Source organism: Arthrobacter sp. P1_H7 (assembly GCF_056405215.1).
The window spans coordinates 1-57068 of sequence record NZ_JBFUCO010000024.1 but is presented as its reverse complement, the minus strand read 5'-3'; the positions used below and the strand labels follow the sequence as shown (position 1 = coordinate 57068).

The 57068-nt window shown below is 67.3% G+C and carries 54 protein-coding genes and 1 tRNA gene (1 of these 55 running past the window's edge); 39 read left to right on the top strand and 16 right to left on the bottom strand.

Going from position 1 to position 57068, the window contains the following annotated elements; translation table 11 throughout:
* Together hrpA and AC1DXI_RS19345 are read right to left on the bottom strand one after the other, a co-directional pair.
* On the bottom strand, nt 1-2441 hold the 5' portion of the coding sequence (gene hrpA, locus AC1DXI_RS19350) for an ATP-dependent RNA helicase HrpA (RefSeq protein WP_476939940.1). The gene continues 1654 nt to the left of window position 1, outside the view; the window shows 2441 of its 4095 coding nt (coding positions 1-2441); the start codon lies at nt 2439-2441; its stop codon lies beyond the left edge, outside the window.
* Between the two features lie 158 nt (nt 2442-2599).
* Nucleotides 2600-2767, bottom strand: coding sequence for a hypothetical protein (locus AC1DXI_RS19345; RefSeq protein WP_018775683.1), 168 nt, complete (start codon nt 2765-2767; stop codon nt 2600-2602).
* An 81-nt stretch (nt 2768-2848) separates the two neighbouring features.
* Between AC1DXI_RS19345 and AC1DXI_RS19340 the strand changes: the two genes are divergently transcribed.
* Nucleotides 2849-3814 (top strand): GlxA family transcriptional regulator, encoded by a 966-nt coding sequence (locus AC1DXI_RS19340; protein ID WP_459385209.1) that lies wholly within the window; start codon nt 2849-2851, stop codon nt 3812-3814.
* A 10-nt stretch (nt 3815-3824) separates the two neighbouring features.
* Here AC1DXI_RS19340 and AC1DXI_RS19335 read toward each other — a convergent pair whose 3' ends face one another.
* The 6 genes from AC1DXI_RS19335 to AC1DXI_RS19310 all read right to left on the bottom strand — a co-directional run bounded on the left by AC1DXI_RS19335 (nt 3825) and on the right by AC1DXI_RS19310 (nt 8650).
* Nucleotides 3825-4121, bottom strand: coding sequence for a protealysin inhibitor emfourin (locus tag AC1DXI_RS19335; protein ID WP_476939939.1), 297 nt, complete (start codon nt 4119-4121; stop codon nt 3825-3827).
* Between the two features lie 43 nt (nt 4122-4164).
* Nucleotides 4165-5223 (bottom strand): M4 family metallopeptidase, encoded by a 1059-nt coding sequence (locus tag AC1DXI_RS19330; protein WP_476939945.1) that lies wholly within the window; start codon nt 5221-5223, stop codon nt 4165-4167.
* A 206-nt stretch (nt 5224-5429) separates the two neighbouring features.
* A tRNA-Arg gene (locus AC1DXI_RS19325) sits at nt 5430-5502 on the bottom strand.
* Between the two features lie 209 nt (nt 5503-5711).
* Nucleotides 5712-7313, bottom strand: a complete 1602-nt coding sequence (locus AC1DXI_RS19320; RefSeq protein ID WP_476939938.1) for an FAD-dependent oxidoreductase — start codon at nt 7311-7313, stop codon at nt 5712-5714.
* The gene (locus AC1DXI_RS19315) at nt 7310-8182 is read right to left on the bottom strand and encodes an FAD:protein FMN transferase (protein ID WP_476939937.1); all 873 of its coding nucleotides are present in this window, start codon (nt 8180-8182) and stop codon (nt 7310-7312) included. Before AC1DXI_RS19315 ends, AC1DXI_RS19320 begins: the two co-directional genes overlap by 4 nt.
* 30 nt (nt 8183-8212) lie before the next feature.
* On the bottom strand, nt 8213-8650 hold the full coding sequence (locus tag AC1DXI_RS19310; protein WP_018775690.1) for an FMN-binding protein: 438 nt from the start codon (nt 8648-8650) through the stop codon (nt 8213-8215).
* Nucleotides 8651-8857: 207 nt separating this feature from the next.
* On the opposite strand from AC1DXI_RS19310, the gene argS reads away from it, so the two are divergent.
* From argS to AC1DXI_RS19260, 10 genes are all read left to right on the top strand, one after another.
* Nucleotides 8858-10522 (top strand): arginine--tRNA ligase, encoded by a 1665-nt coding sequence (gene argS / locus AC1DXI_RS19305; RefSeq protein WP_476939936.1) that lies wholly within the window; start codon nt 8858-8860, stop codon nt 10520-10522.
* A 5-nt stretch (nt 10523-10527) separates the two neighbouring features.
* Nucleotides 10528-12048 carry a diaminopimelate decarboxylase gene (gene lysA / locus AC1DXI_RS19300; protein ID WP_476939935.1) on the top strand — a complete coding sequence of 507 codons (1521 nt, stop codon included), beginning with the start codon at nt 10528-10530 and terminating at the stop codon, nt 12046-12048.
* Complete coding sequence (locus AC1DXI_RS19295; RefSeq protein ID WP_026539630.1) at nt 12049-13365, top strand: homoserine dehydrogenase; 1317 nt, start codon at nt 12049-12051, stop codon at nt 13363-13365. It abuts the gene before it with no gap.
* Complete coding sequence (gene thrC, locus AC1DXI_RS19290) at nt 13366-14472, top strand: threonine synthase (protein ID WP_476939934.1); 1107 nt, start codon at nt 13366-13368, stop codon at nt 14470-14472.
* 2 nt (nt 14473-14474) lie between these two features.
* Nucleotides 14475-15461 (top strand): homoserine kinase, encoded by a 987-nt coding sequence (gene thrB / locus AC1DXI_RS19285; RefSeq protein WP_476939933.1) that lies wholly within the window; start codon nt 14475-14477, stop codon nt 15459-15461.
* A 319-nt stretch (nt 15462-15780) separates the two neighbouring features.
* On the top strand, nt 15781-17970 hold the full coding sequence (gene rho, locus AC1DXI_RS19280; protein WP_476939932.1) for a transcription termination factor Rho: 2190 nt from the start codon (nt 15781-15783) through the stop codon (nt 17968-17970).
* Between the two features lie 122 nt (nt 17971-18092).
* Nucleotides 18093-19166, top strand: coding sequence for a peptide chain release factor 1 (gene prfA, locus AC1DXI_RS19275; RefSeq protein WP_026539626.1), 1074 nt, complete (start codon nt 18093-18095; stop codon nt 19164-19166).
* Nucleotides 19167-19182: 16 nt separating this feature from the next.
* Complete coding sequence (gene prmC, locus AC1DXI_RS19270) at nt 19183-20103, top strand: peptide chain release factor N(5)-glutamine methyltransferase (RefSeq protein WP_476939931.1); 921 nt, start codon at nt 19183-19185, stop codon at nt 20101-20103.
* Nucleotides 20100-20837: an L-threonylcarbamoyladenylate synthase gene (locus tag AC1DXI_RS19265; protein WP_476939930.1), complete on the top strand. Its 738-nt coding sequence runs from the start codon at nt 20100-20102 to the stop codon at nt 20835-20837. The genes prmC and AC1DXI_RS19265 overlap by 4 nt, the downstream gene beginning before the upstream one ends.
* Complete coding sequence (locus AC1DXI_RS19260) at nt 20834-21601, top strand: WecB/TagA/CpsF family glycosyltransferase (protein WP_476939929.1); 768 nt, start codon at nt 20834-20836, stop codon at nt 21599-21601. The genes AC1DXI_RS19265 and AC1DXI_RS19260 overlap by 4 nt, the downstream gene beginning before the upstream one ends.
* Nucleotides 21602-21622: 21 nt before the next feature.
* Here the strand turns inward: AC1DXI_RS19260 and AC1DXI_RS19255 are convergent, their stop codons facing one another.
* Nucleotides 21623-22519, bottom strand: a complete 897-nt coding sequence (locus tag AC1DXI_RS19255) for a glycosyltransferase (RefSeq protein ID WP_476939928.1) — start codon at nt 22517-22519, stop codon at nt 21623-21625.
* A gap of 305 nt (nt 22520-22824) precedes the next feature.
* Between AC1DXI_RS19255 and AC1DXI_RS19250 the strand changes: the two genes are divergently transcribed.
* The 14 genes from AC1DXI_RS19250 (at nt 22825) to AC1DXI_RS19185 (ending at nt 36531) form a co-directional block, all read left to right on the top strand.
* Nucleotides 22825-23949 (top strand): MraY family glycosyltransferase, encoded by a 1125-nt coding sequence (locus AC1DXI_RS19250; protein WP_476939944.1) that lies wholly within the window; start codon nt 22825-22827, stop codon nt 23947-23949.
* Nucleotides 23950-24078: 129 nt separating this feature from the next.
* Nucleotides 24079-24564, top strand: a complete 486-nt coding sequence (locus AC1DXI_RS19245) for a hypothetical protein (RefSeq protein WP_476939927.1) — start codon at nt 24079-24081, stop codon at nt 24562-24564.
* Nucleotides 24557-24919 carry a hypothetical protein gene (locus AC1DXI_RS19240; RefSeq protein WP_081627372.1) on the top strand — a complete coding sequence of 121 codons (363 nt, stop codon included), beginning with the start codon at nt 24557-24559 and terminating at the stop codon, nt 24917-24919. The genes AC1DXI_RS19245 and AC1DXI_RS19240 overlap by 8 nt, the downstream gene beginning before the upstream one ends.
* Nucleotides 24920-25010: 91 nt before the next feature.
* Entirely contained in the window at nt 25011-25811 is an 801-nt protein-coding gene (gene atpB / locus AC1DXI_RS19235; RefSeq protein WP_018775705.1) for a F0F1 ATP synthase subunit A, read from the top strand.
* Between the two features lie 125 nt (nt 25812-25936).
* Nucleotides 25937-26155, top strand: coding sequence for an ATP synthase F0 subunit C (gene atpE, locus AC1DXI_RS19230; RefSeq protein ID WP_003804776.1), 219 nt, complete (start codon nt 25937-25939; stop codon nt 26153-26155).
* A gap of 48 nt (nt 26156-26203) precedes the next feature.
* The gene (locus AC1DXI_RS19225) at nt 26204-26755 is read left to right on the top strand and encodes a F0F1 ATP synthase subunit B (protein ID WP_223916021.1); all 552 of its coding nucleotides are present in this window, start codon (nt 26204-26206) and stop codon (nt 26753-26755) included.
* Nucleotides 26755-27582, top strand: coding sequence for a F0F1 ATP synthase subunit delta (locus tag AC1DXI_RS19220; protein WP_476939926.1), 828 nt, complete (start codon nt 26755-26757; stop codon nt 27580-27582). The genes AC1DXI_RS19225 and AC1DXI_RS19220 overlap by 1 nt, the downstream gene beginning before the upstream one ends.
* Before the next feature lie 83 nt (nt 27583-27665).
* Nucleotides 27666-29303 carry a F0F1 ATP synthase subunit alpha gene (gene atpA / locus AC1DXI_RS19215; RefSeq protein WP_026266817.1) on the top strand — a complete coding sequence of 546 codons (1638 nt, stop codon included), beginning with the start codon at nt 27666-27668 and terminating at the stop codon, nt 29301-29303.
* A 76-nt stretch (nt 29304-29379) separates the two neighbouring features.
* Nucleotides 29380-30273, top strand: a complete 894-nt coding sequence (locus tag AC1DXI_RS19210) for a F0F1 ATP synthase subunit gamma (RefSeq protein WP_476939925.1) — start codon at nt 29380-29382, stop codon at nt 30271-30273.
* 81 nt (nt 30274-30354) lie between these two features.
* The gene (gene atpD / locus AC1DXI_RS19205) at nt 30355-31809 is read left to right on the top strand and encodes a F0F1 ATP synthase subunit beta (RefSeq protein ID WP_476939924.1); all 1455 of its coding nucleotides are present in this window, start codon (nt 30355-30357) and stop codon (nt 31807-31809) included.
* Nucleotide 31810: 1 nt separating this feature from the next.
* Nucleotides 31811-32095, top strand: coding sequence for a F0F1 ATP synthase subunit epsilon (locus AC1DXI_RS19200; protein ID WP_018775711.1), 285 nt, complete (start codon nt 31811-31813; stop codon nt 32093-32095).
* Nucleotides 32096-32105: 10 nt separating this feature from the next.
* Nucleotides 32106-32537 carry a DUF2550 domain-containing protein gene (locus AC1DXI_RS19195; protein ID WP_026266818.1) on the top strand — a complete coding sequence of 144 codons (432 nt, stop codon included), beginning with the start codon at nt 32106-32108 and terminating at the stop codon, nt 32535-32537.
* A 5-nt stretch (nt 32538-32542) separates the two neighbouring features.
* Entirely contained in the window at nt 32543-33925 is a 1383-nt protein-coding gene (locus AC1DXI_RS19190; protein WP_476939923.1) for an alpha/beta hydrolase, read from the top strand.
* The gene (locus tag AC1DXI_RS19185) at nt 33922-36531 is read left to right on the top strand and encodes a bifunctional lysylphosphatidylglycerol flippase/synthetase MprF (RefSeq protein ID WP_476939922.1); all 2610 of its coding nucleotides are present in this window, start codon (nt 33922-33924) and stop codon (nt 36529-36531) included. Before AC1DXI_RS19190 ends, AC1DXI_RS19185 begins: the two co-directional genes overlap by 4 nt.
* 179 nt (nt 36532-36710) lie before the next feature.
* Here the strand turns inward: AC1DXI_RS19185 and AC1DXI_RS19180 are convergent, their stop codons facing one another.
* Together AC1DXI_RS19180 and nucS are read right to left on the bottom strand one after the other, a co-directional pair.
* The gene (locus tag AC1DXI_RS19180; protein ID WP_011692441.1) at nt 36711-36914 is read right to left on the bottom strand and encodes a cold-shock protein; all 204 of its coding nucleotides are present in this window, start codon (nt 36912-36914) and stop codon (nt 36711-36713) included.
* 288 nt (nt 36915-37202) lie between these two features.
* A complete protein-coding gene (gene nucS / locus AC1DXI_RS19175) occupies nt 37203-37898 on the bottom strand; it encodes an endonuclease NucS (protein ID WP_026266819.1) in 696 nt (231 codons plus the stop codon).
* An 81-nt stretch (nt 37899-37979) separates the two neighbouring features.
* On the opposite strand from nucS, the gene AC1DXI_RS19170 reads away from it, so the two are divergent.
* On the top strand, nt 37980-38351 hold the full coding sequence (locus AC1DXI_RS19170) for a hypothetical protein (RefSeq protein ID WP_018775716.1): 372 nt from the start codon (nt 37980-37982) through the stop codon (nt 38349-38351).
* A gap of 10 nt (nt 38352-38361) precedes the next feature.
* Entirely contained in the window at nt 38362-39171 is an 810-nt protein-coding gene (locus AC1DXI_RS19165) for an alpha/beta hydrolase (protein WP_476939921.1), read from the top strand.
* Between the two features lie 109 nt (nt 39172-39280).
* Here AC1DXI_RS19165 and AC1DXI_RS19160 read toward each other — a convergent pair whose 3' ends face one another.
* Nucleotides 39281-40585 (bottom strand): AI-2E family transporter, encoded by a 1305-nt coding sequence (locus AC1DXI_RS19160; protein WP_476939920.1) that lies wholly within the window; start codon nt 40583-40585, stop codon nt 39281-39283.
* A gap of 193 nt (nt 40586-40778) precedes the next feature.
* On the opposite strand from AC1DXI_RS19160, the gene AC1DXI_RS19155 reads away from it, so the two are divergent.
* From AC1DXI_RS19155 to AC1DXI_RS19120, 8 genes are all read left to right on the top strand, one after another.
* Nucleotides 40779-42638, top strand: coding sequence for a hypothetical protein (locus tag AC1DXI_RS19155; RefSeq protein WP_476939919.1), 1860 nt, complete (start codon nt 40779-40781; stop codon nt 42636-42638).
* Nucleotides 42639-42755: 117 nt separating this feature from the next.
* Nucleotides 42756-43769 carry a co-chaperone YbbN gene (locus AC1DXI_RS19150; protein ID WP_476939918.1) on the top strand — a complete coding sequence of 338 codons (1014 nt, stop codon included), beginning with the start codon at nt 42756-42758 and terminating at the stop codon, nt 43767-43769.
* Nucleotides 43769-44869 carry an NADH:flavin oxidoreductase/NADH oxidase gene (locus AC1DXI_RS19145; protein ID WP_476939917.1) on the top strand — a complete coding sequence of 367 codons (1101 nt, stop codon included), beginning with the start codon at nt 43769-43771 and terminating at the stop codon, nt 44867-44869. Before AC1DXI_RS19150 ends, AC1DXI_RS19145 begins: the two co-directional genes overlap by 1 nt.
* Before the next feature lie 118 nt (nt 44870-44987).
* Nucleotides 44988-45803, top strand: a complete 816-nt coding sequence (locus AC1DXI_RS19140; RefSeq protein WP_476939916.1) for an ABC transporter ATP-binding protein — start codon at nt 44988-44990, stop codon at nt 45801-45803.
* Nucleotides 45785-47356 (top strand): transporter, encoded by a 1572-nt coding sequence (locus tag AC1DXI_RS19135; RefSeq protein ID WP_476939915.1) that lies wholly within the window; start codon nt 45785-45787, stop codon nt 47354-47356. The genes AC1DXI_RS19140 and AC1DXI_RS19135 overlap by 19 nt, the downstream gene beginning before the upstream one ends.
* Before the next feature lie 59 nt (nt 47357-47415).
* Complete coding sequence (nagB, locus tag AC1DXI_RS19130; RefSeq protein ID WP_476939914.1) at nt 47416-48198, top strand: glucosamine-6-phosphate deaminase; 783 nt, start codon at nt 47416-47418, stop codon at nt 48196-48198.
* Between the two features lie 60 nt (nt 48199-48258).
* The gene (locus AC1DXI_RS19125) at nt 48259-48576 is read left to right on the top strand and encodes a DUF3039 domain-containing protein (RefSeq protein WP_370122952.1); all 318 of its coding nucleotides are present in this window, start codon (nt 48259-48261) and stop codon (nt 48574-48576) included.
* Between the two features lie 227 nt (nt 48577-48803).
* On the top strand, nt 48804-50597 hold the full coding sequence (locus tag AC1DXI_RS19120; protein WP_476939913.1) for a DEAD/DEAH box helicase: 1794 nt from the start codon (nt 48804-48806) through the stop codon (nt 50595-50597).
* A gap of 126 nt (nt 50598-50723) precedes the next feature.
* Here the strand turns inward: AC1DXI_RS19120 and AC1DXI_RS19115 are convergent, their stop codons facing one another.
* From AC1DXI_RS19115 to AC1DXI_RS19105, 3 genes are all read right to left on the bottom strand, one after another.
* Complete coding sequence (locus AC1DXI_RS19115; protein ID WP_026539606.1) at nt 50724-51071, bottom strand: hypothetical protein; 348 nt, start codon at nt 51069-51071, stop codon at nt 50724-50726.
* Nucleotides 51072-51146: 75 nt separating this feature from the next.
* Nucleotides 51147-51830 carry an isochorismatase family protein gene (locus AC1DXI_RS19110; protein WP_476939912.1) on the bottom strand — a complete coding sequence of 228 codons (684 nt, stop codon included), beginning with the start codon at nt 51828-51830 and terminating at the stop codon, nt 51147-51149.
* Nucleotides 51831-53159, bottom strand: a complete 1329-nt coding sequence (locus tag AC1DXI_RS19105) for a nicotinate phosphoribosyltransferase (protein WP_018775729.1) — start codon at nt 53157-53159, stop codon at nt 51831-51833. It lies immediately after the preceding gene.
* Nucleotides 53160-53196: 37 nt separating this feature from the next.
* On the opposite strand from AC1DXI_RS19105, the gene clpS reads away from it, so the two are divergent.
* Together clpS and AC1DXI_RS19095 are read left to right on the top strand one after the other, a co-directional pair.
* Nucleotides 53197-53562: an ATP-dependent Clp protease adapter ClpS gene (gene clpS, locus AC1DXI_RS19100; protein WP_476939911.1), complete on the top strand. Its 366-nt coding sequence runs from the start codon at nt 53197-53199 to the stop codon at nt 53560-53562.
* Entirely contained in the window at nt 53555-54121 is a 567-nt protein-coding gene (locus AC1DXI_RS19095) for a DUF2017 domain-containing protein (RefSeq protein ID WP_476939910.1), read from the top strand. Before clpS ends, AC1DXI_RS19095 begins: the two co-directional genes overlap by 8 nt.
* Here the strand turns inward: AC1DXI_RS19095 and AC1DXI_RS19090 are convergent.
* Nucleotides 54118-54957 carry an EAL domain-containing protein gene (locus tag AC1DXI_RS19090; RefSeq protein WP_476939909.1) on the bottom strand — a complete coding sequence of 280 codons (840 nt, stop codon included), beginning with the start codon at nt 54955-54957 and terminating at the stop codon, nt 54118-54120. The two genes, AC1DXI_RS19095 and AC1DXI_RS19090, sit on opposite strands and share 4 nt — an antisense overlap.
* A 156-nt stretch (nt 54958-55113) precedes the next feature.
* Between AC1DXI_RS19090 and murI the strand changes: the two genes are divergently transcribed.
* Both murI and AC1DXI_RS19080 read left to right on the top strand, forming a co-directional pair.
* Nucleotides 55114-56130 (top strand): glutamate racemase, encoded by a 1017-nt coding sequence (gene murI, locus AC1DXI_RS19085; RefSeq protein WP_028276045.1) that lies wholly within the window; start codon nt 55114-55116, stop codon nt 56128-56130.
* Nucleotides 56127-56924, top strand: coding sequence for an MBL fold metallo-hydrolase (locus AC1DXI_RS19080; RefSeq protein WP_476939908.1), 798 nt, complete (start codon nt 56127-56129; stop codon nt 56922-56924). Before murI ends, AC1DXI_RS19080 begins: the two co-directional genes overlap by 4 nt.
* The last annotated feature ends 144 nt before the right edge of the window (nt 56925-57068 follow it).

Here is a 57068-nt window from a genome sequence, read left to right as displayed (position 1 = left end):
CACTTGTCGAAGTGCCGCTCCGAGACGACCTCCGCGCCGATCCGGGCGTCGTAGAACTCGAACAGTGTCTCGTCGTCCACCAGGATGTCGCGGCGCCGCATCCGGGCTTCGAGCTCCTCGACTTCGTGCAGCAGTGCGCGGTTGCGGTGGAAGAACTTGTGGTGGGTCTGCCAGTCGCCTTCAACCAGGGCATGGCGAATGAAGAGCTCGCGGCAGAGCTCCGGATCCACCTTGCCGTAGTTGATCCGCCGGCTCGGGATGATGGGCACGCCGTACAGCGTGACCTTTTCGTGGGCCATCACCGCGCCCATCTTCTTGGACCAGTGCGGCTCGCTGTAGCTGCGCTTGACCAGGTCAGGGGCCACCTGTTCGGCCCAGAGCGGATCGAACTTCGCCGCGACGCGGGCCCAAAGCCGGCTCGTCTCCACGAGTTCGGCGGCCATCACGAACGTGGGTGACTTCTTGAACAGCGCCGATCCCGGGAAGACCGCGAAGCGGCTGCCGCGGGCACCGGCGTACTCGCGCTTGCGCTCGTCGAGGATGCCGATGTGGCTCAGCAGCCCCGAGAGCAGGCTGATGTGGATGCCGTCGTGGTTGCCCACCGGATCGGCCAGGCGCTTGTTGTCCAGGCTGATGCCCAGCGGCCGGGCCAGCTGGCGGAGCTGGGCGAACAGGTCCTGCCACTCCCTGACCCGCAGGTAGTTGATGAACTCGTTGCGGCAGAGCCGGCGGAACGCCGTGGAGGACAGTTCCTGCTGTTTCTCCTGCAGGTAGTTCCACAGGTTCAGGTAGCCGGTGAAGTCCGAGTTCTCGTCCCTGAACCGGGCGTGCTTCTCCGCGGCGAGCTGCTGCTTATCCGTCGGGCGCTCGCGCGGGTCCTGGATGGTCAGCGCCGCCGCCAGGATCATGACCTCCCGGACGCACCCGCGCTTGCCAGACTCCACGATCATCCGGCCGAGCCTCGGGTCCACCGGCAGCTGCGCCAGCTGCTGCCCGACGGCGGTGAGCCCGCCGCCGTTCCTGCCGCCGCCGCCGTTCCGGCCGGCAGCAGCACCGGCAGCTTCCGCGGGACGGCGGCCCGGGCGGCCGTCGCCGTCGTCCGCTGGTTCCTGGGCCCGGGCGGCGCTGAGGGCTCCGAGTTCGCGCAGGAGGCTGACACCGTCGTTGATGGCGCGCGAATCCGGCGGCTCGACGAACGGGAAGTTCTCCACATCCTTCGGTCCGCGGGCCACGCCCATGGCGGTCATCTGCAGGATGACGGCCGCGAGGTTGGTGCGCAGGATCTCCGGATCCGTGAACAGCGGCCGCGACTCGAAGTCCTCCTCGGAGTACAGCCGGATCGCGATACCGTCGGAAACGCGGCCGCAGCGGCCCGAGCGCTGGTTGGCCGAAGCCTGGGAGACGCGCTCAATCGGCAGGCGCTGGACCTTGGTCCGGTGCGAGTAGCGCGAGATCCGGGCCGTGCCGGTGTCGATCACGTACTTGATGCCGGGGACCGTCAGCGAGGTTTCGGCGACGTTGGTGGCAAGGACGATCCGGCGCTTGCTGCCGGGGTGGAAGACCTTGTGCTGCTCCTGCAGGCTCAACCGGGCGAAGAGGGGAAGGACCTCGGTGCCGGCCAGGCGCCGGTTGGACTGGATGCGGGCGTTGAGGGCCTCCGCCGCGTCGCGGATTTCGCGCTCGCCGGAGAAGAAAATCAGGATGTCGCCCGGCGCCTCCTGTGCGAGTTCGTCGACGGCGTCGCACACCGCATCCAGCGGGTCGCGGTCCTCCTCGAGTTCGTCGTCCGCGGCCGCGCCTTCTCCATCTTCGGCGCTGGCGCCGCCGGCGGGCTGGGAAAGCGGCCGGTAGCGGATTTCCACCGGGAAGGTCCGGCCTGACACCTCGATGATGGGGGAGGGTTCTTCCTCGCTGCCGAAGTGCTTGGCGAAGCGCTCCGGATCGATGGTGGCCGAGGTGATGATGATCTTCAGGTCCGGGCGCTGCGGCAGGATCCGCTTGATGTAGCCGAGGATGAAGTCGATGTTGAGGCTGCGCTCGTGGGCCTCGTCAATGATGATGGCGTTGTACTTGCGCAGCAGCCTGTCGCGCTGGATCTCCGCCAGCAGGATGCCGTCGGTCATGAGCTTGACCTTGGTGGACCGGCTCACCTCGCCGGTGAAGCGGACCTGGAAACCGACTTCCTGGCCGATCTCGACGCCGAGTTCCTCCGCAATGCGCTCGGCCACCGTGCGGGCCGCGAGCCGCCGGGGCTGGGTGTGGCCGATCAGCCCGTTCTCGCCCAGGCCGAGCTCCAGGCACATCTTGGGAATCTGGGTGGTCTTACCCGAGCCGGTCTCTCCGGCGATGATGGTCACCTGGTTGGCCGCGATGGCGGCCATCAGATCTTCGCGGCGCTCGGAGACCGGCAGCTCGGCGGGGTAGGAAATATGCAATGTCATGGCTGGAGACAGTCTACTGGGGTGGACTGTCCACTGGGATGGCGACGGCGGATGTCCGGTCCGGCCGCTTAAGCAGAACCTGTGCAGGCCCGGCGCATGTTGAGGGCCCGGCTTGATGAGCCGGGCCCGATGGGCGGGTGGACGAAACGTGCGCGGACTTAGAAGATCCGCAGGGTGTAGTTGACGCTCGGCAGGTCCCGGGCCATCCAGTACTCTTCCGAGCGGACGGGCGGGGTGTGACCGAGGCCGTCCTTCCGCAGGGCGGAAATGGTGGCTGCGAGGCCGGCGATGATCAGGACGATGACGGCGATTCCGAGGAGTTCCATACCTCTATGGTTCTCCTGGCCGGACACTAAAAAAAGTGGCAGAAATGACCAAAAAGCTATAATTTCTGCCACACTGGAAGCATGATCAAATCAGTGGCAATGATCGTGGTTCCCAACTTCTCGATCTTCGAGTTCGCGACCGCGTTCGAGGTCTTTGGCATCGACCGCTCAGACCGCGGAAACGGCGTGCCCGCCTTCGATTTCCGCGTCTGCGCACCCGAACCGGGCGACGTCCCGCTCAAGTCCGGCCTGTCCATGCACGTCGGTCTCGGGCTGGAAGCGGCCGCGGACGCAGACCTGGTGGTGATGGCGCCGTACGGCCGGGACGAGGACGTTCCCGAATCCGTCCTGGAAGCGCTGCGGGCGGCCCATGCCCGGGGCGCCTGGGTGATGTCCATCTGTTCCGGTGCCTTCGCCCTGGCCCGGGCGGGCCTGCTCGATGGCCGGCGATGCACCACGCACTGGCATTACTCCCAGGAGCTGGCCAGCCGCTACCCGGCCGTGCTGGTGGATGAAAATGTCCTCTACGTCGAAGACGGCCGGATCATCACGAGTGCCGGCACGGCCGCAGGGATCGATGCCTGCCTGCACCTGGTCCGCGTTGAGTTCGGCGCCAAGGTGGCCGCCGCCATCGCCCGGGACATGGTGGTCCCGCCGCACCGGGACGGCGGCCAGGCCCAGTACATCGACCGGCCCATTCCGCAGTGCGGCTCGGAGCCCATGGAGCAGCTGCTGCAGTGGATGGTCCGGCACCTGGACGAGGAACACGCGGTCAACGAACTGGCGGCCCGGGTCCATATGTCACCGCGGACGTTTGCGCGGCGCTTCCGCGCGGAAACGGGGGCCACCCCGGCGGCCTGGCTCAATTCCCAGCGGGTGCTCCGCGCCCAGGAGCTGCTGGAGACCACGGAGCTCAATATCGATGAAATCGCGAGGGAATCCGGGTTCGGGCATTCGGTCCTGTTGCGGCACCACTTTACGAAGGCGCTGGACACCAGCCCGCAGTCCTACCGGCGCACGTTCCGGGGGCACCTGGCCACGGCATGAGCGGCGACGGCTAGCCAAAGCCCGGCGGCGCCGACTCCTCGGCCGCGGCCCGCGCGCATTCGACGAGGTCGCGCCACGGGCCCGTCAGTTCACGCTCGGGCAGGACCGCCCGGCGTTGATCGGCCCGGATGCTGTACATGAACCGGTCCGGCTGGCCGGATGCACCGCTGATGCCGGCAACGTCGTCCCAGGGGCAGGCCTCGATCAGCGGCTGCCACCGGTCGGTGTCCTCGGGCGGCTCGGGCCGGACGGTCCACGTCCTTTTCATTCCGGCCACGCCGCCACTGCGCTGGACAGTAATCTTCATCGGACTCGGACCTTCATCGGACTCGGATCTGCAGGGGCTGGGCTTATCGCCGGGCTCCCGGGAACTTGACCTTCACAGTTTCCCACGCGGAGCGCACGGCGTCATGTTCCTTGGAATCCTCGCCGAAAAGCTCCTTGGCAGAGGCGGCAGTGGCCTTGGCGAAGGCACCGAACGTGGCGGTGGGGGACAGCGTGCCGCCCGTCAGCGTCTCGTACCAGATCTGTGCCGGTGCGTCCCAGGCATTGCCGCCGAGGGCAGTGGCCACCAGGCAGAACGCGCGGTTGGGGATACCGGAGTTGATGTGCACGCCGCCGTTGTCCGCGCTTGTGCGCACGTAGCCGTCCATCGAGTCCGGCTGCGGGTCCTTGCCGAGCACGTCGTCGTCGTATGCCGTTCCGGGAGCCTTCATGGAACGCAAGGCGGCCCCCTGCACCTGGTCGGTGAAGAGGCCTTCGCCGATCAGCCAGCTGGCCTCCGCCGTCGACTGCTTCCGCACATACTGCTCAACGAGGGCCCCGAAGACGTCGGACATCGATTCGTTCAGGGCTCCGGCCTGGTTGCGGTAGACCAGCCCGGCAGAGTACTGGGTCACGCCGTGGGTGAGCTCGTGGCCGATGACGCTCAAGGATTTCGTGAACCGCTCGAAGACCTGCCCGTCACCGTCGCCGAAGACCATTTGCTGGCCGTCCCAGAACGCGTTGTCGTACAGGCGGCCGTAGTGGACCGTGGCATCGAGGTGCAGGCCTTTGCCGTCGATCGAATTGCGTCCGAAGGCCTCGGCGTAGAGGCGGTGCGTGTGCCCCAGCCCGTCATAGGCCTCATCGGCGGCGGGATCGCCGGTGGGCGGTTCGCCTTCTTTGCGGACCACGCTGCCGGGCAGCTTCTCGGCGGACTTGGCGTCGTAGACCGTCCGTTCCGGCGGGGACGGCTTGATTTCCCGCAGGCCCGGATGACTGCCGGGCCCGGCCACCGCGCGGGAGGCCTGGAAGCTCGGGACGTGTTGCAGGGCTTCCTTTGCCCCGCGGGCGGCCCTGGAGAGCTCCGGCTCGCGCTGCGCGGCCAACCGGCGGAGCAAGTAGGGAGGAACGATGGAACAGTACATAGTTGAGAAGAACACTTGAGACCCCCTTCACGCTTCGGAGCCGGCAGGGTAGCCCGCCACCGATGAAAACAGCCTACGAGGGGGCACCGACAATCGGCAGGGGAAAAGCCGCTGGATTTCCGCGGTCTTTCGGCGGGATCCAGGGCACAAAAAACCCCGCCGTTTCAATGAAACAGCGGGGATGTGCCGGCGATGCCGGTATTTTGTGCCCTCGATAGGATTCGAACCTACGACCTTCTGCTCCGGAGGCAGACGCTCTATCCCCTGAGCTACGAGGGCAGTCAGGGTTCCTGCCGTTACCGGCGGGACGTCCTAGAGCTTAGCAGGAAGGTGGCCTCCAACGGAAAACCATGGAAAACGGTCACTCATTTGTGGAGTCAAGCAGCGTCGGGTGCGTCTTAAGCCGGCATGAGATGCGTGACGAATCCGGGAACTGGCCGGCCGCCCCGTAACCGCTCCCTGGCCGGCTCAGCAGCCGCACCGTCACCTCAGTAGCCGGTGAAGGAGTCCACGTGCACCCGGCGGGCGCCCGCGCCACGGGCCGCGGCCCGCAGCGAACGCACGCTGGCGGGCGAGCCGGAGACGAAGACTTCCCGGCCGCCGATGTCCGGCACCAGATCCTTGAGGGCCGCCGCGTCAATCCTTCTGGCGCCTGCGTCCTCCATGGTGGCCGGCGGCGCGGAGCCGTCGGCCAGCCGGGCCAGGATGCGCGCCCCCGAGCGCTGCAGCTCCTCGGCGTAGCCCAGTTCGGCGGCACTCTTGGCCAGGTACAGCAGGACAATGTCGCGGCCCCCGGCCGGTGCCCCGGCCAGTTGGGCCATGTAGGGGGTGATCCCGATTCCGGCGGCGATGAGCAGCACGGGGGTGGCCGGATCCCGGGGCAGGACGAAATCGCCGCTGACCATGGTGGCGGTCAGTCCGTCGCCCGGTTCGAGAGCCAGCAGCGAGCGCTTGGCTGAGGACACCGGTTCGGCCGTCCCCACCCCGATCGTCAGCAGGGATGCTCCGGGTGCGCTGGTCAGGCTGAACACGCGCCGGATTCCCTTGCCATCACCCTTGCCGGGGGCCTTCCCATCGCCCTTGGCGGCGCGAGTGCCTCCGGCCGTGTCCGGGGGCAGGTGCAGCTCCAGGGCCTGTCCGGGAGCGAAACGCACCGGACGCTCCGGGCGGAAGCTGAATTCCGTCGTCGTGGGCGTCAGCGGACGGCTCGCGACGAACCTCAGCCGGACCCCGCCCCGCTGTCCAACGGCGAAGGCAAGCACGTTGCCCGCGAGCAGCGCCAGCTCGGGGGAGTTGGCCACAAACCCCAGGTTGTACGGGAGGGCAAACAACACCCCGACGACGGCGGCCAGCGCCAGTTGCTGCCAGCGCCGCGGGGGCAGCGTGAGCGGCTCGGTGAGCATGAACCCGACGAAGAACAGCACCGGACGCTGCGCGAGCGTCTGCCACAGGGCCTCGGGAAGCTCCATCCCGGCCCGGAGCAGATCCGCGGCCACAATGGACACGGCAGCCACGGTGAAGACGGCGGCCATGGCGAACTTCCGGGTCCGGTAGAGCACCAGCAGTACGCCCGGCAGCACAAGCCAGAGCATGGCCGGCGTCGCGGCCCACCAAGTTGCAATGTTGAGCCCGGTCAGCCCTGCGAGCAACGCGCCGGCCGCGGCCGGATTGAAGATGTGCCGGCCGCGCCAGGCCAGCGCGTACTTCGAGGCCGATGCCAGGACGCAGGCAAGGGCGACGCCGGCGACTTCCGCCAGCTGGAGGCCCTGGGTCAGCTCGCTCGGCCAGAAAAGCTCGCTCGGCCAAAAAAGGAAGTACAGCAGCAGGCCGGTGATGAGCGAGGATTCCGTGTGCGGCCGCACATGGAACAGCGCACCCAGCCCCTGGCTGGAGGCATACGTCAGACCAAGGCACAGGGCCAGGTGGGCCAGCATTTCCGGCAGCCCGAACGTTAGCCAGCCCAGCACATTGAGCAGCAGGCTGTAGCCGGCCAGGACGGCCAGGACCCACAGCACCAGCCGGTACATCGTGAGCCGGCCCAAGGCGGTGTCCAGCCTCGAGCCGAGTGCGGCGGTGGTGATGGCAGTCATGAGAACAGGGCCCCTTCAAAGTCGGCTGAATATTCCGCGTGCCCGTCCGCATAAACCGTGAGCCAGGCGAACTCGAACTCCTGCTCCAGCCGCGGACCGTCGACAAAAAACAACGCAGTGGCCAGCGCATCGGCCACCATCGCGGTCCCGGCCATGGCCCAGCTGGCGACGACGGTACGCACCGGCGCTCCCGTGGTGCCGTCCAGGACATGATGGAACCCGTCGCCCCAGGCCCGCCGGTTGGCGGCGGAACCGCACAGGGCGCCGGCCCCCAGCTGGACGGTGCCGATGGCCCGGGTGGGATCGTAGGGGTGCTCAAGGGCAACCGCCACGGGATCCGGCCCCGGATTCAGCAGGTCCCCGCTGGCATCGATGAAATGCTCGGCGCAGCCGCCGTCCCTGAGCCGGGCGGAGAGCAGGTCGGCCAGCTGCCCCTTTCCGGCCGCGCCGACGTCGATCACCACCGGGGCCGTGGTTGTCAGCGCGGTGCCCTGCCAGTCCAGCACATCCTCCCACTGCGGGGCGGGAAGCGGCGCACCGCCCGGGCTCAGGGTGTAGGCGGCGTCGTAGCCCAGGCGCTCCAGGCTCCCGCCGATGAGCGGGGTCATCGCACCCTTGGTGAGCCGGTACAGGGTGCCGTACAGCTCGCCCAGGGCGGCCGCTTCGGCGGGCAGCTCAATGCGGCCGGGTGTCCGGGCTGCGTCGGCAATGAGCGAATCGGGACGGAACCGGGACCACGCGGCGTCGTACTCATCCACCGCGGCGAGCAGGCCACGGCGGTGCCAGTCGGAGAGGCGGGATGGCGTGGAGATCTCCCAGCGGGTCCCGATCCCGTCAAAGCTGAAGTGCGCCCAGCCCGGATGCGCCACGGTTCCTCTGTTCTCTGTTCCCGTGTTGCGCTATTGGGCCTGTGACTTGATCTTCGCCACGGCCTGGTTGAAGCCGCCGCTGGTCAGCGAGGATCCGGCCACTTTGGAAACCTTGATTTCGTCCAGCTTCTTGCCAACAACCTGGGACTGGATGCCGCCGGCGAACTCGCCCTGGAACTTTCGGGTGTTCGGATTCGAGGGGTGCTGCGTGATCTTCACGTCGGACACGGCACCGCCGGCAAGCGTCAGCTCCACGCCCACGGTCTCGGTGCCGTTGGGGGAGGTGTAGTTCCCGTCAGCGCTGTACGTGCCGTCCTTGTAGGAGCCGGTACCGGCAGCGGACTCGGATGCCGGGGGCGCGCCCTGGGCGGCCGGGGCCTGCGCAGAAGGGGCGCAGCCGGCCGCAGTTCCGGCCACGGAGAGGCCGGCAATGCCGACGAGGACGCTCTTGCGGAAGGCGGTATTCATGCGGGACTCGATTCTGTGCGGGGATCGGACAGCGAACAAACAGCGGACAATGTGGAGGCATGACAGGGGTGCAGACGTTGAATTCAGGGTAACGGTTCACCCTGCGTGCGGGGCATTGACGACCTTGGGTCTTCCCTGAACCGGCCCCCGCCGTCATGCCGGGCGCCAGATTCCGCCACACTCCGGGCCCACCGGTAGGCTAGAAGTGTGACCCCAGAAGAACTCTCCCTCGCCATATCCGCCTGCCTGAAGGACGCCGTCGCCGCCGGTGACATAGCCCTCTCCGCGGCTGACATCCCGGATGAGGTGCGCGTGGAGCGCCCCAAGAACAGGGACCACGGGGACTGGGCCACCAACGTCGCCCTCCAGCTGGCTAGAACAGCGGGCACTAACCCGCGGGAGTTCGCGTCCGTCCTGAGCGCCCGGCTCAAGACGATCGACGGCGTCTCCGCGGTGGACATCGCCGGCCCCGGCTTCCTGAACATCACCGTGGACGCCGCTGCCGCCGGTGCGCTCGCCAAGGCGATCGTCGAGGCCGGTGCGGCCTACGGCACCAACACCGCGCTCGCCGGGCACGTGGTCAACATGGAGTTCGTCTCGGCCAACCCGACCGGCCCGCTGCACATCGGCCACACCCGCTGGGCGGCCCTCGGCGACGCGATCGCCCGCGTCCTCCGGGCCTCCGGTGCCGACGTCACTGCCGAGTACTACATCAACGACGCCGGGTCCCAGATGAACGTGTTCGCGAACTCCGTGTTCGCCAGGCTCCACGGCCAGGACGTGCCCCAGGGCGGCTACCCGGGCCAGTACATCGCGGACCTCGGCCACGAGGTGCTCACCGAGCATCCGGACATCCGCGAACTCACCGAAGTGGCGGCCCTGCCGGTGATCCGGGGCGCCGCCTACAAGGCGCAGATGCATGACATCAAGCAGACGCTGGCCGAGTTTGGCGTCGACTTCGATGTCTACTTCTCCGAGCAGGAGCTCCACGACGCCGGCGCGATCGAAGACGCCGTCGCCCGCCTGCGCGAACAGGGCCACGTGTTCGACGACGGCGGCGCAGTCTGGCTGCGCACCACCGACTTCGGCGATGACAAGGACCGCGTGATGGTCCGCGCCAACGGCGAGCCCACCTACTTCGCTGCCGACGCCGCCTACTATCTGTCCAAGAAGGACCGCGGCTACACCGAGAAGATCTACCTCCTCGGCGCCGACCACCACGGCTACATCAACCGGCTCAAGGCCATCGCGGCAGCCGCAGGCGATGACCCCGAGGTCAATATCGAGGTCCTGATCGGCCAGCTGGTCTCCGTCAACGGCGCCAAGCTGTCCAAGCGCGCCGGCAACATCATCGAGCTCAAGGACCTCATCTCCTGGCTCGGCAAGGACGCCGTCCGGTACTCGCTGGCCCGGTTCCCCGCCGATTCGCCGCTGACGCTGGACCCGGAGCTGCTGAAAAAGCACAGCAACGAAAACCCGGTGTTCTACGTCCAGTACGCCCACGCCCGCTCCCGCGGCGCCGCCCGCAATGCCGTGGCCGCCGGCGTGGAGCGCCGAGTGGACGGCAAGGACAGCTTCAACGCCGCCCTGCTGGACCACGCCACCGAAAACGAGCTGCTCTCGCACCTGGGCAGTTATCCCTCGATCGTGGCCAAGGCCGCCGAGCTGCGCGAGCCGCACCGCGTGGCCCGCCACCTCGAAGTCATCGCCGGCGCCTACCACCGCTGGTACGACGCCTGCCGCGTGGCGCCCCAGGGCGAGGAACCCATCACGGACACCAACCGCACCAGGCTGTGGCTCAATGACGCCACCAGCCAGGTGCTGGCCAACGGACTGGAACTGCTGGGCGTCTCGGCGCCGGAACGGATGTAACCGCCATGACCGCAAATTCAAGACAGCCGGCCGAGGCACGCAACACCGGTAACGCAGGCTCCCCGCTCGCACCGGACTGGCTTGAGGTTCCCGCCGACCTCAATGCCCTCCACGAGCCGCTGTGGGCCGGCGGCGTGGCGCGCAACGACGACGGCGAGCTCACCATCGAAGGGCTGACGGTCAGCGAGCTGCAGCGCCAGTACGGCACGCCGCTGTTCGTGCTGAGCGAGACCGACTTCCGGGCCCGGGCCCGGGCGTTCAGCGACGCCTTCAACGACGCCTTCGCGGATATTTGCGGGGGAGTGGACGTCTACTACGCCGGCAAGTCCTTCCTGTGCACCTCCGTGGTCCGGTGGGTCGAGGAAGAGGGGCTGCGCCTGGACACGGCGTCCGGCGGCGAGCTCGCCGTGGCCTTCCGCGCCGGCATCCCCGGCGCCGACGTCGCCCTGCACGGGAACAACAAGTCCGACGGCGAAATCCACCGGGCCCTGGACATGCAGCTGGGCCGGATCGTGGTGGACAGCCTCGACGAGCTCGAACGCGTCGCGGCGATCGCCGCCAACCGGGGCGACACCGCCAGGGTGATGCTGCGGCTGACCCCCGGAGTGCACGCCCACACCCACGAGTTCATCGCCACCGCCCACGAGGACCAGAAATTCGGCCTGTCCATGGCCGGGGACTCCACGGACCAGGCCGGACTGTCCGCCGCAGAGGAAGCCGTGGCCGCGGCCACCGGGCACGCCAGCATCGACCTGCTGGGCCTGCACTGCCACATCGGCTCGCAGATCTTCGAACCCGACGGCTTCGCCCTCGCAGCTGAGAGGCTGCTGGACTTCCTGGCGGCGATGCAGTCTAAGTACTCCATCGTGCTGCCCGAACTTGACCTCGGCGGCGGCTACGGCATTGCCTACACCCCCGTGGACACCCCGCGCCCGGCCGCCGAGATCGCGCAGGCGATGGCCGCCGTCGTCCGTTCCAAATGCGCTGCCCTCGGCATAACCGCCCCCCGGATTTCGATCGAACCGGGCCGCGCGATCGTCGGAAGCACCACCTTCACGCTGTATGAGGTCGGCACGCTCAAGACCGTCCGGGTGGATTCGCCGTCCTCCGGAGCCATTGCTGGTGCCGCGGCCGGCAACGACGGAGCCGGGGACGTTACGCACCCCCGCCGCTATGTGTCGGTGGACGGCGGGATGAGCGACAACCCCCGGCCGGTGCTGTACGACGCGGATTATTCGGCGATTCTCGCCTCGCGGAGCTCCGACGCGGCGCCGCAGCTGTCCCGAGTGGTGGGCAAACATTGCGAGAGCGGCGACATAGTTGTTAGAGATGTATATCTGCCCGAGGACGTGGCAGCCGGTGATCTGCTTGCTGTGCCGGGGACCGGCGCCTACTGCTGGGCCCTGTCAAGCAACTACAACTATCTGGCCCGGCCGGGCGTTATCGCTGTCAGCGACGGATCTGCCCGGCTCATTGTCCGCGGGGAAACCGAAGAAGATTTGCTCAACCGCGACATGGGAGTCTGAATGTCTGAATTGCGAACCCTGAAAGTGGCCCTGCTGGGCTGTGGCAACGTTGGGGCCCAGGTTGCGCGGATTCTCATTGACGACGCCGACGCCCTCGCCGCGCGCACGGGCGCCCGCCTGGAACTGCAGGGCATCGCGGTGCGCAACCTCGATGCCGAGCGCGACGTCGAGCTGCCGAAGGAGCTGTTCACCACTGACGCCGAAGTCCTCGTCAAGGACGCCGACGTCGTCATTGAACTCATGGGCGGCATCGAGCCGGCCCGGACCCTGATCCTGACCGCCATGCGGCACGGTGCCTGTGTTGTCAGCGGCAACAAGGCGCTCCTGGCCCAGGACGGCCCCACACTGTACGAGGAAGCGGACAAGGCCGGGGTGCAGCTGTCCTACGAGGCAGCCGTGGCCGGCGCCATCCCCATCCTGCGGCCCATCCGTGACAGCCTGTCCGGCGACCGGATCACCCGGGTGCTCGGGATTGTCAACGGCACCACCAACTTCATCCTCGACCAGATGGACTCCACCGGCGCGCAGTTCGCCGATGCGCTGGCCGAGGCCCAGCGCCTGGGCTATGCGGAAGCCGACCCCACGGCCGACATCGAAGGCTACGACGCCGCCGCCAAGGCCGCGATCCTCGCCTCACTGTCCTTCCACACACGGTTCGCCCTCGAAGACGTCTCGTGCGAGGGCATCACGTCGGTCACCGCGGCGGACATCGCCGCCGCCAAGGAGGCCGGCTTTGTCATCAAGCTGCTGGCCATTGCCGAGAAACTGGTGGACGAGGACGGCAAAACCGGCGTCTCGGTCCGCGTCCACCCCACGCTGCTGCCCCGCGAGCACCCCCTCGCCGCCGTCCGCGGTGCGTTCAACGCCGTCTTCATCGAAGCCGAGAACGCCGGCGAGCTCATGTTCTACGGCCAGGGCGCCGGCGGCACCCCGACGGCGTCCGCCGTGCTGGGCGACCTCGTCTCCGCGGCCCGCCGCATTGTCCTGGGCGGACCCGGCCGCACCGAAACCACCACCGGGCACGTGCCGTCGCTGCCCATCGACGCGGCCGTCACCAGCTACTACATCGGACTCGACGTCGCGGACCAGCCCGGCGTCCTGGCCCGGATCGCGCAGCTCTTCGCGGAGCACGGCGTGTCCATCGAAATCATGCGGCAGACCATCCACCGCGACGCCGACTCCAACGTGGAGTCGGCCGAGCTGCGGATCGTGACACACCGTGCACGCGAAGCCGCACTTGCAGCAACCGTCGAGGCCGTCAGGCGCCTGGACGTCATCAATTCCGTCACATCCGTACTCCGGGTAGAAGGAGTCTAAGTGGCTCACCAATGGCGCGGTGTCATCCGCGAATACGCCGACCGTCTTCCTGTCACGGAAGCGACCAAGATCATCAGCCTGGGCGAGGGCGGCACCCCGCTCGTGCACGCCCGCCACCTCTCCGAGCTGACCGGCAGCACCGTCTACCTCAAGGTCGAAGGCATGAACCCCACCGGTTCCTTCAAGGACCGCGGCATGACCATGGCCATGACGGCAGCGGTGGCCGCCGGCGCCAAGGCCGTGGTCTGCGCCTCCACCGGCAACACCTCTGCCTCCGCCGCGGCCTACGCCACGGCGGCCGGGCTGCAGTGCGCGGTGCTGGTCCCGGAGGGCAAGATCTCCATGGGCAAGCTCAGCCAGGCAGTCGCGCACGGAGCCACGCTGCTGCAGGTGGACGGCAACTTCGACGACTGCCTCGACATCGCCCGCAAGCTCGGCGAGTCCTACCCCGTGTTCCTGGTCAACTCCGTCAACCCGGCCCGGATCGAAGGCCAGAAGACCGGTGCCTTCGAAGTCGTGGATTCGCTGGGCGACGCCCCCGACTTCCACGTGCTCCCGGTAGGCAACGCCGGCAACATCAGCGCGTACTGGAAGGGCTACAAGGAATACGCCGCGGCGTATGAGTCGCCCACCGCCGGGCCGCTGCCCGCCGTGTCCACCAAGACACCCGTCATGTGGGGTTTCCAGGCCGCAGGGGCGGCACCCTTCGTGGCAGGCCACCCCATCACCGAGCCCGACACCATTGCCACCGCCATCCGGATCGGCAACCCGGCCTCCTGGGACACTGCCGTGGCAGCCCGGGATGAATCCGGCGGCGTGATCGAGGCCGTAACGGACGAGGAAATCCTGTCCGCGCACCGGTGGCTCTCCGCCCGGGAAGGCGTCTTCGTGGAGCCCGGCTCCGCTGCCGGCGTCGCCGGGCTGATCAAGAAGCACGCGGCCGGGCAAGTGCCGGCAGGCAAGACGATCGTGATCACGGTGACCGGTCACGGCCTCAAGGACCCGCAGTGGGCACTGCGCACCGAGGACGGCAGCGACGTGCAGCCGGTCAAGGTCTCCAACGACGTCGTCACCGTCGCCGCAGCACTGGGACTGGAAGAAAAATAACGTTGGAAACAACCCTCACCGTCCCCGCCGAATCAGCTGCCGGCTCCCCGGCCGTTCCGGCGGGCCAGCTGGTCACCGTGCGGGTCCCGGCAACGAGCGCCAACCTGGGCCCCGGGTACGACAGCCTCGGCCTGGCCCTCTCGCTGTACGACACGTTGACCGTGGAAACCCTGGCCAGCGGTGAACTTGAATTCGAGCTCAGTGGCGAGGGTGCCGCGTCCCTGCCCCGGGATGCGACGCACCTCGTGGTCAAGGCCCTCACCGAGGCCCTGCACCGTCTCGGGTTCCGGCACGAAGGCTTGCGGATCACGGCGGACAACGTCAACCCGCACGGACGGGGCCTGGGATCCTCGGCCTCGGCCGTGGTAGCGGCCGTCAGCGCCGCGAATGCCCTGGTCCCGGAGGCCGCCCGGCGTGGCCGCGACTGGATCCTGCAGCTCACTAGCGAAATGGAAGGCCACCCGGACAACGTTGCACCCGCCATTTTCGGCGGACTGGCGCTGTCATGGCAGGACAGTGACCAGTACAGCAGCACGTGCGCTTCCGTGGCCGCCTCGGTGATCCCGGTGGTCGCCGTGCCGGACTACGAGCTCTCCACTGAGGCCGCCCGGGCCCTTTTGCCCGCCTCCGTGGGCCACCATGCCGCGGCCATGAACTCCGGGCGCGCGGCCCTGCTGATCCATGCCCTGACCGCCGACCCGGAATTCCTGCTGCCCGGCACCGAGGACTACCTGCACCAGAGCTACCGCGCCCAGGCCATGCGGCCCAGCGCGGAACTGATCGGGGCGCTGCGCCGGGCAGGGCACGCCGCCGTCGTATCCGGCGCCGGGCCCACCGTGCTGGTCCTGGCCAACGGCGAAGCGGAAGCCGGTGAGGTTGTGGACTTCATCGGCGCCCACACCGCGGGCAACACGCCGGAAGTGGGCTGGCGTGTGATGAAGCTGGCCGTGGACGTCGAAGGTGCTAAAGTGGAAGTGCACCGGCGGTAAATACGCAGGCGGTAAATTTAGTAACCGTTGTAAGACCGCGATGTTGGCCACGTAGCCTCTCTCATCTTTCACTGCGCAATATTTTCCGGTGCCACCTGCTTTCGGTCTGACGCAGGAATCAGCAGAATTGATCTGCCCCCTGAAACTCAGCCCGCCGTTCCTCATTCTCGGATCGTGCATGGTGAAGCAATATCCGGCCCTGCTGGCCGAAATCCATCCGGCAAGGCCGAAATCCCGGCTGCAGATCTGAACTGCAGCCCAGATCAAATCACCGCGTCCAGCTCCTAGCCTGGACGCCGTCGAGGGGGAAGGATCCTTCGTGACCGAAACCACTGAGCTGTCTCCGGCTGTGGATACATCTTCTGCTGCCGAATCAACGGCAGCACCCGCCAAGAGCAGCGGCCTTGCAGGCCTTAAGCTCGCCCAGCTCCAGGCCCTCGCCAGCCAACTGGGCATTTCCGGCGGTTCCCGCATGCGCAAGGGTGATCTGGTCACAGCCATTTCCGCCCACCGCGCAGGCACTCCGGTAAGCAAGGCTCCGGCCCGCGCTGCCGAAAAGGCGAGCGACAACGGCACTGTTTCCCACGCAGCCGCCCCGGCAGCTGCGCCCGCAACGGCGCCCGCCGCCGATGACGAGTCCCTGGCAAGGGAAAACACCGCCCAGGAAAGCCCCCGCGCACGCCGTGGCCGCAGCCGCCGTGCAGGCAGCGACGGCGTCGTCACGGCGCCCGTCGTTGAGGCACCCGCCGCCGCCCCGGCCGAAGCCCCCGCGGCTTCCACCGACTCCGGCGCGTCCGCCACTGCCGAATCCGGTTCTGCCGTTTCCGGGACCGAAGGCAGCGACCGCACGAGGCAGCCGCGCACCCGCAACCGCCGCCGCGGCGAAGCCGCTGCCCAGGCCACCGAGGCCGGCCAGACCGCCGGTGAGGCCCAGGCCGAACAGCCCGCCGCCGAGCAGCGCACCGAACAGCGCGAACAGCGTGAACAGCGCACCGAACAGCGCGAACAGCGCGAACAGCGCGAGCCGGGCAGCGAAGACGGCCAGCGCCGCGACACCCGCACCCGTGGAGGCCGCGACGAGTCCGCCGGCACCCGCGAGAACACCCGCGACAACACCCGCGACAGCGATGATTCTGACGGCGGAAGCCGCCGGAACCGCCGCAACCGTCGTGACCGCAACGACCGCGGTGACCGCCAGGGCCAGCAGGACAGCCGCGACAACTCCTCGCGCAACGACCGCTTCCGCGACCGCAACGACCGCCGCCGCGGGCGCCAGCAGGGACCCGACGTCGACGACGTCGAGGTCACCGAAGACGATGTCCTGCTGCCGGTCGCCGGTATCCTCGATGTGCTCGAGAACTACGCGTTCATCCGCACCTCCGGTTACTTGCCGGGCCCGAACGACGTCTACGTCTCGCTCGCCCAGGTCAAGAAGTACAACCTGCGCAAGGGCGACGCCTGCGTCGGCGCCATCCGTGCACCGCGCGAAGGCGAGGACCGCAGCCAGCAGTCCGCCCGCCAGAAGTTCAACGCCCTGGTCCGCGTCACCTCGGTGAACGGCAAGACGCCGGAAGAGCTCAAGGACCGCGTCGAGTTCGCGAAGCTCGTCCCGCTGTACCCCTCTGAGCGCCTGCGCCTCGAGACGGACCCGAAGAAGATCGGCCCGCGCGTCATCGACCTCGTGGCCCCGATCGGCAAGGGCCAGCGCGGTCTGATCGTTTCGCCGCCGAAGGCCGGCAAGACGCTCATCCTGCAGTCCATCGCCAACGCCATCACCACCAACAATCCTGAGGTCCACCTCATGATGGTGCTCGTTGACGAACGTCCCGAAGAAGTCACGGACATGCAGCGCACCGTCAAGGGCGAGGTCATTGCCTCCACCTTCGACCGTCCCGCCGACGACCACACCACCGTGGCCGAGCTTTCCATCGAGCGCGCCAAGCGCCTCGTGGAAATGGGCATGGACGTTGTGGTGCTCCTGGACTCCATGACCCGCCTGGGCCGCGCCTACAACCTGGCAGCCCCGGCCTCCGGCCGCATCCTGTCCGGTGGTGTGGACTCCGCCGCGCTGTACCCGCCGAAGCGCTTCTTCGGTGCAGCCCGCAACATCGAAAACGGCGGCTCGCTGACCATCCTGGCCACCGCGCTCGTCGAGACCGGTTCCAAGATGGACGAGGTCATCTTCGAAGAGTTCAAGGGCACCGGCAACATGGAACTGCGCCTGTCCCGCCAGCTCGCGGACAAGCGCATCTTCCCGGCCGTGGACGTCAACGCGTCCGGTACCCGCCGTGAGGAAAACCTGCTTTCCCCCGAGGAAGTCAAGATCATGTGGAAGCTGCGCCGCGTCCTGTCCGGACTCGAAACGCAGCAGAGCCTTGAGCTGCTGACCAACAAGATCCGGGAGACCCAGAGCAACGTCGGGCTCACGATCTGCGATCGAGAGCCACCCGGCTACGGCAGGCCCGAAGCCACTCCCTGGCCGGCATATTTTGAGCGGCTTCTGGTTTAACTCACCACCCCCTGGCCGGAGCAACGCGGGGTCACCTACGGCCCATCAGGGCCGTTGGAATGGGCGGTAAGTGACCCCGCGTTGCAGTAACTAGACTTGAGAGAGTCGAAAGAGGTTTGAAAATGTTTGAGTCCGTACAGGGCCTGTTGGATGAGCACGACTCGATCCAGGCCCAGCTGGGGGATCCTGCTGTCTACGCTGACCAGCGGCTGGCCCGGAAGCTGGGGCGGCGGTCTGCCCAGCTGAACGGCATTGTGGAGGCCTACCACCGCTGGGAAAGCATCCGCGATGACCTGGCCGCTGCCAAGGAAATGGCGGACGAGGACCCCGAGTTCGCGGCCGAAGTGCCCGAGCTGGAGGCCGCGCTGGAGACGGCGGCGGCCAAGCTGCGCCGGCTGCTGATCCCGCGCGACCCGGACGACTCCCGCAACGTGATCCTCGAGGTCAAGGGCGGCGAGGGCGGCGACGAGGCTGCCCTGTTCGCCGCGGACCTGCTGCGGATGTACAGCCGTTACGCGGAATCCCGCGGCTGGAAGACCGAGATCATCTCCGCCACCGAATCGGACCTCGGCGGCTACAAGGACGTCCAGATGGCCGTCAAGGGCAGTTCGAACGATCCGGCCGAAGGCGTGTACGCCCGGCTCAAGTTCGAAGGCGGCGTGCACCGGGTCCAGCGTGTCCCCGTCACCGAATCCCAGGGCCGCATCCACACCTCGGCCGCCGGCGTGCTGGTGCTGCCTGAAGTTGACGAGCCCGAGGAACTGGAGATCAACCAGAACGATCTCAAGATCGACGTCTACCGCTCCTCGGGTCCCGGCGGGCAGTCGGTCAACACCACCGACTCCGCCGTGCGCATCACCCACCTTCCCACCGGAATCGTCGTCGCCATGCAGAACGAGAAGTCGCAGCTGCAGAACCGTGAGGCCGGCATGCGCGTGCTGCGGGCCCGCATCCTGGCGCACCAGCAGGAGCTGATCGACGCCGAAAACTCGGCGCAGCGCAAGTCGCAGATCCGCACCATGGACCGCTCCGAGCGCATCCGCACCTACAACTACCCGGAAAACCGGATCGCGGACCACCGCACCGGCTACAAGGCCTACAACCTGGACCAGGTCATGAACGGCGACCTCGAACCGGTGATCCAGTCGGCCATCGAATTGGACGAGCAGTCCCGGCTCGACGCCATCGGCGAATAGGCGCGGGCCACTGGTGATGACTGCAGGTGATGGTCCGAGCCTCGCGGCGGCCGTCAGCGAGGCGACGGCGGTCCTCGCGGCGGCCGGCGTGCCCAGCCCGCGCGTGGACGCCGAGCTCCTGGCCGGGCACCTGCTCGGCGTCGGGCCCGGCCGGCTGCGCGCGCTGATGCTCGGCGACTCGCCGGCGCCGGAGGGCTACGCCGACCTCGTCGCCGAACGGGCGCAGCGGATCCCGCTGCAGCACATCACGGGCGTGGCGCACTTCCGCTACCTCGAACTCGCCGTCGGTCCCGGCGTGTTCATCCCGCGGCCGGAGACCGAATCCGTGGTGCAGCTGGTGCTGGACTGGATCAAGGGCAGGGACGGCCTGGCGCACCCCAAGGTCGTGGACCTGGGCACCGGATCCGGTGCGATCGCAGGGTCGATCGCCCACGAGGTTCCCGGCGCGGAAGTCCACGCGGTCGAGTACAGCGAATTCGCACATGCCTGGGCCGCGAAAAACTTGGCTCCCCTGGGTGTCCACCTCATCCGGGGCGACCTGCGCGACGCGCTGGGCGAACACAACGGCACGTTCGACGTCGTCGTCTCCAACCCGCCCTACATTCCCGCCGAAGCGATCCCGAACGAACCCGAAGTGGCGCTGCACGACCCGCCCGAGGCGCTGTACGGCGGGGGAGCGGACGGGATGGAACTTCCGACGGCGGCGGCAGCCTCGGCTGCCCGCCTGCTGGTCCCCGGCGGCTACTTCGTGATGGAGCACGCCGAGGTCCAGTCGGAATGGATCGCCGCGATGCTCAAGCGCGCCGGGGTGTTCGCCGAGGTAACAACGCACCGGGACCTCAACGGCAGGGACCGGGCCACCAGCGCCGTCCTGGCACCGTTGGAGCCGACCCCTGCGAAAAATCGTGTGACGAGTGATGAAAGAATAGGCCAGTGACGAATAGCTACGATTGCACGGCGGCCGAGCAGCGCGCTGCGGGACTTGAGCACGCCCAGCGGGCCATCCGGGAGAACAAGTGCGTGGTCTTTCCCACGGACACGGTCTACGGCATTGCCGCCGACGCTTTTTCACCCCTCGCCGTGACCCTGCTGCTCGCGTCCAAGGGCCGGAGCCGGAAGATGCCGCCGCCGGTGCTGATCCCCAGGCTGAACGCCCTCGATGGCCTGGCCACGGACGTTCCGGCCGAGGCGCGGCGGCTGGCCGAGGCATTCTGGCCCGGCGGCCTGACCCTGATCCTGCATGCCCAGCCGTCCTTGGACTGGGATCTCGGCGAAACCAAGGGCACGGTCGCCCTGCGGATCCCGGCCGACGAGATCGCCCAGGACCTGTTGACGCTCACCGGACCCCTCGCGGTGTCCTCCGCGAACCGCACCGGGCACGCAGCGGCGCAGACCGCGGCGGACGCCGAGGCCCAACTGGCGGAATCCGTGGAGGTTTACCTTGAGGGCGGGCCCCGGCCCGCCGACGGCGCCGAGGCCCTCGCCTCGACCATCGTCGACGCGACGTCACTGCCCTTGCGCGTCGTCCGGCAGGGAGCCATCAGCCTCGAACGCCTGCGCGGCGTGGTGCCCGGCGTCGTGGACGTCGACGGCAACGCGCCCGATGCTGCGGAAGCTGTGGAGCCCGCCGGTGCGGCGGGCGACGCTGCGCCGGAGCCCGGTTCCGCATGACGCTGGAGCGCCAGCGCGTCCCCTTCCTCGAGGTCGAAGCGACCCCCGTAACTGTGTCGGAGCTGACTGCGGTTCTCAGCACCTTCATGGCCGAGGGCCGGACCCGGATCGTGGTGGGGCACAACCTGCACAGCGTGACGCTGCTGCACTCCGATCCCGCCTTCCGCTCTTTCTACGAGCGCAGCGACGTGGTCCTGATCGACGGCGCACCGGTGCTCTGGCTCTGGGCGAAGACCGGCGAAGAGGACGACGGCCGGGAACCGGTGATGGACTACCGGCTGGGGTCGACGGACTGGATTCCCGCGCTCGGCAACGTCGCGGGCTTGGAGCGCATTGCGGTCATCGGCGCAGGCGCCGTGGCCAACGCCGGCGCCGTGGACAGGCTGCGGGAGATCGTCCCCGGGGCGCGGGTCGACGGCATGCCCGGCGAAGGCTGGAACAAGGATGTTGAGGAAGCCGCGGTCGAATGGCTGAACCGGCTGCGCCCGCAGCTTGTGCTGCTGGGCCTCGGGATGCCGCTGCAGGAACAGGTCCTGGCCCGCCGGCTTGCCGCGCTTCCGCCGGCCGTGTACTGCGCCGTCGGCGGCGCCATCGAGCAGATTGCCGGTGTGCAGAAACTGGCGCCGCGCTGGATTGGCCGGCTCGGGCTCGAGTGGGCCTGGCGGCTCATGCTCCACCCGCAGCGGGTGGCCTACCGGGTGTTCGGTGAGCCCTGGGTGCTGCTGGGCCTGCTGCTTCGCCGGCGCCTGCGCCGGCAGCCCTAGGCTGCCGGCGGCCGGCGGCGGTTAGAACTTCTGGTCCTCCAGCGGGCCGAAGCCCTTGCCGCGGAGCCCGGCGGAAAAGGCGCGGAACCAGTCAGCGAGCCCGCGGAAGTCGCCGCTGCGCAGGAAGTAGCCGAGGTAGCCGCCCACATCCGCGATGAAGGACTTGACCCGGAAGTGACGGCGGATCATGTAGCCGCGGTTCCGGTAGTAGAAGTAGCGCTTGAACGCGGAATCCGGAACAATCACGTGCCACCGCGCACCGAAGACGTGCTTGGTTTCAGAGAAGGCGTGCGGGTGCGTGATGGCCGCGGTGGTCACCGTGCCGAAGCGGATCCCGGCCTTCCTGAGCCTGAGCGTGAAATCCACTTCGTCGCCCCGGATGAAAAGGCGCATGTCCGGCAGGCCGACTTTGAAGAAGACATCGGAACGGATCAGGGCGCCGTTGAAGAAGTGCCCGTCGTCGGGCAGGAAGCCGACCTTCTCCACTTCCGCGCGCTCATGCGTGACCTTGCCGCCCAGGCGGAAGAAAAAGGACAGCTGGTCCGGGTGGCCGGGGGCCACCACGAGGGGCACGACGGCGTCCAGGTCACGGTCCTGCGCCTCACGGAGCAACGTGGCAAGGCAGTGGGGATCTGCCGGTTCGGCGTCGTCGTCCATCATCCAGATCCAGTCAGCCCCGCTGGCCACGGCCTTGAGGATGGCCAACGAGAATCCGCCGGCGCCGCCAAGGTTTGCCTCGGACCGGACATAGTCCACGTTGGCGTGCTTGCCGGCAACCTCCTTCGAGGGCACGGTGCCACTGTCGACGAGGCAAATGGACTGCACTGGAGCGGTCTGGTTGTTGATGGCGTCCATCAGGACCGCCAGCTCCCTGGGACGGTCAAACGTCACGGCAGCGACTGCAACCGAGGGGGTCATCGCGGGGTCCTTTCAGCACGACCGTCAGTGGTTTTCCCGCCGGCAGAGGGCCGTGTGACGCGAAGACAGGTGGCCGTTGGCATTAGTATCTTGACTAGAGTCCACTGTAATACAGCCCTGTCAGGCACTACGCACTGCCTGCCCTGCGCACGGCGACGGAGAAGTTTCATTTTTCGAAAGACAGTTCCACGGCAATTGAATCCACCCCATTTCCGCAGCTCACCGGCATGTCCGATGCTGCGGGAGGTGCCGGCGTGTGTTGCCTGCGCTGACGTTACTGACGGTGTTTGGCTGGTGGCCGTCCCGTGATCATGTACCTGCTCATGATGCTGACGGCAGCGATCGTGACCTACGCGGCCACATGGGGTGCCCGGCTCGCGGGCAACAAGCTGGAGCTGTATTCCCCGATCCGCAGCCGCGACATGCATTCCACCCCGATCTCCCGGCTCGGCGGCCTGGGCATCTTCGCGGGCGTCCTGGTTGCCCTGGTCACGGCCAGTAACTCGTTTTTCGTCAAGGACATCTTCCGAAACAACACGGCGCCATGGGGAATCCTGGCCGGGGCCGCCGTGATCGTCGTGGTCGGCGTGGCGGACGACCTGCTGGATCTCCGGTGGTGGGTCAAGCTGATCGGCCAAAGCGCCGCGGCACTGGTCGTAGCCACCTGGGGAGTCCGGATGACGATCATCCCTTTCATCCCCGAGCCGATCGTGATTCAGAACGAGGCCGTGAGCATCGTGCTGACGGCCGGTCTGATCGTGACCACCATGAATGCGTTCAATTTCATCGACGGACTGGACGGCCTCGCCGCGGGCGTGGCGATCATCGGCGGGGCGGCGTTCTTCCTCACGGCCTACTGGGTGCACCGGACGGCCGTCCTGCTGGACCGCTCGGACCTCGCCACCCTGCTGACCGCCGTTGTGGTCGGCAGCTGCGTCGGTTTCCTGCCGCACAACTGGTTTCCCTCCAAAATCTTCATGGGCGATTCCGGAGCCATGCTGATTGGCCTGCTGATGGCCTCGGCCGGCGTGGTCTCGACCGGTCAGATCAGCTCCGGCCTCTACGACCGGGCCAACGGCATCCCCACGATCATCCCAATCCTGTTGCCGTTCGCGGTACTGTTCCTGCCGCTGCTGGACCTGTGCCTGGCGGTGGTGCGGAGGACCGCGCTGGGCCGATCACCGTGGTCAGCGGACCGCGGACACCTGCACCACAAACTCCTGGACATCGGTTACTCGCACCGCGGCGCCGTCGTGCTGATGTATCTGTGGACCTGCATCCTGGCCTTCGGCGGCCTCGCCTTTGCGATCTTCCCCTGGCACATAGTCCTCGCCATCGATCTGGCCGCCGCGGCAATCATGGCCGTGGTGACAGCCTGGCCCTACCTCCGCCAGCGGGGTCCGCGACAGATGGCCCGCACCCCCGAATAGCCTGCCCGGCATGCCGGAGGAACCTGCTCCGGCGCGCTTTTCCGAATAATTTCTATCTAATGTAGAATTCAGGGGCGGTACTTCGCCGCCTGCCTTGACCAGCAATACGCCAGCGACGATTGGGATCTCATGACCTCCAACGCCGAACCGGAACCCGCTTCCGGCAACGGACCCGTTGGCGTCTCCGGCCCCACAAAATCCCTGTGGCTCAGGCTGCTGGCAATGAGTTCCGCCGCCTCCGCCGCAGCCCTGGTGCTGACCGGCATCGCCGCCTTCGTCTTCAACGGCGCCGTGGGGTTCTGGTCCGCGCTGTTCGGGGGCGCGCTGGTGATGGCCTTCTTTGCCATCAGCCTCGCGGTGGGCCACTTCGTCGGCCGCAGCAACCCCTCCGGCGCGATCGGACTGTTCGTCGCGACGTACTTCGTCAAAGTGGTCGGCTTCGCCGTGGTCCTCTTCGTCATCGGCGCTCCGGCCTGGCTGCACGGCCGCTGGTTCCTGATCGGCGCCGTCGTCACCGTCGTGTTCTGGCAGGCAGCCGAAATTTACGGTTTCAGCAAGGCCAGGCTCCAGATTTACAACGATCCCGAAACCCGAAAAGGCGGCACCGATGTTTAGCCGCAAAACCGGCCGCAAGCCGGTTACCGGACCACGTAGCGGACCAAAAAACCAGCCAGCCAAATCACCCAAAACTACGGCCGGTGCCCCCGGTGTATCGACCGACGGAAGCGACGGCGGATACAACGCCGGCATCGCCGTCTTCAGCTACATTGTTGGCGGAATCATCGTCTGGAGTTTGATAGGGTGGGGACTGGATAATCTGTGGGGAACCCGCTGGATTGTGCTCGCAGGCGCTCTGCTTGGAGCTGCGGGAGGGTTCTATCTTTCTCATATGCACGGCCTCACCAGTAACAGAACTTCAGCTGATGACGGCACTGCTGCACGTGGCCCGTCCCAGGACGAGGAACAGTAATGCCAAATAATTTCACAGGGGGAGAGGCGGGCACCAATGTCGCCGGTCCCCGCCCAACGCCCAATGATGGACACTGCAGAGAGGAAACGCGTTGATCGCGCTTGCGCTCCCGGCCCAAGATTCAGGAACCTTCACGCCTCCTGGAATTGAAGAACTTCACCTGCCGGCTATCATCCCCTGGGGTGCTGCCGACGGATTTTCCAAGCAGATGCTGCTGGTCATCCTGTCGGTCGTCATTATCGGTACATTCTTTGTGATCGCTGCGCGGAAGCAGCAGCTCGTTCCCGGCAAGCTGCAGTTCGCAGGCGAGGCCGCCTATAGCTTCGTCCGCAACAGCATCGCCAAGGACATTATCGGCGGCCGGGACTTCATGAAGTATGTCCCGCTGCTGTTCACGCTTTTCTTCTTCATCCTCGTGAACAACATCTACGGGGCAATCCCGCTGATCCAGCTTCCGACCTTCTCGCACGTTGGCGGGGCCTACGTGCTCGCAGCGATCGTATACGTCACCTGGATCGCCGTCGGCGTCCGGAAGAGCGGCCTGAAGTACTTCAAGCTGGCCACGGTCCCGTCCGGTGTGCCGTTCTACATTCTCCCGATCGTCGTCCCGATCGAGATCATCTCCAACTTCCTGGTCCGCCCGGTCACGCACAGCCTCCGTCTGTTCGCCACCATGCTGGCCGGCCACTTGATCATCATGATCTCCGGTGCTGGCATCGAATACCTCGTGATGCAGGAAAACGTCCTCCTCAAGGGTGCGTCCGTACTCGTCCTTGGCGGTGCGATCGCCATGTACATGCTCGAAGCGCTGATCATGGTGCTGCAGGCCTACGTCTTCACGCTGCTGACCGCCATCTACATCGAAGGCGCGCTGCACGCCGACAGCCACTAGGCGAAGGCCTTCAGGCGCAAACGCCAGAAGGCACAACCCCAGCCGGCACAACATAGTCTTCCCCTCACGGGGATGAAGCAACCCAAACAACCTGCCACATGGGTGGCATCTTGAAAGGAAGAAAAATGGAAGGCTCCATCAACGGCTCCCTCAACCTCATCGGCTACGGCCTCTCCGCCATCGGCGGTGGTATCGGTGTGGGTCTCGTGTTCGCCGCTTACATCAACGGTGTAGCACGTCAGCCGGAAGCCCAGCGCGTCCTGCAGCCGATCGCATTCCTCGGCCTCGCGCTGACTGAAGCCCTCGCCATCCTTGGCCTGGTCTTCGCGTTCGTTCTCAAGTAAACAGAACAACCGAACATCCAGAACCGAGTAGATAAGGACGGGTGAAATATGAATCAAGCGATCATCTCAGCCGCCACCGAAGGCGGTACTAACCCCCTCGTTCCCAATCCTTGGGAAATGCTTGTCGTCTTCGCCGGCTTTGCTCTCCTCCTGTTCATCGTGGTCAAGTACGTTGTCCCGATGTTCGAGAAGACCTTCGCAGAGCGGGCCGAAGCCATCGAGGGCGGTATCGCCAAGGCCGAAAAGGCCCAGGCCGAGGCCTCCGCAGCACTCGAAGAGTACAAGGCACAGCTCACGGAAGCCCGCACCGAGGCCAACCGCATCCGCGAGGAAGCACGCGCCGAAGGTGCCCAGATCCTTGCAGAGCTGAAGGAGAAGGCGGCTGCCGAGTCTGCCCGCATCACCGCACAGGCCCACACGCAGATCGAATCCGAGCGCCAGGCGGCCGTTGTGTCGCTCCGCGCGGAGGTCGGCACGCTGGCCACGACGCTGGCAAGCCGCATCGTCGGCGAGGCACTGAGCGACGATGCACGGTCGGCCCGAGTGGTGGACCGTTTCCTGGCAGATCTGGAGAACCAGAACGCGGGTGTAGCTAAGTAATGGCAGGTGTATCGAGCGAATCGCTGGCCGCTGCGCTGGCGGCACTGGAAGCCAAGCTTCCCACCGCGTCGCTGCAGTTGGCAAAGGAACTCTTCGGAATCCTGGGAACGGTCGACAGCTCGGCCGGCTTGCGCCGCGCCCTGACCGACCCGTCCCGCAGCGGTGACGAAAAGTCGGCGCTGGTCAAGCAGCTCTTCGGCGGGAAAGTATCTGCTGACGCTGTTGAAATCGCAGCCGGACTGGCCAGCTCCCGCTGGGCATCGGCACGGGATATCGGCGATGCACTCGAGACTCTTGCCGCTTCGGTGGTCATCGCTGTTGCCGAGAACAAGTCGGCCGTCTCTGCCTCCGGGCTCACCGGATTGGAAGAGCTGGAGAACGATCTGTTCTCCTTCAACCATGCCGTTGAGTCCAGCCACGAGGTCCAGCGTGCTCTGTCCGAGCCGCAGGCCAGCCCGGCCGCCAAGGTGACCCTCGCCGACAAGCTCGTACCCGGTGCGAGTGCGGAAGCGAAAGTCCTGATCGGACAGGCCGTCACGGCTCCGCGCGGGCTTAAGGTCACCAGGCTGGTCCGCCGTTTCGCCGAGCTTGCCGCCAAGCGCCAGCAGCGCTGGATTGCAACGGTCGACGTCACCCGTCCGCTGACGGAGACGCAGATCAGCCGCCTGCAGGCGGGGCTGAACGCCCTTTACGGGCGCGAGCTCAAGATCAACATGAACGTTGACCCGGCACTGATCGGTGGCATCCGGATCCAGGTAGGTGACGAAGTGGTTGACGCTTCGGTCGCCGGCCGCCTGGGCCAGCTCCAGCGTCAGCTTGCCGGCTAGCCGGACAAGCACAACCTAACGACAAGAAACCCCGGTCATCGTGAGCAACGATGATCACGAAAACAGGAGAGCAGGGACTGCAGATGGCCGAATTGACCATCAACGCCGACGACGTCCGTAATGCGTTGAACGAGTTCGCGGCGTCCTACGAACCCGGAAACGCAGAGCGCGTAGAGGTCGGCCGTGTAACAACCGCAGGTGACGGCATCGCCCGTGTTGAGGGCCTTCCCTCGGTCATGGCGAACGAGCTGCTTCGCTTCGAAGACGGCACGCTGGGCCTGGCCCAGAACCTCGACGTCCGCGAGATCGGCGTCATCATCCTCGGTGACTTCACCGGAATCGAAGAAGGCCAGGAAGTCCACCGCACCGGGCAGGTTCTGTCCGTACCGGTTGGCGACGCCTTCCTCGGCCGCGTGGTTGACCCGCTGGGCCAGCCCATCGATGACCTCGGCGAGATCAAGGCCGAGACCACCCGTGCCCTGGAACTCCAGGCACCCGGCGTGACCCAGCGTAAGTCGGTCCACGAGCCGATGCAGACCGGACTCAAGGCTATCGACGCCATGATCCCGATCGGCCGCGGCCAGCGCCAGCTGATCATCGGTGACCGCCAGACCGGCAAGTCCGCCATTGCCATCGACACGATCATCAACCAGAAGGCCAACTGGGCTTCCGGCGACGTGAAGAAGCAGGTGCGCTGCATCTACGTGGCGATCGGCCAGAAGGCATCCACGATCGCAGCCGTCCGCCAGACCCTCGAGGACAACGGCGCCCTGGAATACACCACGATCGTGGCTTCCCCGGCGTCCGACCCCGCAGGCTTCAAGTACCTGGCACCGTACGCCGGTTCGGCCATCGGCCAGCACTGGATGTACGGCGGCAAGCACGTCCTTATCGTGTTTGATGACCTTTCGAAGCAGGCCGAGGCCTACCGTGCAGTGTCGCTGCTGCTCCGCCGCCCGCCGGGACGCGAAGCCTACCCGGGCGACGTCTTCTACTTGCACTCCCGTCTGCTGGAGCGTTGTGCCAAGCTCTCCGACGAGCTCGGTGCAGGCTCGATGACCGGTCTGCCGCTGATCGAGACCAAGGCGAACGATGTTTCCGCCTACATCCCGACCAACGTGATCTCCATCACCGATGGCCAGATCTTCCTGCAGTCGGACCTCTTCAACGCCAACCAGCGCCCCGCTGTCGACGTCGGTGTGTCCGTCTCCCGTGTTGGTGGCGCCGCCCAGGTCAAGTCCATGAAGAAGGTCTCCGGTACCTTGAAGCTGGAACTGGCCCAGTACCGCGACATGCAGGCCTTCGCCATGTTTGCCTCGGACCTGGACGCCGCATCGCGCCAGCAGCTGACCCGCGGTGCACGCCTGATGGAACTGCTCAAGCAGGGCCAGTACTCGCCGTTCCCGGTCGAGAACCAGGTCGTTTCCATCTGGGCCGGCACCAACGGCCACCTCGACGAGGTTCCGGTTGAAGACATCAACCGCTTCGAGACCGAGTTCCTGGAGCACCTCAAGCACAAGTCCTCCATCCTGACGACGCTGGCCCAGACCAACGTCATGGACGATGACACCGCTGAAGCACTGAAGACCGCAATCGTGGACTTCAAGAAGGGCTTCTTCGGCGAGGGAGACAACCTCCTGGTCGGTGCGGGGCACGAGGAGCACGCCCCCATCGGCGAGGATCAGGTCGACCAGGAAAAAATCGTCAAGCAGAAGCGCTAGTTTCGCTGGCAGGGGCTGCCGGGACCCGCACGGGTTCCGGCAGTCCCGGCCATCGGGATCTTAGGAAAGGATAAGTATGGGAGCCCAGATCCGGGTCTACCGCCAGAAGATCAGCTCGACGACGTCGATGCGCAAGATCTTCAAGGCGATGGAACTGATCGCTACCTCGCGCATCGGCAAGGCCCGCGCACGCGTAGCAGCTTCACTGCCTTACGCGAACGCGATCACGCGTGCCGTTTCTGCTGTCGCAAGCCAGAGCGAAATCGACCACCCCCTGGTCACCGAGCCGGCGCAGATCCGCCGGGCCGCCGTCCTGGTCATCACCTCGGACCGTGGCCTCGCGGGATCTTACTCGGCGAGTGTCCTCAAGCAGGCCGAAGGCCTCAACGAGCTGCTCCACGGGGAAGGCAAGGAAGTCAAGACGTTCCTGGTCGGCCGCAAGGCGCAGGCGTACTTCGACTTCCGGAACCGTGAATACGCTCGCGTATGGACCGGCAACACGGATGCACCGGAGTTTGCGACCGCGCGGGAAGTCAGTGAAGCACTGCTGACCGAATTCGCTACCGCCTACGAAGAGGGCGGCGTCGACGAAATCCACGTCGTCTACACCCGCTTCAAGTCGATGGTGACCCAGGAGCCGACGGTCGTCCGTCTGCTGCCGCTCGAGGTTGTCGAAGAGAAAGCCGCGTCCGAATCGGACCTGCTGCCCCTCTACGAATTCGAGCCGGAAACGGAGCAGGTTCTCGATGCCCTGCTGCCGCGCTACATCGAATCACGTATCTTCGCCGCAATGTTGCAGGCAGCAGCTTCCGAGCTCGCAGCCCGCCAGCGCGCGATGAAGTCCGCCGGCGACAACGCGACGGATCTCATCAAGAAGTACACGCGTCTGCGCAACACTGCCCGTCAGGCTGAAATTACGCAGGAGCTTTCCGAAATCGTTGCCGGTGCCGACGCGTTGTCCGCGTCCTAGCCAGCACGAGCCCGGATCCAGCTGTACCTGCACCAAGAGATAAACTTAACCCCACGCCATCTACTGAGTGAAGTGAGAGAGATGACTGCCACTGCTACCGATCACGTAGCCGCAACGTCCGGTGCTACCGGTCGTATTGCACGTGTTATTGGCCCGGTTGTCGACGTCGAATTCCCGGCTGACGCAATCCCCTCGATTTACCACGCACTCACCACCGAGATCACTCTCAACGGTGAGACCCGAACCATCACGTTCGAGGTTGCCCTGCACCTGGGCGACAACCTGATCCGTGCCATCTCCCTCCAGGCCACCGACGGACTTGTCCGCGGTACCAACGTGGTGGACACCGGTGCCCCGATCTCCGTGCCCGTGGGCGACGGCGTCAAGGGCCACATCTTCAACGTGCTGGGCCAGCCCCTCGACGTTGCCGAGTCCGAACTCCAGATCAGCGAACGCTGGCCTATCCACCGCAAGGCTCCGGCCTTCGCGACCCTGGAAGGCTCCACCGAGATGCTGGAAACCGGCATCAAGGTGATCGACCTCCTCACCCCGTACATCAAGGGTGGCAAGATCGGCCTGTTCGGTGGTGCCGGCGTCGGCAAGACCGTGCTGATCCAGGAAATGATCACCCGTGTTGCCCGCAACTTCGGCGGCACCTCGGTGTTCGCCGGTGTCGGCGAGCGTACCCGTGAAGGTAACGACCTCTGGGTCGAAATGGAAGAGGCCGGCGTCCTCAAGGACACCGCCCTTGTGTTCGGCCAGATGGACGAGCCGCCGGGAACGCGTCTGCGCGTTGCACTGTCCGCCCTGACCATGGCGGAGTACTTCCGCGATGTGCAGAACCAGGACGTGCTGCTCTTCATCGACAACATCTTCCGCTTCACCCAGGCAGGCTCCGAGGTTTCCACCCTCCTCGGCCGCATGCCGTCGGCCGTGGGCTACCAGCCCAACCTGGCTGACGAGATGGGTCTCCTCCAGGAGCGCATCACGTCCACCAAGGGCCACTCCATCACCTCGATGCAGGCCATCTACGTCCCCGCAGATGACTACACCGACCCGGCTCCGGCCACGACCTTCGCACACCTCGACGCGACCACGGAACTTTCCCGTGAAATCGCCTCCCGTGGTCTGTACCCGGCCGTTGACCCGCTGACGTCGACCTCCCGCATCCTGGATCCGCAGTACATCGGCCACGACCACTACAACACGGCCGTCCGCGTCAAGCAGATCCTGCAGAAGAACAAGGAACTTCAGGACATCATCGCCATCCTTGGCGTTGACGAACTCTCTGAAGAAGACAAGATCGTCGTGTCGCGTGCACGCCGCATCCAGCAGTTCCTCTCGCAGAACACCTACACCGCCAAGCAGTTCACCGGCGTCGAAGGCTCCACCGTGTCCATCAAGGACACTGTTGAAGGCTTCACCGCTATCTGCGACGGCGACCTTGACCACGTTGCAGAGCAGGCGTTCTTCAACGTCGGCGGCCTGGACGACGTCGAGCGCCAGTGGGCCAAGATCCAGGAACAGACCAAGTAATATGGCTGAGCTTGAGGTTGAGATTGTCGCAGCGGACCACTTCGTGTGGTCCGGAGCGGCCAAGATGGTCAAGGCCCGCACCAGCGATGGTGAAATCGGAATCCTGCCCGGCCACTCGCCCCTGCTGGCGATTCTGGCCGAAGGTGAGCTGGCAATCGAGCCGGTATCCGGTGACCGCATCGCTGTAGTTGTCGACGGTGGATTCTTCTCCGTCGACAACAACAGGGTGGTCATTGTTGCTGACAACGCCCAAATGGGCGAAGCGGCTACTGCGGGGATCCGCTAGCACGACCTTGATGAACGATATTGGTTTGCCGTTCATCGTCCTGGCAACTGCGTTTGCGTTGCTGGTATTTGCACTGTGCCTTTCGGGGGTGCGCCGCTTCAATCTGCGGCGCGCCCTCGGCACGGTGGACGCCTCCATCTGCACGGCTGGAAAAAGCTGGCAGATGGGGGTTTGTCGTTACCAGGACAACGACCTCGAGTGGTTCCGCCTGGTCTCACTCAGCGTCCGCCCCAAGCACACTTTCCGGCGCAGCTCGCTGGAGCTGCTTGGCCGGCGCAAGCCGACCGAATCCGAGCTCCTCAAGGTCCAGCCCGACGCCGTGATCGTGGAGCTCCGCTACGAGGGGCAGCAGGTCCTCCTCGCCATGCGCTTCGATGCCTACACGGGGTTGTCATCCTGGCTTGAGGCCGGACCCGTCATCGGCGTCGGCACCTGGCGCTAGCCCCGGTGGACTACCTCGATGGCCTTAGCCTGGTCGACGGCCCGGTGGTGTGGCTCGCGTGGACTGCCGCCGCGGCGGGCCTGGCCTACCTCCTCTGGCACGCCGCCTTCCGGCGCACGGGTTTTCGGCGCACCGGTTTAGCGCACCCCGGCCGCCGGCCGCCCGGCGCGGCCGTGGCCGTCGCGGCTGCCGTGACCCTGATCGCCGCCGCGCTCGTCGCGGCCGTGCACTGGTTCCTGCTCTATGCCGTCACGGTCTTCCCTGCCGAACTGCCGGGGGAAACCCTCGCCTGGTCCGTTGCCGGCGTCGTCGCCCTGCTCCTGTGGCTCATGCGCCTGCTGGGACTCTGGGGCCGCCGCGGACGGGGCGGCACCCATCGCTGGCGTTCAAGCGCAGCAGCCACGGCGGCCCTCCTGGCCGTCCTCGCGCTGTCCGGCGTCCAGATCAACATCTACTTTGGCCTGAACCACACTGTCGGCGACCTCACCGGAGCCGCCGTAGCCCGGATCCAGCCGCTCGAGGCGGACCTGACGCGCGCCCCCGGCGTCCCCGCGGCCACCGGGCTGGCCCACTGGCAGGCACCGGACCACCTTCCCGACGGCGTCATCCGCAAGGCGGTCATCCCCGGCACCGTCTCCGGCTTCCAGAGCCGGGACGCCTACGTCTATCTCCCCCCGGCCTACCTGGGTTCCCCCCGGCCCGCGCTGCCGGTGCTGGTCCTCTTTTCCGGCCAGCCGGGCAGCCCTGCCGACTGGCTGACCGGCGGCGCACTCCGGAGCCGGCTGGACCGGTTCGCCGCGGAGCACGCCGGGGTGGCGCCCGTAGCGGTGGTGGTCGATCCCAACGGCTCGCCGTCGGGAAACACGCTGTGCCTCGACAGCCGGATTGCCCGGGCGGACACCTTCCTGGCGCGGGACGTGCCGGACTGGATCAACCGCACGCTCGACGTCGACCCGGATCCCCGGCAGTGGGCCGCGGGCGGCTTCTCCTTCGGCGGCACGTGCGCCATGCAGATGCTCACGCGGCATCCCGACGTCTACACCGCCGCCCTGGCCTTCTCCAGCGAGGAGGAGCCGGCCCTCGCGAAGGTGCGTGCCAAGACCATCGAGGCCTCCTTCGGCGCCGACACCGCGGCCTTCGACCGGCTGACCCCGCTGCGCGTCATGGCGGAAAACCGCTTCGACGGCCACGGCGTGTACTTCGCCGCCGGGGACCGCGACCCGCAGTTCACCGGCTATATGGACGTGCTCTCCGAGGCGGCCCGCCGGGCCGGGTTCAGCGTCGAAACACACCGGATCGCCAACGCGGGGCACTCCTGGGACGTGGCATCCGGCGGCCTTCCCGGCGGCCTGGACTTCCTGGCCCGGCGCTGGGGGATCACGCCATGAGCCAGGCCAAGACCGGCAGCCCCCGGACCGCGGCGGGCCCTGGGCCGGAGGCCCCGCCGTTGCAGGGTGTCTGGCGCCAGGGCATGCGCCGGACGCTGGCGCACTTCCGTGCCGTACCCTTCACGCTGGCGGTCCTCGCGGCCTTCCTCGGTGCCGGGGCCGTCACCGGCAGCTTCCTGTCGGGCCCGCCCGACGCCCTGCTGCCCATCGCGTCCGTGAACGCTGCCGGGCTGAAGGCGGGGCACTGGTGGTCCTTGTTCACTTCGTTGTTCTTCGCCACCAACCTGCTGGCCTACCTCGCCGCGTCCCTGATGATCCTGCTGCTGCTGGGTCTCGCTGAACGGCATCTGGGGACGCTGCGGACGGCCGTGTTCTTCTTTGTAGGCCAGTTCGCTGCTGTGACGGTGTTCCTGCTGGTCACCCAGCTGGCCCGGTATCTCGGCGACGGCTGGCTGGGGCTCATGGTCAACGCCCGGCTGATCGGCCCCTACGCCGCCATCCTGGCCGTGGCACTGGCCGCCAGCGGGCTGCTGCCCACGCTGTGGCAACGCAGGCTGCGGACCGCCGTCCTGTCCGCGTCCCTGCTGCTGGTGCTCTACGTCGGGCACCCGGAGACGGTGGTGGGACTCGCCGGCGCCCTTGCCGGCCTGGCCGCGGGCTGGTGGATCCAGGGCGACCGGGGGACCCTGCACCGGCACCGTTCAACGGGTCGCGAAACACGCAACCTGCTGGCGCTCACGGTCGCGATCTTCGCGGTGGGGCCGATCCTCACGGCCGCTGTCAGCAGCCCCACCGGGCCCCTGGCCCTGTTGCGCGACGTCGTGCTGAACCCGCTGCCCACGCTGGGCCAGCTGGAGCAAAACTGCGGCGGAACGGTTGACGTCAGCTGCCTGGAGGCCGGCCGGGCCGGACTCGCCGGTCCGCTGGGCCTCGCGCTGGCAGTTGTCCCGGTGGTCCTGCTGTTGATCTGTGCGGACGGCATGCGGCAGGGCCGCCGCCTGGCCCTGCGGATCGCCATCATCGTCCAGCTCGGCGTGACAGCCCTGGCAGCCGTGTACCTGGCCCTGTTCGCCCGCATTCCGCACTACCCCAACCGGACGCACACGGCGGTGATGGGCTCGGGCTTCGTCCACGTCCTTCCGCTCGTCGCCGTTCCGTTGCTGCTCGCTGTGCTGCTCTGGCTTAACCGCCGGCAGTTCCGCGTGGAGACGGCTCCGCAGGCCAGACGGATCCTGGGCATCGTGGTCGGCGGCACATGGCTGGTGCTCGCCGGGGCCTACGCGGTGGCCTGGCTCGCCGCCGGCGGAATCGACCGCGACGGGGGAGTGCTGGGCCTCGCGGCGGAACTCGCCCGGCAGTACCTGCCGCTGCCCATTCCGGGCGCCTACAGCCGGCTGTTCCAGAACCGTAACGCCGTGGAGTCCTTCCTGTTCGCCTACGCCGGCATCATCTTCTGGGGGGTGGCCCTGGCGGCGGTCTGGCTGGTGCTGCGGCGGCGGCTGCACGGTACCGGACTGAACGGCACCGACGTCGGTTCCGGGGACCGGGACACGGCCCGTGACCTGATCCGCCAGGGCGGGGACTCACTGTCCTGGATGGCGCTCTGGGAACCGAACAAGTACTGGTTTACGCCGAACCGGCGCGGCGGCGTGGCCTACCAGCAGCACGGCAACGTGGCATTGACGCTGGCAGGCCCGTTCGGCCCCGCCGCCCTCCGCGAGGAGACCGCGGCGGGTTTCATGCGCTACTGCGCCGAGCACGCCCTGATCCCGTGTTTCTACTCCTGCACCGCCGGGCTCTGGCCGATGCTCCGGGCCCGCGGATTCCGCCGCGTGGCCGTGGCCCAGGAAACCAGGCTCGCCGTGCGCGAACTGGAGTTCAAGGGCAAGGAATGGCAGAACGTCCGCACCGCCCTGAACCGGGCCGCGAAGACCGGTGTCCAGGCCGTGTGGGGGCGCTACAGCGAATTCCCGGCCCCGCTGCGGACCCAGCTCAGTGAGGTTTCCGAAGAATGGGCGGCACAAAAGCACGTGCCGGAGATGGGCTTCACGCTCGGCAGCATCGACGAGCTCGACGACGACGAGGTGCTGTGCTGCCTGGCGGTGGACGCCGACGGACGCGTGCAGGGCGTCACGAGCTGGCTGCCGGTGTATGCGGACGGACAGCTCGTGAGCTGGACCCTTGACTTCATGCGCCGGCGCGGGGACGCGTTCCCGGGTGTCATGGAGTTCCTCATTGCTTCCGCCGTGCTGGAGCTCAAGCGCACGGTTGAGGTAATTTCACTGTCCGGCTCGCCGCTGGCGAAGGACCGTGACGGAGACTTCGCCGGCGGCAGCGATTCCGGCAGCGACTCCGGGGACAGCGACGCCGGTCCGGAGGGGCTGGCCGGGATCCTGGACGTCGTGGGCCGGGCCCTGGAACCCGTCTATGGCTTCCGCTCGCTGGCAACCTTCAAGTCGCGTTTCAAACCGGACTACCGCACGCTGTACCTCTACTACCAGGATCCGCTGCAATTGCCCGCGATGGGCCGGGCCCTGAGCCGCGCATACCTTCCCGGGTTGTCCGTCCGGCAAAGCGCCCGCCTGCTGCGCACGTTGGTGCGTTAGGCGGGGCCGGCGGATTAGTGCCCGGCGCGAGTGCGCAATTCGGCTGAAGAATGCATCCGGGCCAATGCGGGGGACCTGAAACGCCGCGCCCAAGAATGCAACAAAAAAATGATCCCCGGCACAAATGCCGGGGATCATTCCTTGTGCGGAAATGCCCTAAAGCACTTCCCGACAGGAGACTAGACCAGCGTTACGCCGGTGGCCTGGGGGCCCTTGGCGCCCTGGCCGATCTCGAACTGAACACGCTGGTTCTCGTCGAGGGTCTTGAATCCACCGGTCTGGATCTCGGAGTAGTGAACGAAGACATCGCCATCGGAGTCATCCGGGGTGATGAAGCCGAAGCCCTTTTCTGCGTTGAACCACTTGACGGTTCCCTGAGCCATTTGTTTCTCCTCATTGTGGATCTTGAATAAATCCGGCGCACTTCGCACCGGACTTGGTCACTCTGCGAGAAGAACCTTTGGCAACGGAACCGGATTCACGGACCGTGGCGGCAGGAGCTTCACGCTCGCAACATGTCTTGCGAGCATGAAAAACACCTACACAAAGACTTGTATAAGAATTTCATGACACTTGCGTCAGGTCAACGGGCGAACGGAAGAATTGCATAAAAATTGTGCAAAGAACGGCTTAACGCGAATCGTCACAGCAGAAAGCCTGCCGCAGGGTGCCTAAAAGAGCCGCGATTCGCTGTCGTCAACGCCGCGCATGGCGTCGTAGTCCAGGGTCACGCAGTCGATTCCGCGGTCCTTGGCGAGGACCTTGGCCTGCGGCTTGATCTGCTGGGCTGCGAAGATTCCCCGGACCGGGGCCAGCAGCGGGTCCCGGTTCAGCAGTTCCAGGTACCGGGTGAGCTGCTCGACGCCGTCGATGTCACCCCGGCGCTTGAGCTCAATGGCCACGGTGGCGCCATCCGCGTCCCGGGCCAGGATGTCCACGGGGCCGATCGCGGTGAAATACTCCCGGCGGATCAGCGAGAACCCGGTGCCGAGCAGTTCGATCTGGGCGGCCAGGAGCCTCTGGAGGTCCGCCTCGACGCCGTCCTTGATCAGGCCCGGGTCCTGGCCCAGTTCGTGGGAGGTATCGTGCAGCTGCTCGTGGATGTTGATGATGAGCCGGTCATCGGTCTTGGCCGACTGGACCGTCCACTGCTCGACGACGCCGACCTCGACGTCGACCTCATCCGGTGTGGAGACCCGCAGGGACGCAGGAGGGCTCATCCAGTTCAGCGGCTTGTAGGACCCGCCGTCGGAATGGACCAGGACCGAACCGTCGGCCTTAACCAGCAACAGCCTGGTGGCCAGCGGCAGGTGGGCTTTGAGGCGGCCGACGTAATCAACGGAGCAGCGGGCTATGACTAAACGCACCCGGTCCACTCTACCGCCTGCGCGGGCGGCGGCGTGGCGGGGAGGCAACGAGCGGCAGCCGGACTGGGGCAGAATGGAGGCATGCCCCGTTCCAACCGACCCCGCCGCGCCGGCTCTGCGAAGACAGGCTCTGGCAAGGGCGCAGCGCCCGGAAAGAGCAAAGCCGGCGGAGCCAAGCACGGCCCGGCACCGGAACTTGACCTGGAGCGTGCCCGCTCAGGGTTCGCCCGCCGGGAGAGCGCACCGGACGGCGAATGGATGGTCCGCCCCATCACCGCGGGCCGTGCCGAGAAGACCTACATCTGCCCGGGCTGCTCCACCGCCGTGCTGCCGGGGATCGCGCACCTGGTGGTCTGGTCCGAGGACCACCTCTTTGGCGCCGCCGCGGGTCTCGCCGAACGGCGCCACTGGCACAGCAACTGCTGGACGTCGCGGAGCTACCGGTATCGCTAAGCTGGTCAGCATGAGCTTTGATCCCGCGTCGTACGTCTTCACCAAGCCCTCTGCTCCCACTGCCATCCGCGCTTCCACCGTCCTGCCGGCCCGCCGCGAGAACGTCGAACTGCGCACATCGGACGGACACCGGCTGGTGGGCGAGCTCGCCGTGCCCGAATCCGGTGGGATCAAGGCAACACTCATCACGCTGCACCCGCTGCCGACGCACGGCGGCTTCATGGATTCACACCTCTACCGCAAGGCCTCCTACCGGCTGCCCGCCCTCGCTGGCATCGCCGTCCTGCGTTTCAACACGCGCGGCACGTCTTCGCCGCGGGGGACCAGCGGGGGAGCCTTCGAGGAAGGCGTCGGTGAGCGACTCGACGTCGAGGCCGCCGTGCAGTTCGCCGTGGACCGGGGCCTGCCGAACCGGTGGCTGGTGGGCTGGTCCTTCGGCACCGAGCTGGCCCTGATGTACGGCGCCGCCGAGCCCGTCGCCTCGGAAATCGAGGGGGCCGTGCTGCTCTCGCCCCCGCTGCACCGGGCCACGGACGTACACCTGAAGGAATGGGCCGTGTCCGGCAAGCCGCTGAAGGTCCTGGTCCCCGAGCACGACGACTACCTGCAGCCGGCGGCTGCGGCGGCGAGGTTCGCGCTGGTGCCGCAGGCACAGGTGTTGGGGGTCGACGGCGCCAAACACCTGTGGGTGGGGGAGAAGTACGCCGGGCGGGTTCTCAACGAGATCGTGGACGAGGTCATCCCCGGCGGCGCCGCTGGGAGTGCCGGAACGGTGCTGCCGCAGGAATGGGACGGGCCGGTCGCCACGGCACACGCCTGAATCGGCAACGCCGCAAAGAGAGAATTCCGCACCGAAACAGGACAGCCGCACCGTGGATCCACGGTGCGGCTGTCCTATTGCGGCGCGAAAACCGGCCCGGGGAGCCGTGTCAGCGGCTGTCCTGGCGGGCGATGAGGATTTCCTTGACCAGCAGCATGATCGCCGCCGCGGTGGGAATGGCGATCAGAGCGCCGAGCACGCCGAGCAGGCTGCCGCCGGCGATCACCGAGATGACGGCGACGGCGCCCGGCACCGCCACGGCCTTCTGCATGATGCGCGGCGAGATGAAGTAGGCCTCGAACTGGAGGTAGGCGAAATAGCAGATGGCGAAGACAAGTGCGGTCTGCCAGCCGGCGGTTAGGGCAACGAGCGTCACCAGGAACCCGGCAATCATGCCTCCCACCAGCGGGATGAACGCCAGCAGGGCCACCACGAACGCCAGCAGCGTGGCGAACGGTACGCCGATGACCGACATCACAATGAACGCGAACGTGGCGTTCAGCAGTGCGACGGCGGCCTGGCCGATCACGTAGTTGCCCACCGAACCGGTGATTTCCTCGGACAGGGCTTCAACCCGGGCCCGGCGCGAGCGCGGCGCGAGCCGGTAGCCCCATTTCTTCATCGCGGGAAGGGCACCGAGGAAGTACAGGCTCAGGACCAGCACGATCAGTGCGCCGAACAGTCCGTTTGCCACGGTGGAGCCGAAGCCCACAACGCCGCCGAAGATGCCGCCCATGGCGTCGGGGTTGTTGACGAACTTCTCCAGCTCCTGGCTGATGCGGTCCCGGATGCCGAACTGGCTGTCAACGCTCCGGAAGAATTCCGAGTCAATGAAATCCTGGACCCACTTGGGCGCCTGCTGCACGATTTGCGTCACCTGCTGCACGATCGTGGGGATCAGGGTGGCAAAAAAAGCGGCGACTCCCACTGCCAGGGTCGATACGGACAGGAGGATGCCGGCGGCCCGGGGGACATTCCGGTGTTCGAGCCAGCGAACCACCGGGTCCAGCCCCAGGGTGATGAAGAGCGCCGTGATGATCCACAAGAGCAGCTGCGTCGTATTGGACCCGATCCAGTAGACCAGCAGGGCGAAGCCGACGCCGACCGTACCCATGAAGCCCATATAGAGGGGGTGCTGGGCCGACATGCGCGGACCGGGACTGCCGAAGCGGGCCTCGGACTCGGTCTCGGCCTCATGCTCCGGGGGCATCTCGAAGCGGATTCTCGGCTGGGCACCCGGCAGGGGCTGGCGCAGGCGCCGGGCCGCGGACAGCAGGACATTTGCCGCGGCAATCCGGGGGCGGGAGGTTGTGGGCCGGGGACTGGAAGCAGGCTGCTCGGGGCCGGGTTCCTGGCTGTCGGATTCCTGCGCTTCTTCTGGTCCGGCGGAGGACGAATCCGTATGTTCAGTCACTGCGTTGAATGCCCTTAATTCCTTGCGGCGCCACACAGGCGGCACTGGTGTGATGATCACCGCAAACACTATCAGCAGGCTTGTCAGCTCAAGGGCGGGACGCCCCCGCGGGCACCGCTTACGGCTGCCGCCCGGGTCCCCGATCTGACTCGCGGGTAACAAAATGGTTACTATTGAAGCTAACTGTCCGCTGATGATAGGTAGTATTTTGCGTTTCAAGACTGCAGTCGCCCTGGTGCTGCTCGGCCTCCTGACCCTCCTGGCCGGGATTGGCCAGAAGACGTTTTGGGCTCCCCCGGAGACGATTACGGCCACCGCTCCGGCCGGCACCGCCGCGCCGCTGACCGTCTTCGAGGAGAAGCTGAAGACTCTGCACCCCGGGACCGTGAAGATCCAGGTCAAGGGTGAAGGGGCCTTCCTGCTGGCCGCGGGACGGCCGGACGACGTCGACGCCTGGGTGGGTAAGACGGCCCACAACACCGTCGACGGCGTCTCGGAGGACGGCAAGGCGCTGCAGCTGACGCATACCGACGGCGAAGCTACCGCGCCGTCGCCCGCCGGATCGGATCTTTGGGTCACCACCGAGAACGCCACCGGCGAAATGGACTACGCGTGGAACGCGCCGGCCGACGGCGACTGGTCCCTCCTCCTCGCGGCGGACGGCACCAAGGCCGCCCCGATCTCCATCACGATGACTTTCCCGAACGACACCTCCACGCCCTGGGCCATTCCGCTCATGGTGCTCGGCGGCCTGCTGATCATCGCCGGCGGGGCGCTGCTGGTCCTCAAGCCGAAGTCAGGCAACCGTTCAGGCAACGGCACCGGCGGCGGCAGCACGTTCGCCCGCCGCGCGCAGGCCAAGGCCGCGGCACGCCGCGGGGATCAGGGCACGGCAGCAAGCACCCAGGAGACCGCAGCCCCCGAGACTGCACCGCAGCCGGCCACCCCCGAGAAAACAGGGCCGGAGAAAACCGCGCCGGAGAAAGCAGCGGCCGGTCAGAAGAAGGGTTCCGGCACCGCTCGCCGTTCCGGCATCGTGGTGGCCGTGCTGACCGCCGCTGCCGTCGCCGGAACGTCTGTAGCCGCCCAGGCCAGCCAGACGCCGTCGCCCAGTGCCCCGGCCTCCGACGGCGCGACGCCGGGCAGTTCCGCTGAGGGCCAGACCGGCGATGCGCCGGTGCTGCTGGACGCGCAGTTCCGCCGCGTCCTGGAACAGGTTGCCGGTGCCGTCGATGCCGGAGACGCTGCCAAGGACGCCGCAAAGCTGGCGCCGCGGGTGGCCAAGTCCGAACTCCAGGTGCGCACACAGAACTACAAGATCCGCTCGCAGGTCGGCTCCTACGAGGCCCGCATGCCTGTCCGCTCCACCAAGCTGCTGACCACGGTGGTCACCAACAAGCGCAGCTGGCCGCGCTCGGTCATGGCCGTGACGCAGGGCGAGGGCAACGTCGTCCCGCAGCTGCTGACCCTCACCCAGGCCTCCCCGCGGGAGAACTACAAGCTGGTCAGCAGCACCCCGCTGCAGCCGGGTGCCACCTTCCCGGGGATCGGGCGGGCCGGCACGGAGACGCTGGTTCCCGCGGACAAGACCGGACTCGCGTACAGCGGCGACGAAGCCCTCGCCGGGCTCGGTGACCGCCTGACCAAGGCCGACTCCACCTTCAAGGACAAGCTTGTCGAAGGCCAGTCCTCCCCGTACATCGCGGACACCCTCGCCTACCAGGCCGACGTCGTCAAATCAGGCGTCAACGGCACCTTCGCCTTCACCCACAAGGCGGCCGCGGACAACACTGTCGTGTTCCGTACCGCTGACGGCGGGGCCCTGGTCCTGGGACGGCTGAACTTCTCGTTCGACGGCACACCGAAGGCCGACGGGGACAAGCTCACCATCGGCGACGACGCGGCCGCCCTGGCCGGCGGCAAGGAGACCAGCACCGGCATGGTGCTGGACTTCGCAGAGTCCGTGGCTGTCTATGTTCCGCCGGCCGGTTCCAAGGATCCGATGAAGCTCGTGGCTGCCACCCGCGGCCTGGTCGGGGCCAAGTTCAAGTAGCCCCCGCAGGAACCTGCCCCCGCTGGGAATCACGGCAGGGGCACAGCACAGCAGACGACCGGGCCGCCATCGCGGCCCGGTCGTTGATGCGTGTGGCGTAGTGGATAGAGTGGAGCTATGACTACGCCAGCTTCCCGCCCGGTCCCGCCAGTTGCCGCCAGCCCGCTGAACCTGCGCGGCGCCGTCGATCTCTCCGCCCTGAAACAGCGGCCGGCGCCATCCGCACCCGGCGCTGCAGCCCCCGGCCCCGCGGGCCCCGCCGGTTCTGCCGGTGCCCCGGCAGAGCGCCCGGCCGACCATGCAGGCCGGCCGTTGCGCGTGGATGTGACCGAGGGCAACTTCCAGGAGCTCGTGGACCTCTCGGCCCAGGTGCCCGTGGTGATCGCCCTCTGGGCCTCCTACTCGCCAGGCTCCGGCCAGCTGGTGGACGTCCTGGAAGGCATCGTCGAGAGCTACGACGGCCGGCTGGTCCTCGGGGCCGCGGACATCGACGTCTTCCCGGAACTTGCCCAGGCGTTCCAGGTGCAGGCCGTGCCGACCGCCGTCGCCGTCGTCAAGGGCCAGCCCGTTCCGCTCTTCCAGGGCGGCGCGGACGGACAGCAGGTACGCAGCCTGTTCGATGAACTCCTCAAGGTCGCGGCCGCCAACGGCGTGACCGGACAGATCGGCGCCGGCGGGCCGGGCGGTGCGGAACCGGAGGCCCCGCCGTTGCCGCCGCTGCACCAGGCGGCGTTCGACGCGATCGAGGCCGGCGACTACGCGGCCGCGGCCGCCGCCTACCGTCAGGCCCTGAACGAGATGCCCGCCGATGCGGAGGCCAAGGCCGGCCTGGCGCAGGTGGAACTGATGGATCGCCTGCAGGCCATCTCCGGGCCCGAGGCAGATGCGCTGCGCCGGCGCGCCGCCGACGAGCCGGACAACCTCGAGGCCCAGCTCGGCGTTGCGGACCTGGATATCGCCGGCGGCCACATCGAGGACGGACTCGGCCGGATCGTGACGTTCATTGGCCGCAACTTCGGCCCGGAGCGGGAGACTGCCCGGGTCCGGCTGCTGGAACTCTTCGACGTCGTCGGCACCGGTGACGAGCGCGTCGCCAAGGCCCGCCAGGGACTGGCCCGGGTGCTCTTCTAGTGGGATCGGCACTCTTCGCGCCGCTGGATCTGAGGTCCCTGCGGCTGCAGCACCGCGGCTGGGTGTCCCCGATGTGCCAGTACAGCTGTGAACCCGAGACGGGCGAAGGCGTACCCACCGACTGGCACCTCATGCACCTGGGCTCCTTTGCCACCGGGGGAGCGGCCCTGATCCTCACCGAGGCCAACTCTGTGAACGCCGCGGGCCGGATCAGCCCCCGCGACGCCGGTCTCTACAACGACGACCAGGCCGCGGCCTGGGAACGCATCACCGCCTTCGTGCACCGCCACGGCACCGCGGAGACCAAGATCGGCACCCAGCTGGCGCACGCCGGCCGGAAGGCGTCCTCCTACTGGCCGTTCTCCGGCGCGAAGGGCAGCGTCCCGGCATCCGAGGGCGGCTGGGACACCGTGGGTCCTGGCGCGGGCGCGTTTGACGGCTACGCGCCGCCGTCGGCCATGACGGAAGCGCAGATCGACGGCGTGATCGCCGATTTCGCCGCGGCCGCCGTGCGGGCCGTTGACACCGGGTTCGACACGATCGAAATCCATGGTGCGCACGGCTACCTGCTGCACCAGTTCCAGAGCCCGCTGGTCAACGACCGCACGGACCGCTGGGGCGGGGACGAGGCGGGCCGGAACAGGCTGACGCTTGCTGTGGTGGACGCCGTCCGCGCGGTCATCCCGGACTCCATGCCCCTGCTGCTGCGGATCTCGGCCTCGGACTGGGCGCCGGGCGGGATCGAGGCTGACGCCTCGGTCCGGATGGCCGCTGCGGCCGCCGAGCGCGGAGTGGACCTGGTGGACGTTTCCAGCGGCGGGGCCGTTGCCCACCAGCAGATTCCCGTGGGCCCCGGCTACCAGACCGGGTTCTCCGCCCGGATCCGGCGCGAAACCGGGGTCAGGACCGGCACAGTGGGACTCCTGACGTCCGCCGGGCAGGCCGAGCACGCGGTGGCCACCGGCCAGGCCGACGGCGTGTTCATCGCCCGTGCCGCACTGCGGGATCCGCACTGGTGGCTGCGGGCCGCGTTCGAGCTCGGCCATGACCTGGCGTGGCCGCCGCAGTACGAGCGCGCCCTGCCCCGGCATTCGTTCTAGAACCGGCATTCGCTCCAGAACCGGCATTCATTCCAAAAGCAGTGGCCGGTTACCGGGCGTGAAAACGTACGCCTTGCGGACGATCCTTTTCGCGCCGCCGGGCGGTTAGTCTGGCGTCATGACATTCCAACCCCCTGGCCAGCAGGGACAGCCAGCCCCGCCCGGCCCGTCTTCGCCGCCGGTTCCTGCCCTGTCCCTGCTTGGCCTCGCCAAGCGCTTTGGCGACAAAATCGCCGTCGACGGAATCAGCCTGGACGTTCCGGCCGGCTCCTTCTTCGGGGTGGTCGGGCCCAACGGGGCCGGCAAGACCACCACTTTGTCCATGGCGACCGGCCTGATGCGCCCCGACTTCGGCACCGCGCTGGTCCACGGCGTCGACGTCTGGCAGCATCCGCTGGAGGCCAAGAAGCTGATGGGGATCCTGCCCGACGGCGTCCGGCTGTTCGACCGCCTCAGCGGCGAGCAGCTGGTCACCTATGCCGGCCTGCTGCGCGGAATGGAACGGGAGATGGTGGTGTCCCGGGTGGCGGAGCTGCTCGCGGCGCTGGACCTGGACAGTGACGCCGGCACGCTGGTGGTGGACTATTCCGCCGGCATGACCAAGAAGATCGCGCTGGCCTCGGCGCTGATCCACGCCCCGCGGCTCCTGGTCCTGGACGAGCCGTTCGAATCGGTGGATCCGATCTCAGCGGCGAACATCCGCGACATCCTGGACCGCTACGTTTCCTCGGGCGGAACGGTCATCGTCTCCAGCCACGTCATGGACCTGGTCCAGCGCATGTGCGACCACGTCGCCGTCGTCGCCGGCGGCCGGGTCCTCGCCGCAGGCACCGTGGAGGAAGTCCGCGCCGGCGCCAGCCTCGAGGACCGCTTCGTGGAGCTCGTGGGCGGCCGGAACCACACGGAGGGGCTGGAATGGTTGCGCACCTTCTGAGGCTCAAGCTGACCCTGCTGCGCAACAGTGTCCGGCGCAGCCCGTGGCAGCTGGTGGGCCTCGGGATCGGCGCCCTGTATGCCTTGGGAATCGTGGGTGTTTGCGTGGCCGGGCTGTTCGTCCTGCGCGGGGTGGAGATTGAACTCGCCCAGACCGTGGTGGTCCTCGGCGGCGCCACGGCATTGCTGGGCTGGGCCATCATTCCCGTCGCGGTTTCCGCCGCGGACATGACGCTGGACCCTGCCCGGTTCACCACCTTCGCCGTGCCCATGCCGCAGCTGCTGGCCGGGCTGGCCCTCGGCGGCCTGATCGGCATACCGGGTCTCGCAACTTCCCTTGTTGCACTCGCCACGGTGGGCACCTGGTCCCGCAGCCTGCCGGCCGCGGCCGGCGCCCTCGCCGGTGCCGTGCTGGGCGTGCTGAGCTGCATCGTGCTCTCCAAGGTCGTGACCACGGCCACGGCCGGACTGGCAACCTCCCGCCGCTTCAAGGACATCAGCGCCGTCGCCTTCCTCATCCCGCTCGTGCTCACGGGTCCCATCGTGGCGGGCATTGCGAGGGGAATCGCCGGTTCCGGTGATTTCCTGACCGGCCTGGCCCAGGCCCTGTCCTGGACGCCGGCCGGGGCGGCCTTCTCTCTCGGCGGCGAGCTCGCTGCCGGCAGCTACGCGGCCGCGGCCGTGAAATTCCTCATCGCCGTGGCCACTCTGGCGGGCCTGGCCCTGGCGTGGAAGCTCCTGCTGCAGCGCGCCCTCGTGACCCCGCCGTATGCCGGGACGTCCAAGCGTCGGACCGGCGGCACGGGCCTGTTCGGGCTGCTCCCGGCGACACCGGCCGCCGCCGTCGCCGCGAGGTCCCTGTACTACTGGCTACGCGATCCCCGCTACGCCGGCGCGCTCGTGGTCGTTCCGCTCCTGCCGGTGCTGTTCCTCTTCCAGGGCAGCCAGAGCGGGTTCTACGGCCCGTTCCAGTTTGTCGGGCCGCTGACGGCGTTCCTCCTGTCCTGGTCGATCTCCACGGACGTCTCCTATGACAGCACCGCCTTCGCCCTGCACGTGGCCACGGGGGTGCGCGGCGCCGACGACCGGCTCGGCCGGGCGCTGGCATGCCTGAGCTTCGCGCTGCCGGTGGTGGTCCTCTTCAGCGTCGGGCCGTTCTTCTTCACCGGCGACTGGGACAAGCTGCCCGCGGTCCTGGGCCTCTCCCTCGGCGTTCTCTTCACCGGCCTGGGCCTGGCCTCGGTGATCTCGGCGCGCTACACCGTGAGCGTCCCGCTGCCGGGGGACAGCCCGTTCAAGAAGCCTCCGGGCAACGTGGCCCAGACCCTCGCCGTGCAGTTCGGCGGCATGGCCGTGCTTCTGGTCCTCGTGGCGCCCGAGGCGGCGCTCGTGGCCGCACAGTTCATCACCGGCAGCTCCGTGCCGGGCTGGATCACTCTGGTCCTCGGGCCCGTGCTGGGCCTCGCACTCTTCGCCGTCGGTATCCGGACCGGCGGAGCATGGCTGGACCGGCGGGCACCGGAGCTGCTGGCACAACTGGCCGTCAACCGCTGACGGGTGCATGCTGGGAGTGCGCAGACTCGGACACCAGGTAGGTCAGCAAAGGCAGGACCATGGAAGTTGTCATCGTTCCCGGCAGCAAACAGATCGCGTCGCTTGCCGCCGATGCGGTGGAGGCCCTTCTCCGGCGCAAGCCCGACGCCGTCCTGGGCCTGGCGACCGGTTCCACGCCGCTGCCGGTCTACACCGAACTGGCGGCCCGGCACGAGCGGGCCGGCCTGGATTTCAGCCGGGTCCGCGCCTTCGCCCTGGACGAGTACGTGGGACTGCCGGCCGGCCATCCGGAGTCCTACCGCGAGGTGATCGCGCGCGAATTCACCGCCCGGGTGAACATCAGCCCGGACAACGTCCACGTGCCTGACGGGGCCGCGGCGGACATCCCGGCGGCCTGCCGGGCTTATGAAGACGCCATCCGCGACGCCGGGGGAGTGGACCTTCAGCTCCTCGGCGTCGGAACGGACGGCCACATCGGGTTCAACGAACCAGGCTCGTCGCTGGCGTCCCGGACGCGGATCAAGACCCTGATCGAGCAGACACGCCGGGACAACGCACGGTTTTTCGGCAGCCTGGCCGACGTGCCGCACCACGTCCTGACCCAAGGCCTGGGCACCATCCTGGATGCCCGGCACGTGATCCTGATTGCCACCGGCGCGCAGAAAGCCCAGGCCGTCCGGGACCTCGCGGAAGGCCCCGTCGCCGCCATCTGTGCGGCCTCGGTGCTGCAGTTGCACCCGCATGCCACCATCCTCCTGGACGAGGCGGCGGCGTCGTCGCTGCGGCTGGCGGACTACTACCGCCACAGCTACGACCACAAACCCGCCTGGCAGGGCCTCTAGGCCCCGCCGCCGGCACCCGGCGGGTCCGGCGGCGCCCTTCCAACGGCTAAGATGGGTGTCATGACTAGCATGACCGATCCTCTCGAAAACGATCCGATGCGCGAGCTCTCCGGAGCCGGGACGTCAACGGCCACGATCGAGCGCGAGGAACTGCGCCAGGAAGTTGAGCCCGGTGACCGGGAACGCTTCTCGCACTACGTGCGCAAGGAAAAGATCATGGAATCGGCGCTGACCGGTGAACCGGTGATCGCGCTCTGCGGCAAGGTCTGGACTCCGGGCCGGGATCCGCAGAAGTTCCCCGTCTGCCCCGAATGCAAGGAAGTCTACGAGGGCCTGCGCCCCGGAAACGACGGCGGCAAGGGCTCCGGCGACAAGTAAGGGCAATCAACGGAACAACAGGTTCCGTTAGCCGTCCCCGGACGGCGTTTCCCCATGGCGGCGCGCCGTCGCGCCCCCTGATTTCTGCTTTCCTGATTGCCGGTCCATGCTGTCCGGGTTCCGCCTGGTGCGGGGTTCCGCCGGGTCCATCCGAAAAAGATTGGTGTTTTTGTGCTTAATTGGGTTTCTCCGTCGGCTGCAGCCATGCGCGGATGGAGGGCGCCTTAATGACGGAGACACTTTTCGGCGGACCCACGCTTCCCCCCGCCTATCCCGAGCGGGCCGCCTGGGGCACCGCCCCCAAGCTGCGCGCCTGGCAGCAGGAGGCGCTGGACAGCTACTTCAGCACCCATCCCAAGGATTTCCTTGCGGTCGCAACCCCCGGCGCGGGTAAGACCACCTTCGCCCTGCGCGTGGCGTCCATGCTCATCGATTCCGGGGTGGTCAACCGTGTGACCATCGTGGCGCCCACCGACCACCTGAAGCGCCAGTGGGCCGACGCCGCTGCCCGGGTGGGCATCGCGATCGACCCGAACTTCAAGAATGCCGACGGCCAGCACGGCCGCGGGTTCATCGGCGTCGCTGTGACCTACGCCCAGGTGGCCAGCAAGCCCATGCTGCACCGGGCCAAGACCGAAGCCGCCCGCACGCTGGTGATCCTGGACGAAATCCACCACGGCGGCGAGGCCCTGTCCTGGGGTGACGGCCTTCGTGAGGCGTTCGACCCGGCGGCCCGGCGGCTCTCCCTGACGGGCACCCCGTTTCGTTCGGATACCTCGCCCATCCCGTTCGTGGAGTACGCCGAGGACCGCGACGGGATCCGGCGTTCCAAGGCCGACTACACCTACGGCTACGGCAAGGCGCTGCGCGACCACGTGGTCCGCCCGGTGATGTTCATGGCGTACTCCGGCCAAATGCGCTGGCGCACGAGCGCGGGGGACGAGATGGCCGCCTCGCTCGGGGAGTCGGCCGTCACGAAGGACATCACCTCCCAGGCCTGGCGCACCGCGCTGAACCCGGCCGGCGAATGGATCCCCGCGGTCCTGGCCGGCGCGGACAAACGTCTCAGCGAGGTCCGGCGCAGCGTCCCGGACGCCGGCGGCCTGGTCATTGCCACCGACCACGAGGACGCCCGCGCGTACGCCGGCCAGCTGAAGAAGATCACCGGCGAATCGCCCACCGTCATCCTCTCCGACGACGCGAAGGCCTCCAGCAAGATCGAGGAATTCACCGCCAGCGAGAAGCGCTGGATGGTGGCCGTCCGGATGGTTTCCGAAGGCGTGGACGTTCCCCGGCTGTCTGTCGGCGTCTACGCCACCTCGACCTCCACCCCGCTGTTCTTTGCCCAGGCGGTGGGGCGTTTCGTGCGTGCCCGCAAGCGCGGCGAGACGGCGTCGGTCTTCCTGCCCTCGGTGCCGCAGCTGATGGCGCTGGCCAACTCGATGGAGGCCGAGCGCGACCACGCCCTGGACCGCCCGGAGAAGGAAGACAGCGACGGCCTCTTCAATCCAGAGGATTCGCTCATGGACGAGGCGAACCGCGAGGAGAAGGCCTCCGACTCCCTGATGAAGGGCAAGTTTGAGGCCCTCGACTCCCAGGCGTCCTTTGACCGGGTGCTCTTCGACGGCGGCGAGTTCGGCACCGGCGGCGAGGTGGGCTCGGAGGACGAGCTCGACTTCCTCGGGATCCCCGGCCTGCTGGACGCCGAACAGGTCGGCACGCTGCTGCGCCAGCGCCAGCACGAGCAGCTGAACCGGAAGAACAGGCGCTCCCCGCAGGCTGATGCCTCGAGTGCCGCGGCGGCTGCCCCGGCCGTCCCGGACCACCGGATGCTCATGGACCTGCGCACCGAGCTGGCCAAGAACGTCGCGGCCTGGTCGGCCCGCACCGGGACCCCGCACGGCGTCATCCACACCAAGCTCCGGACCGTCTGCGGCGGCCCGGCCGTCGCACAGGCCAACGAGGAACAGCTGCAGACACGTCTGCGCAAGCTCCAGGACTGGTTCATCGGCCGGAAGTAGCCCCGCGCAGGGTTATGGGCAGGGGGCTATGAGCAGAGGCCACGAGAAGCAGGGCAACAAACAGAGGGACCAGTTCACTGTGAACTGGTCCCTCTGCTGTTTACTCTGCTGTGAATTTTGCTTCGGCTACTGGCCGGCGCCGCAGACCTGGCCGTAGGTCTGCCCTGCCGCGGTGTAGTCGGCCTTCATGTCCTCGAGCTTGGCGGTGTCCGGGGAGGGCTTGGCCGACTCGTCGAAGTACTCGATGATGGTCTGCAGCGGAGCCTGCAGGTCCTCGGATGCCGCCGCCTTGATGGGCCGCAGCTGGTTGGCGACCCTGGTCATGCCGGCCTTGTCCGACGTGGCCGACTGGGCGGAGACCACGGTCTTGACCCGGGCGCAGGTTTCCTCGTTGGTCAGCTGCGGCGTGGCCGAGCAGCCGGCCGCGCCGAGCAACGCTCCGGCGGCAATCAGGACGGTCAGGGTCTTCTTCATGGTGTACTCCGGGGTTCTACGGGACTGTCAATATGGCAAGACTGGCGATAGGGCAAGGATTTCGAGTCTACTGGCTCAGAGGACATCGACGCCGCCGAGCTCCATCTCGGCCACGGCGTCGTCCAGGTCCTCGGCAATGCCGACCGTCAAACCGCGCAGCACCGTGACGGAGTAGCCGGCCTGGACGGCATCCAGGGCGGTCGCCTTGACGCAGTAGTCCGTGGCGATGCCCACCACCACGATGTCCTCGACGTCGTGGCTCTGCAGCCAGTCGTCCAGTCCGATCGCATCCTCGCTGACCGCGAAATCACTGGCGGCGAAATCACTGCCGGCGAAGGAACTCACTGCGTCTTCGGCGCCGGCGCCGGTAACGGGCATGGCGCCGGGCTGGCGGTCACCGGTGGGGACGTCGTCCTCGGGGGCCAGGAGCCCTTCGAAGCCGGAGTAGGCCGCGGCGAACTGGCCCTTGCGGAAGTACGCCTGGATGTGTTCGGGATCGAGATCGGGATGCAGTTCGGCCCCGCGGGTGCCCGCCACGCAATGCCGCGGCCAGCTGTCCACGAGATCGGGGTCTTCCGAGAAGTGCGCACCCGGATCGATGTGCCAGTCCTGGGTGGCCACGACGTGGTCGAACTGGCCGTGGTGGGCGTCGACGTACTCGCTGATTTCCCCGGCCAGGCTTGCCCCGCCGGGGACGGCCAGGGCACCTCCCTCACAGAAATCGTTCTGGACGTCAACAATGATCAGGGCGCGGGACATTCAGTCCTCCTCGTAGATGGTGGGGATGGCCGCCTCGCCGCGCTGGAGCCGGTTGACCACCGCGGGAAGCTCCCGCATGGTCTCCGCGTGGCGGCGGCGCGCGCGCTGGACCCCCTCGGGCCCGGTCCACCCGGGCAGAAGCTCGCCGTTCTTGACGAACTGCTGCAGCAACGGACGGTCGTTGCCGTCGTCCTCCGGGTGATGGCCGACGCCGACGATTTCCGCCGTGGCGGTCCCGCGCTCGTTGAGCTTGCGCAGCGCGTACTTCCGGCCGCCCTTGCTGGCTTTGTTCTTGGCGGCCTTGGCGACGGAGATGAAATCGCCGGCGTCGTCGGTGCGGCTGACGAGCTTGTAGACCATGCTCGCCGTCGGGGCCCCGGAACCGGTCACGAGCGAGGTGCCCACGCCGTAGGAGTCCACCGGCGCGGAGGCCAGGGCCGCGATGGCGAATTCGTCGAGGTCTGAGGTCACCACGATTTTGGTGTGGTCGTTGCCGAGCTCGTCAAGGAGCTGGCGCACCCACTGGGCCTGGGCCACGAGGTCGCCCGAGTCCAGCCGGACCGCGCCCAGCTTGTCCCCGGCGAGGTCGACGGCGGTGCGGACGGCCGTTTCGACGTCGTATGTGTCCACCAGCAGGGAAGTGTCCGGCCCAAAGGCGGCAATCTGCGCCTCGAAGGCTTCGCGCTCGGTGTCATGGAGGAGGGTGAAGGAATGGGCGGCCGTGCCCACGGTCTTCAGCCCGTAGCGCAATCCGGCCTCCAGGTTCGAGGTGCTGTCGAACCCGGCAATGACCGCGGCCCGGGCGGCGGCGGCGGCCGATTCCTCGTGCGTCCGGCGCGATCCCATCTCGATGCACGGGCGGGTTCCGGCCGCGGAGATCATCCGGGAGGCGGCCGAGGCGATGGCGCAGTCGTGGTTGAGCACGGAGAGCAGGTATGTCTCCAGGATGCAGGCCTCAGCGAACGTGGCCTCCACGATCAGCACGGGGGAGTTCGGGAAGTACGCCTCACCCTCCGGATAGCCCCAGATGTCGCCGGAAAAGCTGTAGCCGGCCAGGTACTCCAGTGTCTGGTCGTTGACCACTTTGGTCCGGCGCAGGAAGTCCAGTTCCGGCTCGCCGAAGCGGAAGTTCGCGATCCCCTCCAGCAGGCGGCCGGTGCCCGCCACGATCCCGTAGCGGCGCCCGTCCGGGAGCCGCCGCGCGAAGGCCTCGAAGACCGATTTGCGGTGGGCTGCGCCGGACTGCAGGGCACCCTGCAGCATGGTCAGCTCGTAATGGTCGGTGTACAGGGACGTGCGGGGACGGTCCCAGCCAGCGGAGGTACTCACAAATTCACTCTAGTGTGCATCCCCATAGAATGGACAGATGACCCTCAGCGTTGCGCTCGGCCCCGACACACGGGAGAGCACCCAGACCGGAACAGTGACGTCCGGCGACGTCCTGACCGCCCCGGACGTCCCCTGGAACCTCGTGATCTGGAACGATCCCGTGAACCTGATGAGCTACGTGAGCTATGTGTTCCGCAGCTATTTCGGCTACTCGGAGGCCAAGGCCAACAAGCTCATGATGGAGGTCCACAAGAAGGGCCGCTCGATCGTGGCGCACGGCAGCAAGGAACAGGTGGAGCAGCACGCCGTCGCCATGCATGGCTACGGCCTCTGGGCGACGGTGGAAAAAGCCACGGGCGGCAACGCGAGCGGTTCCGGCAAAGGCAAGGGAAAACGTGGCTAAGGCATTCAAGTACGGGCTCAAGGGCATCAAAGGCTATCTGGAGCCGGCCGAGCGGGAACTGCTGCGCAGCCTTTTCGATGACGTCATCTCCATGCTGGAGCCGGAGCAGCGCGCCAACGAGGACCCGCTGGCGGCCTTGCTGGGCCTGGACACTGAAGCCCGCGAGCCGTCGGACCGCGCCATGCGGCGGTTGCTGCCGAACGTGATGAAGAACGACGACGACGCCTCCCTGGAGTTCCGCCGGTACACCGAGCGCTCGCTGCGCGAAAGCAAGATCGGCGCGCTGAAGGCGGCCGCCCTGAGCCTGGACCGGGAGAACCTCGTCCTGACCCCGGACGACGCCCGGCACTGGGCCACCGCGCTCAACGATGTCCGGCTGGTGCTGGCCGAACGCCTGGACATCCGTGACGACGCCGATGCCGACAACGTCCACCTCATGCAGGACTGGGCCCAGGCCGAGGACGTGGAAAGCTACCTGGCCCTGGTGTACAACTTCACCACGTGGCTGCAGGAGTCGCTGGTCCAGGCCATGGTGCACTCGCTCGATGCCCGGCGCTAAGCGGAGGCGGTAGCGTCAGAAACAGGCACGGACTGTATCTGTGGAAGCTCCTCGAATGCCGGCTTTGCGAACCAATATCCCTGAAACAAGCGGATGCCGGCTTCCTTCAGAATCCGGAACTCCGCCTCCGTCTCGATGCCCTCTGCGAGCACCGTGACGTCGAGCTCCTTGGCGATGCCGACGATGCCCGCAACGACAGCCTGGCGGGCCGGGCTGGTGTCGATACCTCGGATGAGCTTCATGTCGATCTTGATCAGGTCTGGCTGGAAATCGACCAGGAGGCCCAGCCCTGCATGACCGGCACCAAAGTCGTCGATGGCGGTGGTGAAACCATGCTTGCGGTATTCGGTGATGATGTTCGTGAGGTGGGCGGTGTCGGAAACCTCCTCATTCTCCGTGAACTCGAACATGATCGACGACGTCGGAAAGCTGCAACGCCCGGCTGCAAGCAGCGTCGCACGAAGGCACGCAGCCGGTTCGTAGACCGCGTTCGGCATGAAGTTGATGGAGAGAATCAAGTCCTCACCGGCAGGAAACAGCTGCGGTGCCAGCTCAATTGCCTTGACACGGCAGTCCTGGTCGAAACGGTACTTTTGCTCAGGTGCGACTCTAGACAGGACGTGAAAAGCCCCCTCGCCCGACAAGCCTCTGACCAGTGCCTCGTAGCCCCATACGCGACCAGCAACGGCGTCATAGATCGGTTGGAAGGCCATGCTGAAATCGAAGTCGAGCTTTGACGACGTCGTGCAGCCGTCGCACGTCATATGCGGTCCTTTCGCTGTTTCGTCCATCGTGGGTAGCACGACGGTCGCCGCCGACATCTCGACGGCGCCCACAGCATACATGGCGGGGACAGCGGCAGGCTGCCACCGATGAGCAGGGGTCTTCCCCGCGTTGCCCATCCGCCGGAAACCCGTGTGACCCATCAGACACGAGTTGCAGGACACAATGTGATGGCCGCGCCTGTAGTGAAGCCCTATCCTCGAATAATCATGACTTCAGCATCAAATACGGATCCGGCAGCGCCAGCTGCGGCGGAGACCGCAGCGGGCAGCGCCGGAAATGCCGGGCTGGCGTCGCGCCCCATCGGCGTCTTCGACTCCGGCGTCGGCGGCCTCACGGTGGCCCGGTCGATCATCGACCAGCTGCCCAACGAATCCATCCTGTACGTCGGTGACACTGCGCACGGCCCCTACGGGCCCCTTCCCATCGCCGAAGTCCGGGCCAACGCCCTCGGCGTCATGGACGAGCTCGTGGATTCCGGCGTGAAGCTGCTGACCATTGCCTGCAACTCCGCGTCCGCCGCCGTGCTGCGTGACGCCCGCGAACGGTACACGGCCCGGTACGGGATCCCCGTGATCGAGGTGATCCAGCCGGCCGTGCGGCGTGCCGTCGCGGCAACCCGGACGGGCCGGGTGGGCGTGATCGGGACCTCGGCCACGGTGGGCTCGCGCGCCTACGAGGACACCTTCGCCGCGGCCCCGGACCTGGAGATCACGTCCGTGGCCTGCCCGGCGTTCGTGCCGTACGTGGAGGCCGGGATCACCACCGGACCGGAACTGCTCGCCGTCGCGCGGGACTACCTGGCACCGCTCATTGCCGCCGGGGTGGACACCGTGGTGCTCGGCTGCACCCACTACCCGCTGCTCACCGGCGTGATCTCCTTCGTCATGGGCGAGGACGTCACGCTGGTTTCCAGCGCCGAGGAGACGGCCAAGGACGTCTACCGGGCTTTGGCCTCCCGGGGCCTGGAACGCACGGACGCCGCGGCGCCGGAGCACAATTTCATCGCCACCGGCGACGCCGCCCAGTTTGAGCACCTCGCCCGGCGCTTCCTGGGCCCCGAGGTTCTCAGTGTCCGCCACGTGGACCACGTCGCGGCACAGTACCCCACCGGCAGCCTCGCCCGGATCACCCCGGAGATGATCGCCGCCGCCCGGGCCGGCGCGGGCCGGCCGCGGATCTCGAACTTTGTGGGCGGATCCGCGGGCGGGGGACCACTGCTGTGAAGCTGACCATCGTGGGCTGTACCGGCTCCTTCCCGGGGCCGGGCTCGCCGGCGTCGTGCTATTTGCTGACCGCCAACGACGGCGAGCGGAACTGGAAGATCGTCCTGGACCTCGGCAGCGGGGCGCTCGGCGCCATCCAGCGCTACACGGACCTGGAGGACATTGACGCGATCTTCCTCACCCACCTGCACCCGGACCACTGCATGGACCTGTGCGGGCTCCATGTTGCCGTGCGCTGGAAGCCGGGCGGCTGGGGGCGGGGCAGGATTCCGGTGTGGGGGCCCGCCGCGACGGCCGACCGGATGGCCACGGCCTACGGGCTGGACCTGGACCCGGGTATGCACGAGGAATTCGACTTCAGTAACTGGTCCGAGCGCAAGCCGGTGAGCGTCGGCCCGTTCACGGTGACGCCTTACGCGGTGAACCATCCCGTCGAGGAGGCCTACGCCCTTCGCGTGGAGGTCACCGAGCCTGCGAAGGACGGCACGCCCGTGACCCGCATCCTGAGCTACTCCGGAGACACTGACTCCTGCGCGGGCCTGGAGGACGCCGCGCGGGATGCCGACCTCTTCCTGTGCGAGGCGGCGTTCGAGGAAGGCCGCGACGACGGGATCAAGGACGTGCACCTGACGGGCAAGCGGGCGGGGGAGGCCGCCGTCGCCGCGGGCGCGCGCCGGCTGCTGCTGACGCACATTCCCGTCTGGACGTCGCCGACCACCGTCATGGCGGAGGCCAAGGAGATCTTCGGCAAGGACGTGGCCGTCGCCGTCGCGGGTGTGCACTACACCGTCTAGCTGGCTATAGGTCGTGTCAAGTGCATGCCCCGGGCATGACGGTTCGCCCCGTGTGTCTGGCGGGCGTTCTGAGGTGTTTGTGGAGGCGGCGGTTTGGTGGCTGGGCCGGTGTGGTTCCGGGGGCGCCCACGCTGACTTATGCGA

Bases quoted from the DNA above. Each gene is read 5' to 3' on its own strand.
- AC1DXI_RS19345 (WP_018775683.1), bottom strand. From the start codon at position 2,767: ATGGAACTCCTCGGAATCGCCGTCATCGTCCTGATCATCGCCGGCCTC.
- AC1DXI_RS19340 (WP_459385209.1), top strand. From the start codon at position 2,849: ATGATCAAATCAGTGGCAATGATCGTGGTTCCCAACTTCTCGATCTTC.
- AC1DXI_RS19335 (WP_476939939.1), bottom strand. From the start codon at position 4,121: ATGAAGATTACTGTCCAGCGCAGTGGCGGCGTGGCCGGAATGAAAAGG.
- AC1DXI_RS19330 (WP_476939945.1), bottom strand. From the start codon at position 5,223: ATGTACTGTTCCATCGTTCCTCCCTACTTGCTCCGCCGGTTGGCCGCG.
- AC1DXI_RS19320 (WP_476939938.1), bottom strand. From the start codon at position 7,313: ATGACTGCCATCACCACCGCCGCACTCGGCTCGAGGCTGGACACCGCC.
- AC1DXI_RS19310 (WP_018775690.1), bottom strand. From the start codon at position 8,650: ATGAATACCGCCTTCCGCAAGAGCGTCCTCGTCGGCATTGCCGGCCTC.
- lysA (WP_476939935.1), top strand. From the start codon at position 10,528: ATGACCGCAAATTCAAGACAGCCGGCCGAGGCACGCAACACCGGTAAC.
- AC1DXI_RS19295 (WP_026539630.1), top strand. From the start codon at position 12,049: ATGTCTGAATTGCGAACCCTGAAAGTGGCCCTGCTGGGCTGTGGCAAC.
- prfA (WP_026539626.1), top strand. From the start codon at position 18,093: ATGTTTGAGTCCGTACAGGGCCTGTTGGATGAGCACGACTCGATCCAG.
- prmC (WP_476939931.1), top strand. From the start codon at position 19,183: ATGACTGCAGGTGATGGTCCGAGCCTCGCGGCGGCCGTCAGCGAGGCG.
- AC1DXI_RS19260 (WP_476939929.1), top strand. From the start codon at position 20,834: ATGACGCTGGAGCGCCAGCGCGTCCCCTTCCTCGAGGTCGAAGCGACC.
- AC1DXI_RS19255 (WP_476939928.1), bottom strand. From the start codon at position 22,519: ATGACCCCCTCGGTTGCAGTCGCTGCCGTGACGTTTGACCGTCCCAGG.
- AC1DXI_RS19245 (WP_476939927.1), top strand. From the start codon at position 24,079: ATGACCTCCAACGCCGAACCGGAACCCGCTTCCGGCAACGGACCCGTT.
- AC1DXI_RS19240 (WP_081627372.1), top strand. From the start codon at position 24,557: ATGTTTAGCCGCAAAACCGGCCGCAAGCCGGTTACCGGACCACGTAGC.
- atpE (WP_003804776.1), top strand. From the start codon at position 25,937: ATGGAAGGCTCCATCAACGGCTCCCTCAACCTCATCGGCTACGGCCTC.
- AC1DXI_RS19225 (WP_223916021.1), top strand. From the start codon at position 26,204: ATGAATCAAGCGATCATCTCAGCCGCCACCGAAGGCGGTACTAACCCC.
- AC1DXI_RS19220 (WP_476939926.1), top strand. From the start codon at position 26,755: ATGGCAGGTGTATCGAGCGAATCGCTGGCCGCTGCGCTGGCGGCACTG.
- atpA (WP_026266817.1), top strand. From the start codon at position 27,666: ATGGCCGAATTGACCATCAACGCCGACGACGTCCGTAATGCGTTGAAC.
- AC1DXI_RS19210 (WP_476939925.1), top strand. From the start codon at position 29,380: ATGGGAGCCCAGATCCGGGTCTACCGCCAGAAGATCAGCTCGACGACG.
- atpD (WP_476939924.1), top strand. From the start codon at position 30,355: ATGACTGCCACTGCTACCGATCACGTAGCCGCAACGTCCGGTGCTACC.
- AC1DXI_RS19200 (WP_018775711.1), top strand. From the start codon at position 31,811: ATGGCTGAGCTTGAGGTTGAGATTGTCGCAGCGGACCACTTCGTGTGG.
- AC1DXI_RS19195 (WP_026266818.1), top strand. From the start codon at position 32,106: ATGAACGATATTGGTTTGCCGTTCATCGTCCTGGCAACTGCGTTTGCG.
- AC1DXI_RS19185 (WP_476939922.1), top strand. From the start codon at position 33,922: ATGAGCCAGGCCAAGACCGGCAGCCCCCGGACCGCGGCGGGCCCTGGG.
- AC1DXI_RS19180 (WP_011692441.1), bottom strand. From the start codon at position 36,914: ATGGCTCAGGGAACCGTCAAGTGGTTCAACGCAGAAAAGGGCTTCGGC.
- AC1DXI_RS19170 (WP_018775716.1), top strand. From the start codon at position 37,980: ATGCCCCGTTCCAACCGACCCCGCCGCGCCGGCTCTGCGAAGACAGGC.
- AC1DXI_RS19165 (WP_476939921.1), top strand. From the start codon at position 38,362: ATGAGCTTTGATCCCGCGTCGTACGTCTTCACCAAGCCCTCTGCTCCC.
- AC1DXI_RS19155 (WP_476939919.1), top strand. From the start codon at position 40,779: ATGATAGGTAGTATTTTGCGTTTCAAGACTGCAGTCGCCCTGGTGCTG.
- AC1DXI_RS19150 (WP_476939918.1), top strand. From the start codon at position 42,756: ATGACTACGCCAGCTTCCCGCCCGGTCCCGCCAGTTGCCGCCAGCCCG.
- AC1DXI_RS19140 (WP_476939916.1), top strand. From the start codon at position 44,988: ATGACATTCCAACCCCCTGGCCAGCAGGGACAGCCAGCCCCGCCCGGC.
- AC1DXI_RS19135 (WP_476939915.1), top strand. From the start codon at position 45,785: ATGGTTGCGCACCTTCTGAGGCTCAAGCTGACCCTGCTGCGCAACAGT.
- nagB (WP_476939914.1), top strand. From the start codon at position 47,416: ATGGAAGTTGTCATCGTTCCCGGCAGCAAACAGATCGCGTCGCTTGCC.
- AC1DXI_RS19125 (WP_370122952.1), top strand. From the start codon at position 48,259: ATGACTAGCATGACCGATCCTCTCGAAAACGATCCGATGCGCGAGCTC.
- AC1DXI_RS19120 (WP_476939913.1), top strand. From the start codon at position 48,804: ATGACGGAGACACTTTTCGGCGGACCCACGCTTCCCCCCGCCTATCCC.
- AC1DXI_RS19115 (WP_026539606.1), bottom strand. From the start codon at position 51,071: ATGAAGAAGACCCTGACCGTCCTGATTGCCGCCGGAGCGTTGCTCGGC.
- AC1DXI_RS19110 (WP_476939912.1), bottom strand. From the start codon at position 51,830: ATGTCCCGCGCCCTGATCATTGTTGACGTCCAGAACGATTTCTGTGAG.
- clpS (WP_476939911.1), top strand. From the start codon at position 53,197: ATGACCCTCAGCGTTGCGCTCGGCCCCGACACACGGGAGAGCACCCAG.
- murI (WP_028276045.1), top strand. From the start codon at position 55,114: ATGACTTCAGCATCAAATACGGATCCGGCAGCGCCAGCTGCGGCGGAG.